Raw genomic sequence first — 56136 nt, 5'->3', positions numbered from 1 at the left:
CTGGCGACCGGCGCGGCGCGGAATCTCGCGACGACGACCAAGTCCGTCCCCCAGATGCAGGGAATCTCCTCGCGCTGGTTGCTCAAGCTGCTCCCGTGGGTGCAGTGCGCGGGCGGTGCGTACCGGGTCAACCGGCGGCTGGCCTACACCGTTGGGGACGGCCGGGTCGAGTTCATCCAGACCGGCGCGGACGTCCAGGTGATCCCCCTCGAGCTCGGCGAGCTGCCGGTGCTGCGCGGCTACGAGGACGAGGACGTCCTCGGCGAGCTCGCCGGCCGGTTCGAGCAGCGCGAGTACGAGCCGGGCGACGTGATCGTCACGGCCGGGCGGAACGCCGACACCGTCGTGCTCGTCGTGCACGGCAAGCTCGAGAAGGTCGGCGAGGGCGAGTACGGCGGCGAGGCCGTCCTCGGCACCCTCGCCGACGGCTCCTTCTTCGGCGCGGACGCCCTGGAGGGCGAGGACCGCGAGTGGGCCTTCTCGGTCCGGGCCGTCACCGCCGCGACCGTCCTGTCCCTTCCGGTGGCCCGGTTCCGCGAGCTGATGGACCGCGCGCAGGGCCTGCGCGAGCACGTCGCCTCCTTCCGGGACCGTCCGGAGAAGGCGAGGAGCGCCGACGGCGAGGCCGAGATCGCGCTCGCCGCCGGGCACGAGGGCGAGCCCGTCCTGCCCGGCACGTTCGTCGACTACGAGCCCGAGCCGCGTGAGTACGAGCTGAGCGTCGCGCAGACCGTCCTGCGCGTGCACACCCGCGTCGCCGACCTGTACAGCCAGCCGATGGACCAGGTCGAGCAGCAGTTGCGGCTGACCATCGAGGCGCTGCGCGAGCGGCAGGAGAACGAGCTGGTCAACAACCGCGACTTCGGCCTGCTGCACAACGCCGACCTGCGGCAGCGCGTCCACACCCGGTCCGGCCCGCCCACCCCGGACGACATGGACGAGCTCCTCACCCTGGTGTGGAAGGAGCCCGCGTTCTTCCTCGCCCACCCGCGCACGATCGCCGCGTTCGGCCGCGAGTGCAGCCGGCAGGGCGTCTACCCGGAGCCGGTCGAGGTGGCGGGGCACCACCTCCCGGCGTGGCGCGGCGTGCCGATCTACCCGTGCAACAAGATCCCGATCAGCCGGACCCGGACGAGCTCGGTCATGCTCATGCGGACCGGTGAGGGCGCCCAGGGCGTCGTCGGCCTGCACCGCACCGGCCTCCAGGACGAGGTCCAGCCCGGCCTGTCGGTCCGCTTCATGCAGATCGACGAGCAGGCCATCATGTCCTACCTGGTCAGCGCCTACTACTCCGCCGCCGTGCTGGTGCCGGACGCGCTCGCCGTGCTGGAGAGCGTGGAGATCGGGGTGGCCCAGTGACCACTCCCGCGAACGGGAACGGGAACCACCAGCTGAGCCTGTCGACCAGGGCGGCGCGGAACCTGGCGACGACCACCAAGTCCGCGCCCATGATGCAGGGCATCACGCCGCGCTACCTGCTGCGGCTGCTGCCCTGGGTGGAGGTCGCGGGCGGCACCTACCGGGTGAACCGCCGCCTCGCGCACACCGTCGGGGACGGGATCGTCGAGTTCGTCAACACCGGCGCGGCGATCAGCGTGATCCCCGCCGAACTGGCCGAACTGCCGCAGCTCACGGGCGTCGACCAGACGCTCCTGACCGATGCCGCCGGACGGTTCGTCCAGCGCGAGTACGAGCCGGGCGACGTGATCGTCCAGCCCGGCGGGCCGGTCGACCGGGTGCTGCTCGTCGCGCACGGCAAGGTCGAGAAGATCGGACGGGGCCCGTACGGCGGGGACGTCGTGCTCGACCTGCTCGCCGACGGCCGCTACTTCGGCGACACGGCGCTGCTGCCCGCGCCCGGCGAGTGGGAGCACGCGTACCGCGCGATCACGCCCACGACCCTGCTGGTCCTGCCGAACGAGCAGATCGGCGAGCTGCTCGGCCGCTATCCGGAGCTGCGCGAGCGGCTGGCGACGTTCGCCGACACGCCGCGTCCGGCGACCAACGCCAAGGGCGAGGCCGAGATCGAGCTGGCGTCCGGGCACGTGGGCGAGCCCCTCCTGCCGGGCACGTTCGCCGACTACGAGCCCGCCCCGAGGCAGTACGAGCTGAGCGTCGCGCAGACGCTGCTGCGCGTCCACACCCGGGTGGCCGACCTGTACAGCGACCCGATGGACCAGGTCGAGCAGCAGATGCGGCTGACCGTCGAGGCGCTGCGCGAGCGGGAGGAGGACGAGCTGATCAACAACCGCGACTTCGGCCTGCTGCACAACGCCGACCTGAAGCAGCGGATCCAGACCCGCTCGGGCCCGCCGACGCCCGAGGCGATGGACGACCTGCTGAGCCGCCGCCGCGGGACGAGGTTCTACCTGGCCCATCCCCGCACGATCGCCGCGTTCGGCCGCGAGTGCACCCGCCAGGGCGTCTACTCGGGGTCGGTCGAGCGGTTCGGGCGGCAGGTGATGGCCTGGCGCGGCGTGCCGATCTTCCCCTGCGACAAGATCCGGGTCAGCGACAAGGGCACCAGCTCGGTGCTGGCGATGCGGATCGGCGAGGACGACCAGGGCGTCATCGGCCTGCACCAGACCGGCCTCGCCGACGAGCTGCAGCCCGGCCTGTCGGCCCGGTTCACCGGGATCGACGACCGCGCCGTCCTGTCCTATCTCGTGTCCGCCTACTTCTCCGCCGCCGTCCTGGTCCCGGACGCGCTCGGTGTTCTGGAGAACGTCGAAGTCAACCGGTGACCGCTCGTCCCCCCGTCCCCCTCACCCCCCACCAGGAGGCCACCGTGCCCCGCCGACGCACCGTAGCGACCGTGCCCCCAGCCGCGGCGACACCGAGTCCCGCCGATCTGCCCGCCGCCCGGCGGGCGCGCGGGCCGGCGGCCCGCGCCTCCGGCGGGTCCCCGGCGGGGGAGACGCTCACCTGGGCCCGGGACCTGATCGATCCCGGTCTCCGGGACGCCGTCGGGACCATGCCAGACTCGATGGCCCACATCGCGGCGTACCACTTCGGCTGGGAGGACGCGCAGGGCAGTCCGGCCCGCGCGGACGGGGGGAAGGCGCTGCGGCCCGCGCTCACGCTGCTGTGCGCGGAGGCGGTGGGCGGCGTGGCGCGGGCCGCGCTGCCCGCCGCGATCGCGGTGGAGCTGGTCCACAACTTCTCGCTGCTGCACGACGACGTGATGGACGGCGACCTCACCCGGAGGCACCGTCCGACCGCGTGGAACGTGTTCGGCGCGGGTCCGGCCATCCTGGCCGGGGACGCGCTGCTCGCCCGCGCGCTCGAGCTGCTCGCCGCTCCGGGCGAGGGTGTCGTGGTGTTGTCGAGGGCGGTGCTGGACCTGGTCGAGGGGCAGTCCAGCGACATGTCGTTCGAGCGCCGCTCGGACGTGGACCTGTCCGAATGCGTCCAGATGGCCGACCGGAAGACGGGCGCGCTGATCGGGGCGTCCTGCGGGCTGGGCGCGTTCTACGGCGGCGCGACCGCGGAGCGGGCCGCCCGGCTCACCGCGTTCGGGCACCGGCTCGGGCTGGCCTTCCAGCTCGTGGACGACCTTCTCGGCATCTGGGGGGACCCGGGCACCACCGGCAAGGCCGCGCACTCCGACCTGCGCAGCCGCAAGAAGTCCCTGCCGGTGGTCGCGGCCCTGACGTCCGGCACGGCGGCGGGCCGCGAGCTCGCCGCCCTCTACCACCAGGACCATCCGCTCGGGGACGCCGAACGCGCCCGCGCCGCCGAGCTCGTCGAGGCCGCGGGCGGGCGCGAATGGGCGCGCAACCGCGCGTCCGAACTGCTGGAGGAGGCCATGGCCGAACTCGACGCGGCCGAGCCGGAGAGCGCCGCCGCGGGCCACCTCCGCGACCTCGCCCGCCTGGTCACCACGCGCGATCGCTGAGCCCCTCGCGCCGCCGGCCACCTGACGAGCCCGGCGTCACGGCAAGCCATGCCGTGGCGCCGGGCCTTTCAGCGCCTGGGCCGGGTCAGCTTCTGGGCCAGGTGGAGAGCAGCTGGTGCAGGGCCTCCAGGGCCTTGTCCCAGGACGCCTGGACGTCGCGCGGATGCCCGAACGCGCCGTGCGCCTCCAGGGAGATGAACCCGTGGAAGGTGCTGCGCAGCAGCCGGACGGCGTCGGTCAGGTCGGGGTCGGGCAGGTCGTAGGCGCGCATCATCGCGGCCGTGACCTCCACCCCACGCGAGCCCTTCGCCTTGCCGTCCGCTTGGCCCTCCGCCTGGTCGTTCGCCGCCTTCAGCGCGAGTTTCGCGGCCTCCGGGTCGACGGGGATCTGCATGGCGGCGTAGCGGCCGGGGTGTTCGCGGGCGTAGTCGCGGTAGGCGTTGGCGAAGGCGACCAGGGCGTCGCGTCCGGCGCGTCCGGCGACGGCCTCGGCGATGCGCTCGGCCTGCTCGTCGCCCGCCTTGAGGGCGACGCGCCGGCGCAGGTCGGCCAGGTTCCGGATGTGCGAGTACAGGCTCGCGTCCCGGACGCCGAACGAGCGCGCGAGCGCCGAGACCGTCACGTTCTCGATCCCGTGCTCGTCGGCCATCTCCGCCGCCGCCTGGACGATCTTGTCCACCGTCAGCCCAGCTCGGGCCATGCGTCCCCCACTCCTGGTTCGATCGGACTCGTCAGACGCTGCGGGCGTAGCGGGCGGGCGGGACGCCGACCGTGGCGGTGAAGTCGCGGACCAGGTGGGCCTGGTCGAAGTAGCCCAGGTCGGTGGCCAGCAGGGCCCAGTCGACGGGGTCGCCCGCGTCCGCGCGGGTCGCGGCCTCCTGGAGCCGGGCGCGGCGCATGACCCACTTGGGGGTCACGCCGACGTACTCGGCGAACAGCCGCTGCAGCGTGCGCGTGGAGACGTGCAGGACCTCGGCGGCCTGGTCGACGCGGAACAGGTCCGGGCGCGCGGTGATCCGCTCGACCATCCCGGCGACCTCGGCCGCCGTCGGGTCGGGCTCGGGCAGCCGGCCGAGCAGGAACTCCTCGGCCAGGGAGGCGAGGTCGGCGGTCTCGTGATGCTTCAGGATGTTCCGTCCGACGTCGACGATCCCGGGGCCGAAGACCTCGGCGGCCGGGACGACGCGGTCGGTGAACGCGCTCACGGGGCCGTCCGCGAAGGGCCGGAAGCAGCCGGGATGGAACTTCACCCCGAGCACCTGGCCCTCGCCCTCGAGCCGCCGCACGAACAGGTCGCGGACCACGCCGTAGAGCTTCGGCTCCGGATCCTCGAACACCAGGTGGACGCTCGGGTACGACAGGACCTTGCTGTCGTGCGGCTCGTCCACCCGCCACCGCACGTGCCAGTACAGCTCGACGAACCGGGCGGCCTCGGGGGACGGGGCGTGCCGTCCGGTCTCGACCACCTCCACATGCCGCCCCGGGTACAGGACACCGCGCGCGACGCCCTCGCCCTGCGTCGTGTTCGCTTCGGGCGCCGCGTTCGCATCGGGTGTCGTGCACCTGCCGCGCGCCTCGGATTCGCCGGGCACGCTCGCTTCGGATGTCGCGTTCTCGTCGTGCGCCGTGCTTTCGCCGGGTGCCGCGTTCTCCACGGGGACCAGACTAGCTGGCGCGAATCTCCAAGAACCGGGAGGTCGCGGGCCCGTAGCGTGGTCGTCATGAAGGACCTGCACTCGCACATGAAGGAATGCGCCGCCGAGGCCGCGCGCGTCGCCCGAGGCGTCCCGGCCGGCCACTGGGACGACACGACGACGTGCGCCGACTTCGACCTGCGGACGCTGGTGAACCACTGGGTCCTCTACACCTCGCACGGCCTGGAGCACCGGGCTCGGCGGGAGGCCCTGTCGGACGAGCTGACCGCGCGTGACTTCACCGCCGACCCGGACTGGGCCGTCGCCTACGCCGCCCAGCTCGACCGGGCCGTCGCCGCCTGGGCCGACCCGGAGGTCTGGGAGGGCGACATCGACCTCGGGGAGATGACCGTCCCGGCGAAGGACATCGCGGGCATGGTGATCAAGGAGATGGCCGTGCACGGCTGGGACGTCGCGGCGTCCACGGGTCAGACGCTCGAGATCTCGGACGAGGCCGCCCGGTTCGTCCTCTCGGTGGTGGAGGAGAACGCCGAGCTCTACCGGCAGTACGACGGGTTCGCCGACGAGGTCGAGATCGAGGCGTCCGCGCCGGTGTTCGCGCGGGCCCTGGCGATGTCCGGCCGCGACCCGCACTGGACGCGGTGACCTGACCTGACCTCCCAGCGGCCCGGCGTTCTGCCGGGCCGCTGGTGTTTTCGCTCATATGTTCGATTAGAGTGCTCGATGTGACGACCGAGCACGTGCCCTTCCTGTGCCCGCGCGGGCACCGCCTCGGGCCCGGCCGGGTGATCGTCGGCTGGTCCCCGTGCGGCTGCCCGCCGTGCCTGGAGCGCGGGCGGGGGCTGCGCGGCCACCGCACCTACCTCTGCCTGACCTGCAAGGACGAGCACGTGACCACCATGTGCTACCTGCCGCCCCACCTCCCCGCGCCGGACGCCGCGCACCGCTGGCCCTAGCAACCGCCCGGTGCGCGGACGTCTGATTCGTGTCATCGAGCGCGGGTCATTCGGTGCGCAGGGCCGTGGACGTGCGGGTCCGGGCGGCCCAGCCCGCGGGGAGCAGGGTGCCCGCCACGGCGATCAGGACGCCGCCGAACAGCAGGACGGTCAGCAGCGGCAGGTGGTAGACGTTCATGTCCTCGGCGGGGACGCCGCTCCCGGCGGCGCTGCCCATCAGCGGCACGACGATCGAGTGCAGCGCCATCCCGATCGGGATCCCGGCCGCCCCGAACAGCAGCCCGACCAGCCCGGTCGTCGTGATGATCATGCCGATGACCTGCCGTGGAGCCATCCCGAGCGCCTTGAGGACGCCGAGGTCGTGGACCCGTTCGCGGGTGTCGAGCACCACCGTGTTGAGCACGCCGAGCCCGGCCACGGTGACCAGCAGGACGGTCAGCATCCCGGCGAGCGTGTCCATGGCGATGACCGTGGCGCCGCCTCCCTGCTGGAGGTGCTGCTCGGCGGATCCGCCGATCGCGCGCAGGCTCTGGTTCAGGGTCCTGGCGTACCCGGCCGCGTCGGTGCCTGGCTTCAGGTCGATGGAGAATTCGGTCATGCCGCCGACGGAGCCCAGGTCGAGCGCGGCGACGGACGACGCGTCGGTCAGCACGTCGATGCCGTCGTTGCGCAGCATGAGGATCTCGCCGACGATCCGGACCCGGGCCGTCCTGCCGTTGTTGGTCAGCGTGAGGGTGTCGCCGACCCGGGTCCCCGTGGCCTTCAGCAGCCCGGACGGCGCGACCGCCTCACCCGTGCCGTGGAACCAGCGTCCGGAGACCATCTGATAGGTGGCCCACGACGCGTCCCCGGTGTAGGTGACCAGCTGGGCGCCGCCGGTCACCCCGGCGACGTCGACCCGCGCCTGCGACGTGGAGAAGTACCGACGGGTGCCCTGCTGCGCCGCGATCGTCCTTGAGATCGCGGCCGGGTCGGCGGGCTTCGGCATGTGCGGGGGGCCGGCGTCCGGGGCCTGCGGCCCGGAACCCTGGCCAGGACCTGGGGGAGGAGCTTGGCTGAGGTCGTCGGGGCCGGGGAGCGTGCGGGCGATGACGGCGCCGGACTCTTCCCGGTCCAGGCCGTTCTGGATGCCGTTCAGGGAGAGGGCGAGGCCGGTCCCGAACGCCACCGCCGCCGTGCCGAGCATGAGCGCCAGGCCCATCGCCAACGACCGCGCCGGACGCGCGAACGGCGCCGCGAGTCCGAGGCTCAGCGGACGCGCCAGCGGGAGCCGGCCGAGCAGGCGGCGGACCGTCCGTCCCCGGCCGGGACGCGGCGCGCGCCCGATCGCGATCGCCTCGGCCGCCCGGAGCCGTCCGGCGCGGAGCGCTGGGATCAGGGCCGTGACCGCGACGGCCGCGAGCGCGAGGGCGGGCACCACGACGTCGATCCACGGTGCGACCGTCCGGGACCCGGTCTGGTAGGCGTTGCCCTCCTGGCGCATCGCCGGGATGGCCAGCAGGTTGCCGAACACGACGCCGAGGCCCGTCCCGATCGCGGCCGGGATCAGCGCCTTCCCCACGTAACCGGTCACGACCTGCGATGGCGTGAATCCGAGCGACTTCAGGACGCCGATCCGGTGCGTGGCGGCGGCGACGGCCGCGTTCACCACGACGCCGATCGTCAGCACCGACATCACGAGCGCGAGCACTCCGTACGCCACGACGAACGGCACGAACGTCCCGGTCTCCCGCTGCGCGGCGTGCCGGATCGTCAGGTAGGAGCCCGCGCCGGTGAGTGAGCCGCGCGGCGCTGCGGCGGTCACGGCGGCCCGGTCGGCGGTCATCTCCGCGTTGGTCCCCGCGTGCTGGAACCGATAGAGCATCTGGTACTCGGGGGCGTGCGAGGTCAGCGCGGTGAGCTGCACGGGGGCGACCCACGCGTCGGCGCTGCGGCCGATCGACCGGGCCCGTCCGACGATGGTGAGCGTCGGACGGCCCGGCGACTGCCGGAACGTGACCTTGTGGCCGACCCCGAACGGCGGGCCGTCGGCGTCGATGACGATCTCGCCCTTCGCCGTCGCCCACCGGCCGTCGACGAGGTCGACGTCGTCGACCGGGCCGTTCGGCGCGGGACGTCCGGCGACCGTCAGCGGAGGCCCCTCCGAGTCGACGTTGTCGCCGAAGAACGGGCGCAGGGTCAGCACCGGGAACGGCCCGGCGGCGGCCGTCACCCCGGGCGCGTGCGCGGTCGCGGCGAGCTGGTCCGGCGTGGCGCGGCTCCCGTCGAACCGCGCGGTCAGGTGCGCGCCGTGCTGCCGGGCGAAGGCGTGGTCGAACGGCGCCCGGGACGCCACGACCAGCCCCGCCGCCATCACCGACGCGGTCACCGCCAGCATCGTCGTCAGCGTCAGGACGAGCGTCTGCACCCGTTTGCGCGCCACGCCCGAGCGGACGATCCGGCCGAGCGCGCTCATCGGGTCGCCATCCGGGTGATCCGGCCGTCGGCCAGCTCGATCGTCCGCGTCGCGCACGCCTCGGCGAGCGCGGTGTCGTGCGTGACCAGCAGCATCGTCTGGCCGTCGGCGTTCAGCGCGGTCAGCAGGTCGCGGACGTCGGCGGCGGACGCGGTGTCCAGCGCGCCGGTCGGCTCGTCGGCGAGGAGCAGCGGCGGACGGTTCATCAGCGCGCGGGCGACCGCGACGCGCTGCCGCTCGCCGCCCGACAGCCGGCCGGGGAACGCCTTGGCGTGCTGGAAGACGCCCAGCTTCCCGAGCAGCTCCTCGGCGCGGTCCTGGGCGGCCCGGCGCGACATGCGCGAGAGCTGCGCGGGCAGCAGCACGTTGTCGAGGACGGTCAGGTCGTCCAGGAGGTTGAAGAACTGGAACACCATCCCGACCCGGGCCCGGCGGTACTTGGCGAGCGCGGTCTCGGACAGGTCGTCCACGCGCGTCCCGGCGACCGTGACCGTGCCCTCGGTCGGCCGGTCCAGGCCCGCGACCAGGTTGAGCAGCGTCGACTTCCCGCTGCCGGAGGCTCCGAGCACGGCCAGCGCCTCGCCCTCCGCCACGCTCAGGTTCAGGTCGGCGAGGGCGGGCCTGCCGTCGTCGTAGGACTTGGTCACCGCGCGGATGTCGATCACGGCGTCTCCTCATCGTCTGGGGTTGCCCAGACGGTAGGAAGCGCGGCCCGGGCGGCGCGTCGGCCGCGCTGATGGGATCGGGTCGGCCGCGCGGGCGATTTCCGATCCGGGTCATCCTCGCGATGTACGCCGCGCGGCGGTCCGCTCGGTGCCCGGGGAGGATGTGCCCGTTTCGGATCGCTTGTCATAGTGAGCCGGTGAGCAGAACCGTCCTCGCGGACCGCCGGGCCGCCCTCTGGAACGCGCTCTGGCGCGTGACGCCCGACCCGCCGTCGCGCACGTCCCGCTGGGCCGTCGTGGCGGACGTGGTGCTGGCCGTCCTGCTGGCCGTGGGCACGCTGAGCGTCGTCGTGGACGCGTCCTACGATGCCTCGCACCCGTTGGACTACGACCAACCGGACCTGCCGGATCAGCCGGATCAGCCGGACGCGCCCGACTCGCCGGACGTGCTGGCCGCACCGGCCGCGCCACCCGCGCCACCCGCACCGGACTTCGGGCCGCGCGTGCACCTGCCGCACAGGCACCTGCTGGACCCCGGGCACAGCATGCTCCACGGGGCCTCACTCTGGTGGCATTACGCGCTGGCCCTCCTGATCGCCCTGCCCATCGCGGCCCGGCGCCGGTACCCGCTCGGTGTGCTGTGGGTCGTGTCCATCGCCGCGTTCGCGTTCCACAGGGGCGTCTACCTGAACGCGACCTACACGTTGGCGGCCCTGGTCGTCGCCGCCTACAGCGCCGTCGTCTACAGCCCGCACCAGCGGCTCGCGATCGTCACCGCCGCCCTGGACGGCCTGCTGCTCGTGCTCTTCCACCACTCGTTCATGCCGCAGATGAACCCGGCCCTGTACGCGTTCCTGCTCCTGATCCCGGTCGGCCTGGCCGCGAACGCCATCCACACCTGGCAGCAGCGCGTCCGGGAGCTGGAGACGAGGCAGGAGGAGGCGACCCGGCACGCCGTCGCACGGGAACGATCGCGCATCGCGCAGGAACTGCACGACGTCGTGACCCACAATGTGAGCGTGATGGTGGTTCAGGCGGGCGCGGCCCGCATGGTCTTGAGGGACGAACCGGACCGGGCCGAGTCGGCGATGCGCGCCGTCGAGTCCGGCGGACGCGCCGCGATGACCGAGCTCCGGCACGTCATGAACCTGCTGACCATGGACGGCGAGCCCGAGGAGGCCGACCTCGCGCCGCGTCCCGGCCTCGTCCAGGTCCCGGCGCTGGCCGAACGCGTCCGCGCCACCGGGGTCAAGGTCGACCTGGCCGTCAGCGGCACCCCGTCCGACCTGCCCGAAGGCATGGACCTGGCCGCGTACCGGGTCGTCCAGGAGGCGCTCACCAACACCGTCAAGCACGCCGCCGGAGCCCGCGTCGGCATCGTCATCTCCCATGGCCCGGACGAACTGACCATCGAGGTCACCAACACCGCCGGCGGCGCCACGTCCCACTCGGGGAACGGACGCGGCCTGCTCGGCCTGCGCGAACGCCTGGCCGTCTTCGGCGGCACGCTGGAGCACGGGTCCACGCTGACCGGCGGCTACCGCGTCCGCGCCACCTTCCCGGCGGCCCGGTGACCGCGCCCCGCGTGGTGATCGCCGACGACCAGGCGCTCGTCCGCACCGGCTTCGGCATGATCCTCACCGCCGCCGGCATCGACGTGGTCGCCGAGGTCGAGGACGGGGCGCGCGCCGTCGAGGCCGTCCGCGCGCTGCACCCGGACGTCGTCCTGATGGACATCCAGATGCCCGCGCTGGACGGCCTGACCGCCACCCGCCGCATCCTGTCCGACGACGCGCCGCCGCGCGTGATCATGCTGACGACCTTCGACCTCGACCGCTACGTCTACGCCGCGCTCGCCGCGGGGGCCAGCGGCTTCCTCCTCAAGGACGTCTCGCCCGAGCACCTCGCCGCCGCCGTCCGGCTCGTCCGGACGGGGGACGCCCTTCTCGCGCCGTCCATCACCCGCCGCCTGGTCGAACGCTTCGCCACCCGCTCCGACGCCACCACCCTGCACCGCGACCTGACCCCGCTGACCACCCGCGAGCTCGAGGTGCTCCGCCTCCTGGCCCGCGGCCGCACCAACGCCGAACTCGCCACCCACCTGCACCTCAGCGAGGCCACCGTGAAGACCCACGTCGCGCGCATCCTGTCCAAACTCGACCTCCGCGACCGGGCCCAGGCGATCATCGTCGCCTACGAGACCGGCCTCATCACCCCGGGCCAGGACTGATGACCGAGTTCTCCCGCATCAAGGTCCGCGTCGGCGCCCTGGTCTTCTGCGCGGACGAGGTCGCCCTCATCCGCCGCGGCCGAGCGGGCTCCGACCTGCACTCCGTCCTCGGCGGCAACGTCGAGACCGCCGAGGACCTCCTGGCCGCGCTCCGCCGCGAACTCGCCGAGGAACTGGCCCTCGACCTGGACGACGCGTCCCCGCCGCAGCTCCTCTGGACCGTCGACCAGATGGTCACCCGGCCGGGTCCGACGCCGTCCCCGCGCAAGCTCCACCTCGTCTACCGGCTGCACGTCACCGAGGACGTCCGCCGCACCCTCGCCACCGAGGAGGTCGACGAGACCCCCACGGGCCACGACGTCGGACGGATCGTCTGGCTGCCCTACCGCGAGACCGCCGCCCTCTCGCTCTACCCGCCGATCGCCGCCCGGCTGGCCGCGCTCCCGTCCCCGAACGCCCCCATATCGGACGCGTCGGCCCCGGCCTTCAATGACGTCAACTACTCGTGGCTGTGAAGACCGCGTCGATCGTGCGGCGGCACATGGCGGCGAAGGACGGGTTGGTCTCGCGGTAGTACGGAAGCCCGAGCAGCGCCATGGAGAGGGCCCAGCCGCGTCCGCGCAGCCAGGACGCGTCGTCCACGTCCAGCGCCTCGCGGAAGGCGGCGCGCGCGTCCGCCGAGAGGACGGCCCAGGCGGGCATCAGGTCGCAGGACGGATCGCCCAGCCCGGCCGTCCCGAAGTCGAGGACGGCGTTGAGCCGCCCGCCGTCGCCGACCAGCAGGTTGTCGGGGAGGAGGTCGGAGTGCGCCCACGTCGGCGGGCCGTCCCAGGCGGGGGCGTTGAGCGACTCGTCCCAGAGGGCCGTCGCGCGCCCGGTGTCGAGGTCGGCGTCGAGCTGTGTGATGGCCTCGCGGGTCGCGGCGTCCACGTTCGCCAAGGACCCGCCCCGATAGGACGTCGGTCCGTCGGGGTAGGGGACGCGGCGGACGGCCTTGATGAACTCGGCCAGGTCGAGCGCCAGCGTCGTATCCGCGGCGGGAGCGGGATGCATCCCGTCCAGCCATTGGTGCACCGACCAGGGCCAGGGGAATCCGGCGCCGGGCGTCCCGCACGCGAGCAGCTCCGGAATGGGCACGGGAAGGCGCGGCGCGAGCCGAGGCAACCACTCCTGCTCCTTGAGCAGGCCCTTCACGCCGCTCTCGACGCGCGGTAGCCGGACGTACATGGTGTCGCCCAGCTGGAAAAGGGCGTTCACCGTCCCGGACGATCTGACGCGCCGGACCGGCAGCCCCGCCCAGGCGGGAAACTGCTCGCGCAGCAGGCTGTGGACGAGTTCTTCGGTGATGGTCGCCTCGTCGGCGTGCATAGGAGTCATCCCCGGCATCAGTACCCGCCCGATGCGGCCCCGGCAACCGGATTTACGATCACTGGATGCGGATTGACCTGGTGACACTGGTGGTCGACGAGTACGACCCGGCGATCGAGTTCTTCGTGGGAGTGCTCGGGTTCGAGTTGGCGGAGGACTCTCCCGCGCTCACGAACGACGGCCGGCCGAAGCGGTGGGTGGTGGTCCGCCCGGCGGGCGGAGGCACGGGGTTGCTGCTCGCGCGGGCGGACGGGGAGCGGCAGGAGGCGGCCGTCGGAGACCAGGCCGCGGGACGGGTCGGCTTCTTCCTGAACGTGGACGACTTCGACGCGACGCACGAGCGGATGGTCGCGGCCGGAGTCCGGTTCGTCACCGAGCCCCGGGACGAGCCGTACGGACGGGTCGCGGTGTTCCTGGACATCGCCGGGAACCGCTGGGACCTGCTCGAGATGGCGGACGGGTCGTAGGCCCCGTCCGCCCTCGACGTCAGTTGGCGCGGAGGAGGAGCTTGCCGATGGTGCCGCGTCCCGCGAGGTCGCGGTGGGCCTGGGCGGCGTCCTCGAGCGGGTACTCGGCGTGGACGCGGACGTTCAGGCGGCCCTGGGACGCCCAGTCCTGGACGTCGCCGTAGCGGGAGCGGAGCTCGGCCGGGTCGGCGACGAAGTCCTTGAGGGTCGGACGGGTGAACTTGATCGAGCCCGCCGCGCTCAGGCGCATCGGGTCGACCGGCGGGACGGCCCCGCTGGCCCCGCCGAACAGGACGAACGTGCCGCGGCGGCGCAGGGCCGCGAGGGAGCGGTCGAAGGTGCTCCTCCCGACCCCGTCGTAGACGGCGTGGACGCCGAGGCCGCCGGTCAGGTCGCGGACGCGGGCGTCGAAGCCGTCGTAGCCGACCAGGACGTGGTCCGCGCCCGCCTCGCGGGAGATCTTCGCCTTCTCGTCGGTCGACACCGTGGTGATGACGGTCGCGCCGAGAATCTTCGCGATCTGCGTCAGCGCGAGCCCGGTGCCGCCCGCGCCCGCGTGGACCAGGACGGTCTCCCCGGCGGCGATGGGGTGCGACTCGGTCGCCAGGTAGTGCGCGGTCAGGCCCTGGAGGGGGAGCGCCGCGGCCTGCGCGTCGTCCACGCCGTCCGCGACGGGCAGCAGGCGCGCGGCCTGGGCGACGGCGTGCCGCGCGTACGAGCCGGACACGCTCTCCCACGCGACGCGGTCGCCGGCCTTGACCGCGGTGACGCCGTCGCCGACCGCGACGACGCGTCCGGAGCCCTCGCTGCCCGGCACGAAGGGCAGGTCCATCTTGTAGCGGCCCTCGCGCTGGTAGATGTCGAGGAAGTTGACCCCGGCGTAGGCGATCTCGACGAGCGCCTCACCCGCTCCGACCTCGGACGGCACGTCCACCTGCTCAGGCCGCATCACCTCGGGTCCGCCCTGCTCGCGGATCACGATCGCCGTCGACTGCATATGTGGCTCCCTTTGCGTCGGTGTACCCCTCACCGGCCAACCCGCGGAGGCTGTCGATCATTCCGATCGGGAAAGTCGGCGTGCCACGATCTCACGGGTGTCCGCCGGGAGCGCGTCCCCGGCGTCCGGGAGCCGGGGGAGCAGCTCGGGCTCGAGGGTGAGGGCGCGGAAGGCCAGCGCGATGCTCACCTCGTGGGACGGGCGGTCCTCGACGGTGATCTCGTCGCCCTGGGCGATGTCGCCGGGCTCGAGGACGCGGAAGTACGCGCCGGGCAGGGCGCGGGCGGTGAAGGTCTTGATCCAGCCGGGCACGTCCATCCAGCCCGCGAACGTCCGGCACGGGATGCGCGGCGCGGACACCTCCAGCAGGAGGTCGCGGCCGACGCGCCAGCGCTCGCCGATGAGCGCGGCGTTGACGTCCACGCCGGACGTGGTGAGGTTCTCGCCGAACGAGCCGCCGGGGATGTCGCGGCCGAGGTCGGCGGCCCAGGCGTCCAGGTCCTCGCGCGCGTACGCGTAGACGGCCTGATCATCGCCGCCGTGGTGGCGCAGGTCGTGGACGCGGTCGCCCGCGAGCCCGACGGCGCCGGTGCCGCGCGGTCCGGGGGCCTCGACACGGACGGGCCCGTCGACCGGACGCTTGTCGATGCCGGTCCCGTCGTAGTTCTGCCAGGGGTTGTCGCGCGAATGGGCGATGTTCAGGGAGAGCAGATACGCCATGGTCTGAGAGTAAGGGGCATCACGGGGTGGGTATATCTGACGCGTGTGGTGGATTGCCGGACTCAGCCCGCGACGGCGCTGGTACGTCGGCGGGATGACGGCGCTCATCACGATGATCATGCTGGTCGTGGCCGGACGGCTCGCCCTCGCCCGCGCCGGGCGGCACGCGGGCCCCGCCGCCGACCAGTCCGCGCCCGGCCCGGTCGTCCTCGTCCCCGGCTACGGCGGCGGGACGGACGGGCTGGCCGCCCTCGCGATGCGGTTCGAACGCGTCGGCCGCCGCACCGTGATCGTCGCCCCTCCCGGCGACGGCACCGGTGACCTGCGAAAACAGGCGAACGCCCTGGACAGGCGGGTGAACGCGCTGCTGCGCGGCGGCGCGCCCTCGGTGGACGTCGTCGGCTACTCGGCGGGCGGCGTCGTCACGCGGCTGTGGGCGCGCGACCACGACGGCGCGCACAAGGCCCGGCGGATCGTCACGCTCGGCTCCCCGCACCAGGGCGCGGACGTCTCGGCGGCGGGCGCGGCCCTGTCGCCCGGGGCCTGCCCGACGGCGTGCCGGCAGCTCGTCCCGAGCAGCTCCCTACTGCGCGGCCTCGGCCACCGCGTCGGCGACAGCCCCGAGTGGATGTCGGTATGGACGACCCGCGACCAGGTCGTCACGCCGCCCGAGTCCGCCCGGCTGGACGGCGCGATCAACGTCGTCCTCCAGGAGATCTGCCCGGACGCCGCCACCTCCCACGAGGACCTGCCGTCCGACCCGCTCGTGGGCGGCATCGTCCTGCGAGCCCTCGGCGGCGACCCGATGGCGATCCCGGCGCCGTCCGACTGCGCCTCGCTCCGGCGGGTCAGCTGGTGACGTCGCGGGTGGCGAAGTTGGCCCAGGCGGCGGCGAGGAACACCGCGACGTAGACGGCCTGGAGCGCGAGGCCGCGCTGGATGTCGTGCCAGAGGACCGGGGCGCGGAAGAAGTCGATCCAGGCGAGCCAGTAGCGCGTCGGCAGGTACGGGTGGACGGCCGCCGCCGCGTCCAGCGAGACGAGGATCTGGCTGGTCACGAGCGCGGCGAGCGCGCCCAGCGCCGCGCCGAGCGCGGAGTCGGTCACCGTGGACAGGAACAGCGCGATCGCGCCGACGCCGAGCATCGACACACCGACGTAGAGCATCGCGCAGGCCAGGCGCAGCAGCACCTGCGGCGTGGTCAGGCCCGTCCCGGACATCGAGGTCACCAGGCTCGCGCCGGTCACCGCCGAGGCCGGCTTCGCGCCGAACACGGCGACGCCGATCGCGTACGAGCTGAGCGTCACCGCGACCACCGCGATCATCACGAACCCGACGAGCGCGGCGAGCTTGGCGACCAGCAGGCGCGTCCGGCCGACCGGACGGAGCAGCAGGTAGCGCAGCATCCCCGAGCCCGCCTCGCCCGCGACCGAGTCCCCGCCGACCACCGCGACCGACACCGGCAGGAACAGCGGCAGCACCATCGCGAGCGCCGCCGCCGGGTACAGCGTCCCGTTCGTCAGGACGGCCGACAGGAACGCCGGCCCCTGCCCGGCGGGCGGCGCGACCTTCGTGACCCCGAGGAACGCCGCGACGAGCCCCGGAAGCCCGCACAGCAGCAGGAGTGACACCCACGTCCGGGGGCGCCGCAGCATCTTCACCAGCTCGGTCCGGATCACACCCGCTCCTCACCGGGCCGCTCGACGTCCGCGCTGGGGCGGTCGAAGCGGTCGGCGCTCGTGCCGGTCAGGGACAGGACGACCTCCTCCAGCGTGCGCCGCTGCGGCCGGATCTCGGTGATCCGCAGGCCGTCCGCGACCAGGCGCGCGTTCAGCTCGGCGGCGTCGGCGGCCTTGACCAGCAGCCGGTCGCCGTCGCGGTGCTCGACCCGGCCGTCCAGCAGGGCGACGACGCGCGCCGCGTCCGGGGTGCGGACCTCGACGCGCCCGGTCAGAGCGCGCACATCGGACATGTCCCGTTGTAGGACGAGTCGTCCCCGGTCCATGACGCCGACGCGCGTGCACAGCTCCTCGACCTCGCCGAGCAGGTGGCTGCACAGCAGGATCGTCGTGCCGTCGGCGTTCAGCGCGTGCAGCAGGTCGCGGACCTCGCGGATGCCGCGCGGGTCCAGGCCGTTGGTCGGTTCGTCCAGGATCAGCAGCTCAGGCTCGTGCAGCAGCGCGGCGGCCAGGCCGAGCCGCTGACGCATGCCGAGCGAGTACGCCTTGACCGGACGGTCGTCCACGCCGCCGAGCCCGACCCGTTCGAGGGCCTCGCCGACGCGGCGGCGGCGCGTCCGGCGGGACCCGCGCCCCGGCCCGGACGCGTCGAGCAGCGCCAGGTTCGCGCGTCCGGACAGGTGCCCGTACGCGCCCGGCCCCTCCACCATCGCGCCGACCCGCGGCAGCACCTCGCCGGTGCGGCGCGGGATCGGCCGGCCCATCACCTCGATATCCCCGGAGGTCGCGAACACCAGCCCGAGCAGCATCCTGACCAGCGTCGTCTTGCCCGACCCGTTCGGCCCGAGCAGCCCGTACCGGTCGCCTTCGCCGACCGCGAGGTCCACGTCCCGGACGGCCACGACACGTCCGTACCGCTTGGTCAGCCCGTGCGTGGCGATCACGGCGTGAGCTCCGCGGCCGCGGTCTTCAGGATCTCCGGCCGGACGGCTCCGACCAGCAGGAACGTCGTTCCCGCGTCCGCGTGGAACAGCATCGCGTTCAGCAGTGGCGTCGTCAGCATCAGGAACTCGCCGCCGCGTCCCGCCGGCGGCCGCAGCGGTGTGGTGTTCGCACCCGCCTCCTGTGCCGCGTCGACCAGCCGCTGCCCGTACCGGGGCGGTAGCGGCGCGACCGCGAGCGAGGCGAACCCGCCCGAGTAGCCGCGGATGCTCGCGACCGACGCCGTCCCGGGCATCGCCTCGCGTCCGGCGAGCCGGTCCGGCAGCCGCAGGTTCGTGAACGTGACCAGCCGGGACAGCAGATCGGGCGCGTCGACCGTGACGCGCTTGAGCCCGCGCGCCGGACGCGGCGCCACGTCCGAAGCCGCCGGACGCTTCGCCGCGAACTCCAGGAACCGCGTGGTCAGCGCGGGACGCGGCGCCCCGCGTGACACCACGTCCACCTGCAGCGGAACACCCGAGGACGGATCGCTCCACACGTCCACCGCACCGATCGTCGTGTCCTTGTCGGCCGTGGTGATGCGGAAACCGTCGGCGGACCGTCCGGCGACGCGACGCGGTTGCAGCGCGGTCACCTTGTCCTGCGCGCGCACGAGCTTGAGTAAACGACGAGCCAGCGAGGGCGGCGTCAGATCGGTCGCATTGGGCAGCCGCACCACGGGACGTCCGGCGATGCGGGTGAGCTGGTTCAGCTCGTAATCCCAGATGTCGAGGCCGTCGCCGTGGGTGAGGTAGTCGCGCTCACCCGTCGTGGACAGTTCGGCCACCCGCCAGCGACGCGTCCCGTCGTACCAGGAGCGCATGCGGGACGTCCCGTGCAGCGCGCCTGCCGCGTCGTCCAACCCGGGAAGGTTCGGAAGGCCGAGTGACCCGGTGACCTCTATGAGCCCCTCGTGCGCGCGCGTCCCGGAGGCGAGCGCCCGCCGCATCTGTTCCGCCGGATTCCGTCCGGACGACGACGCCGGATAGGCGGCGAGCGCGACCGGCGTGCCGCAGAGCGCGGCCACGAACGCCACCACCACGGCCCAGCGACGCCGGGCGTCGCGACGCACCACGCTCACCTCAGCGAGCGTACGCGGCACATCCCGCTTTGCGTCAGTACGTCCCCAGCGCCACTCGCGCCGCCGGGGTCAGAAGTTGATGATCCCGCTGTTGGACTCGATCTGGATGACCTTCTGCGCCTGCCCGTAGAAGTTGTTCGAGGACGTCTGCCTCGGCTGGGCGTGCACGGCGGCGCGCAGTTCCTCCAGCTCGCGCCAGAACTCCTGGTTCGCCTCCATCGCCTGCCTGATCAGCGCCTCCAGCGCCTCGGCCTCCCGCCGCACCTCGGGGTCGGCGTCGACGGCCCGCCGGATGACGCCCTCCAAGACGCGCGCCTTCTCCGGCCCGTCCGGCGCCTGCTCGGCCTTCGCGAGCTCCTCGTCGTCCTTGAACCGGCCCCGGATCAGCGCGTAGAGCTGCTTGGTCCCGTTCCGGACGGGCTCACCCGCCAGCTCGACGGCCTTCCCCGTCGCGGCGGTCAGAACGGCGATCGTGATCGGATCCATCAGGAGGCTCCCCGGCCGGGCTCGAACGGTCGTCGGACGATGCAGCACTCCCATCATGCCCGCCCCGGCCCGCCGCGGGGTTCACTGGCGGTTCAGCGCCCGGCTCACCCCCGCGATCGTCGTGGACGCCAGCGTCCACCCGGCCAGGATCAGCGCGTAGGAGAGCCACTGGTAGCCGCCGTGCGGCGCGAACCGGTCCTCCTGGCCGAAGCTGATGATCGGCAGCAGCAGATCCAGGGAGTACGCGAACGCGTTGAACGGCGGGTGCTCGTCCGCCTTCAGCGGCGGCGGGTGGTGCGTCGCGAACACCGCCGCCCCGACCGCCCACAGCGCCGCCAGCCAGGCCGCCGCGCGCAGCGGACGGTACCCGTACCCGATCGTCCAGTCCTGGAGGTATCCCCAGACGCGGCCGTACCAGGGGCGCGTCCGGCGGTAGTGCCGGTGCTTCGCGATCTGGACGTTCCGGGCGCCCTTCTCGTCCCCGACCCGGCGGTAGTACGCCGCGAGCTGCTCGTAGGAGTGCGGCACGTACCCGGCCTTGTCCCGCAGGAACACCTCGATGCGGGCGCGCGCGGGCAGCCGGGGCGTCAGCGAGGTGTAGTTCAGCCCGTCCAGGTACACCGACTCCGGCCACATGTGCGGCGGCATGTTCAGCAGCCTGACGGACGTGCGGCGCAGGTTCACCAGGCCCTCGATCGAGGTGCCGCCGCCCCCGAACCAGATCTCGCCGACCGTGCAGCCGCTCGCCCGCAGCGCCACATCGCCCGGGTTCGACAGCTTCGCGTGCCAGAGGCTGAGCTGCCCGCCGATCCTCGTGCCGCGCAGGTTGACCCGCCCGTGCGCGCGCAGCTGGTTGCACCGGACGTCGTTCTCGACCGTCGCCGTCTTGCCGTCCAGGCAGGTGTCGCCCGGATTGCTCAGCACGGCGTCCTCGAGGTTGAGCATGCCCGCGATACGGGCGCCGCGCAGTGTGATCCGGCCGTGCGCCTGGAGGCCGGGAGCCCACACGTCGTCCCTGAACGTCGTGTGGTTGAGGTGCAGGATGTCCTTCTCCAGGCGGACGTCCGGCTCGCCGAGACGGGCGCGTTCCATGAAGAGCACCCCGTCGACCTGCGCGCCGCCGAGTTCGATCGGACCGGAGACCACGCAGTCGGTGAGGCGCAGGACGCCCGCGACCCGGATCGTCGCCGCCTCCAGTCCCGGCAGGTACGACCTGCTCAGGTTCACCTTCCGGAGGTGGCCGCCGTGCAGCGTCGGGACGCGCTCGAAGTGGCAGCCCCAGAGCCGGATGGGATGCTCGACGGTCGCGTACCTGAGGTTCAGCGTCCCGACGATCCGGACGCCGCTCACACGCAGGGCCGAAATCTCACCGTCCCGTCGCGGGCCGTCCAGCAGGAGGGCGCGCAGGACCGACGCCCGGACGGTCCGCTCCGGTCCCCAGGACGCCCCGGACGACGCGTCCTCGTCGGGGGAGACGCGGAAGTCGACCTCCTCGCCCCGCGCGAACGCCCGCCAGACCCGCCGCTCCGCCCGCGACAACTCGCTCCGCCGCACGCCCGCCCCTTTCGCGGGGAACCGTCCCCAGTGACATGGACGGCATATCGGACGCCGGCGTTCCGCGCCAGCGGATCTCCGGACGAGTCCAGGGCTCCCGGGCACACGAAAAGAACCCCACGCCGCGCGGGCGGGGATTCAGGGGAGGCGGGGCGGCGCTATGCCCCGGGGCCGTCCGGCATGGGACGGACCCCGGGGTGCCGCTTCAGGACGCGGACTTCTCCTCGTCCGACGCGGGCGTCGCGGAGCCCACCGGGGCTGCGGTCGGCTCGGACTCGTGGTCCTGGTTGCCCTGGGACGGCCAGGTGTCGAGCCGGGTGCGGCGGGGATTGGCCAGAGCGGCGCTCATCGTTGTCTTCGTCCTCCCGTGGTCCCGTCCGTCGCCGGTGTGGTTCGCCGGCGGTGGGACGGAAGTGAGTACAGCGAACAGATTTTCGCGGATGACCCCGTCCACATCGCAATTTGGTCTAGACCTGCGGTCCACCGGGAGTCCGGACAAACTTGATCATTTAGGTATGGACCGGCGCTGGGGCGCTCCCTAGGCTCGCTCACGACGACCCACAGTGACGACGTGAGCGAGGACGAGCATGACCACCGCCCCGCAGGTTCCCGACATCCTGTCGCCGGAGTTCGCGGCCGACCCCTACGCCGCCTACGCCGCCTACCGGGAGGAGGCGCCGCTGCTGTGGCACGAGCCCATGCAGAGCTACATCGTCTCCCGCCACGAGGACGTCACCCGGGTCTTCAAGGACCAGGTCTTCACCACGGCGAACTACGACTGGCAGCTGGAACCCGTCCACGGCCGGACGATCCTGCAGCTCAGCGGCCGTGAGCACGCCGTCCGCCGCGCCCTGGTCGCGCCCGCGTTCCGCGGCAGCGAACTGGAGTCCCGCTTCCTGCCGGTGATCGAGCGCAACTCCGCCGAGCTCATCGACGCCTTCCGCCGGGACGGACACGTCGACCTCGTCGCGCAGTACTCCACCCACTTCCCGATCCGCGTGATCGTCGACATGCTCGGCCTGGACCGCGCCGACCACGCCCGGTTCCAGCAGTGGTACACCTCGATCATCGCGTTCCTGGGCAACCTCACCCAGGACCCGGACGTCGCCGCGGCGGGCGAGCGCACCCGCGTCGAGCTGGCCGAGTACATGATCCCGATCATCCGGGAGCGCCGCGCGAACCCCGGCGATGACCTGCTGTCCACGCTCTGCTCCGCCGAGATCGACGGCACCGCCATGAGCGACGAGGACATCAAGTCCTTCGTCTCGCTGCTGCTCGCCGCGGGCGGCGAGACCACCGACAAGGCGATCTCCGCCGTCTTCGCGAACCTGCTCACCCACCCCGACCAGCTGGACGCCGTCCGCAAGGACCGCACGCTGATCCCGCGCGCCTTCGCCGAGACCCTCCGCCACACCCCGCCCGTCCACATGATCATGCGCCAGCCGTCCGAGGACGTCGAGATCGCCGGCGGCACGATCGAGGCGGGCAGGACCGTCACCGCCCTCATCGGCGCCGCCAACCGCGACCCCGGCCGCTACGCGAACCCCGACGCGTTCGACCTCTTCCGCGACGACCTCTCCGCCGACACCGCCTTCTCCGCCGCCGCCGACCACCTGGCCTTCGCCCTCGGCCGCCACTTCTGCGTCGGCGCCCTCCTCGCCAAGACCGAGGTCGAGGTCGGCGTCAACCAGCTCCTGGACACCATGCCCGACGTCCGCGTGGCGGACGGCCACACCCCCACCGAGCAGGGCCTCTTCACCCGAGGCCCCGCCGAACTCCCCTTGGTCTTCACCCCGACCGCCTAGAACCCGAGCCCGGCGCTACGGGCGCAGAGCGCCCTCCGCGCCGGGCGTAGTAACCCCACCCGCGCGGAGGGACCGCCCTCCCGCGCATGATTGTGCGCCCGCGCGGGCGTGCTGCGCTCGTGTGGGCATGAAGCGCGTAGGGGAGGGCGCCCGCGCGGGGGCGTGGTGTCTGTGCTGGGGGGTTAGGGGAGGTCTAGGGGGAGGTCGGCGGTGGGGGTGAACTTGACGGGGAGGGAGTAGAGGCCGCGCATCCAGACGGACGGGCGCCATTCGAGGGCGTCCGGGGCCACCGAGAGCTCCATGTCGGGGAGGCGGTCCAGGAGGACCTCGACGGCGGTCTTGGCGATGACCTCGGCGAGTTCGGGGGCGGGGAACGGGCAGCCGTGCTCGCCGTGGCCGAAGGACATGTGGGCGCGGTTGGCGACGGGGCCGCCGAAGTCGCGGGGGGTGACGCCCGGGTCGCGGTTGGCGGCGGCGAGGCCGAGGACGAGGAGGTCGCCGCGGCGGACGCGCTGGTCGCCGACCTGACAGTCGTGGACGGCCCAGCGGCCGATGAAGTTCTGCGTCGGGGTGTCCTCCCAGAGGACCTGGTTGAGGGCGTGGGAGGCGCTGCCGCGGCCGCCCTGCATCGTGTTGGAGAACTTGTCGTCCACCAGCATCAGGCGCAGGGCGTTGCCGATCCAGTTGCCGGTCGGCTGCTGGGCGGCGGCCATGACGATGAGCAGGTCGATGACGACCTCGTCGTCGGTGAGGCCGGCGGAGTGGGCGAGGAGCCGGGACGGGACGTCCGAGCCCGGCTCGCGGTGCTTGTCGGCGACCAGCTGGACCATGCGCGCGTGGATGCGCTGGTGCGCGGCGACGGGGTCGGAGTCGACGTCGAGGGAGTCCGCGACGTCCTTGACCAGCGTGGGGATGTCGGCCTCGGGGAGGCCGAACAGGCGCGCGACGACGTGCAGCGGGATCTGGTGCGAGTACTGCTCGATCAGGTCGGCGTGGCCGTGCCCGGCGAACGTGTCGACGAGGCGGTCGGCGACCTGGCCGACCATCATGCCGAGCTCGGTGCGGTCGAAGTCGTCCAGGGCGTCCCCGACCGCGCCCGCGCGGCGCTGGTGCTCGGCGCCCTCGGCGAACATGATGGACGGCGTCCAGCCCACGTACGGCATCAGCGGCCAGTCGTCCGGGATCCGGTCCCAGGCGTTCCAGCGGCGGCAGTCGCGCGCGAACAGCTGCGGGTTCGCGGTGACGTGGTGCACCTCGCGGTAGCCGAGGACGAACCAGGCCGGGACGTCGCCGTCCAGCAGGATCGGCACGACCGGCCCGTACCGCTCGCGCAGCGACCGGTACAGCTCGGCCGGGTCGTCGGCGATCGTCGGGCCGTACAGCCGGACGGGCCGCGGGTGCCCCGGGTGGAGCGGCGCGGCGGACTCGGGGGCGGGGTCGGTCATCGCGCGTCCTCTCCGGCGGGACGGTCGTGCAGCCTGGTCAGGTGACGGACGAGCTCGATCAGCACGGTCTTGCTGGACTCGCGGAGCCGCGCGTCGCACTCGACCAGCGGGACGTGCTCGTCCAGGGCGAGCGCGGCGCGGACCTTCGGCAGCGACGGCCCGCGGTCGGCGAACCGGTTCACCGCCACCACGAACGGCATGCGGTGGTGCTCCAGCCGGTCGATGGCGTACCAGGAGTCCTCGATGCGGCGGGTGTCCACCAGGACGACCGCGCCGAGGCTGCCGGAGAACAGCTGGTCCCACAGGAACCAGAACCGCTGCTGCCCCGGCGCGCCGAACAGGTACAGCACCTGCCGGTCGTTGAGGGTGATGCGGCCGAAGTCGAACGCCACGGTCGTGGTCGTCTTCTCCGGGACGGCGTCGGCCTCGTCGATGCCCTCGCCCGCCCGCGTCATCAGCTCCTCGGTCGACAGCGGGCGGATCTCGCTCACCGACCCGACCATCGTGGTCTTGCCGACGCCGAACCCGCCCACGACGACGATCTTCAGGCCGTCGGCGGCGGTGCCGCGCAGCGGGATCTCCGCGGCGGCGGACGTCTCGGCGACGGGCGGGTCAGAGGTTGTGGAGTCCAACGAGCACCTGCTTCAGGGTTTCCAGGTCGGGGAGTTGCTCGGGTTCGGGGGCCGAGACCGGGTGGCGGACGGTGATCCGGCCGTCCGCCAGCATGTCGCGCAACAGGATCCGCACGACGCTCACCGGCAGCGCCAGGTGCGCCGACAGCTCGACCACCGCGACCGGGGCGTCGCGGCAGAGCCGCAGGATCCGCACCTGCTCCGACGACATGCCGGGGAGCGGGCCGATCTCGGCGACGACGAGCGCCACCAGGTCGAGGGACGCGTCGCGGCGTCCCCCGGTGATGGTGAAGTACCGGTCCGGGTCCTCGCGCTCGTGCCGCCGCGCGCTCATCGCCGCGCCGCGTGCCGGGGCGGGGCGGTGAGGAACGAGCCCATCTGCTCGACCAGCTCGTTCATCGAGTGGCCGACCAGGCCGACGTCGGCGTCCTCGGTGGCGACGACCGCCAGGTGCGCGCCCTCCCCGGCCGGGACGATCAGCAGGAGCCCGCCGGCGAACTCCAGCATGGACTGGCCCACGCCGAGGCCGGTGCCGAACTCGGCGGACGCGCTCAGCGAGAGGCTCTGCACGCCCGCCGCGACGGCGGACAGCTGGTCGGCCCGGTCGACGTCCAGGTCGCCGGTGAAGCAGATCTTCAGCCCGTCCTTGGACAGCACCAGCACGTGCCGCACCCCGGGGGTGCGGTCGCGCAGTCCGTCGAGCAGCCAGCTCAGGTCGCGTTCTTCGGAACTCATCGGGATCGCGGGGGGAACGCCACGGGACGTCCGCCCCTGCCTCCAATCTGTTGTGCCGGGCGGACCCGGGGATGTCCGCCGTGCGGGCGCTGGGGTGCGCGGGCGGTCACGACCGCCCCCGGTCCGGCTCGGGAGCCGGGGCGTCCGGCGGGGTGGACGCCGCGCCGTCGCCGGACGCGGACGAGGGGTCGAGGGCGGCGTCGCCCTCCGGGAGGCCCTCCTCGCCGTCCGGCGCGGCGGACGACGGGGAGCCGTCCGGCATGGGGGCGGAGCGCGGCGTGCCGTCCGCTTCGGCGGGGCCGTCGTTCCGTTGGGTGGCGATGCTCTCCAGGGCGTCCGGCGCGGTCCTGCTCTGCGGCGCCTGGGGGGCAGGGTGCCCTCCGGTGTCGCGGGCGACCGTCCGGGGTCCGCCGGTCGCCGACCGGAACGCCGCGAACCGCTCGCCGGGCGCGGGACGCCCCTCGTCCCGGCGCACCTCCGCCAGGACCGGGTCGGGGCACTTCCGCAGCGTCTCGCCACGCTGCCGCTGCGGCAGCTCGAACGAGTCGTCCCCGTCGTCGGAACCGTCGTCCGGCGACGCGACGTTCAGGGGCGTGACCGGCGTGACCGGCGTGACCGGCGTGACCGGCGTGACCGGGGACGGGGCGGAGAGGAGTTCCTCCGGCGTGTCCGGCGCGGCGATCAGTTCGGCGAGGGGGTCGGCGCCCGTGTCCGCGAGGACCGGGCGGGACGAGCCGTCCCACGGTTCGCGCAGTTCGGGCGGGAGGAGGTCCTGGCGGGGCTGGGTGACCAGCTGGCGGGGGATCAGGACGATGGCGGCGGTGCCGCCGCGCGAGGACGGCCGGAAGCTGATCCGCAGGCCGTGTTTGGCGGCGAGGCGGCCGACGACGGCGAGGCCGAGGCGGGTGCCGGGCAGCGCGGTCAGGTCGGACGGCTCGTTCACCAGGCGCTCGGCGCGGGCGCGTTCGCGCTGCCGCATGCCGAGGCCGCTGTCCTCGATGGTGACGACGATCCCCGCGTCCTCCTCCTCGACGTACACGTGTACGTCGGTGTTGTGCGCGGAGAAGGTCGCGGCGTTGTCCATGAGCTCGGCGAGGCAGTGCATGACGCCCTCGGCCGCGTACCCGGCGATCGCCGAGGTCGTGGTGAAGTGCAGCTTGACGCGGCGGTAGTCGTGGATGCGGCCCATCGCGCCGCGCAGGATCGACTCCATGACGATCGGCTTGGTCCAGCGGCGTCCGGAGCGTCCGCCCGCGAGCAGCGCGATGGAGTCAGCGATGCGTCCGGCCTGGGAGACCTCGTGGTCGATGTCGAGCAGGTCGTGGAAGACCGGGTCGTCGCCGTAGCGGTGCTCGAGGTCGCGCAGGTCGCCGAGCAGCCGGGTGCAGGCGGCCTGGATGCGGGCGGCGGCGTTCGCGCAGGACATCATCGCGGCGGCGCTGCCGCGCTCCCCGGTGGCCAGGTCGTCGACGACGCGGGCGAGCAGGCGGCGCAGCTGCGGGGACTCGGGCTCGCCGACCTCGGGCAGGACGGTCTCGGGCCCGACCCGGTCCCGGCGGATGCGCGCCACGATCACCGGCATGGCCTCGCCGACGATCCGGTCGACCTCCGCGTCCAGGCCGTCGACGACGGCCAGCGCGGACGCGGCGTCGCGCTGCCGGGCGGCGGCGTCGTGCGCGGTGAGCTGCAGGACGCGGCGCAGCCCCGGGTCCGCGGGCGGCATGATCTCGCCGAGCGCGGTGTCGGCGGGCGCGCCCGAGGCGACGCGGTGCAGCAGCGCGGGCAGCGTGGAGTCGGCGATCTCGGCGATCTGCCGTTCCAGGGGCGCCGCGCCGCCGGTCTCCGCCCGCGCGGCCTCGCGGACGCGGGACGCGAGCGCGGCGTAGTAGGCGGCGAGGGCGATCGTCACGCAGAGTGCGAGCGCGGCGGCTCCGCCCGCCCAGGCGACGACGGGACGGAGGACGTCCCCGGCCTTGAAGACGCCGTACAGCCAGGCCGCGCCGAACACGACGACGGCGACGAGCCACACCGCGAGAGCGCGTTCCAGCGGAGCGTGATCACCCCTGCGACCTGCGGGGACGGGAGCTGACATGGATCGGGTCCTCGGGGGGCGGGGTCAGGCGGGCGGCGTGCGCTCGAACCGGTTCACGTCGACGCGCGTCGACGGGGTCACGGGACGCGCGCGACCGGCCCTCCGCGACGTCGCGTCGAGCGTTCGGACACATTCCGTAGGATGCAGCACCCCGTCCGCGCGACACCACGTAATCGCGAAAATGACCGCGCACGCCATGGGCTCCGACGTTAGATGATCACGGTCGGCGACGCGAACTCACCCCCCACGCTGCGCATCCCCGCGCTCGCATGGGGTCAGCGCAGGTCGGCGGGTGGGCCGGTCGTCGCGGCACGAGGTGTTCACCGGCTCGTCCACCCGTGTTCACCTGTGGGGACGGGCGTGGCGGGCCGTCGCGAACCGGGCATTTCCGTCCAAGTCCGACGAGCGTCCGCCGGGCCGGACGAGGGCTAGAGTGTGCGCGTTCGTCCGCTCGTCGATGGAGTGTCCCGATGCGACCGTGGGTGCCGCTGGCCGGTGCGGCCGTCGCCGCCGGCGTGGTCGCGGCGGCCGTGGTGGGCGGTCAGGAGCTGATGTCCGGCGGTGGGGCGCACGCGTCCGGGACGGTCCTGGAGGCGGCGATCGGACGCTGCGGGACGGGCTGGGACCACGCGCACGCGGGGGCGCAGACGCTGCTCGTCCGCAACAGCGGTAACGCGATCGCCGAGGTCAGGCTCGTGGACCGGGCGGGAGCCGTGCACGCCGAACTCGAAGGGCTCGGCCCCGGTGTGACGCGGTCGATGCGGGTGACCCTGGGCGCGGGCGAGTACGCGCTGCGCTGCTCGGACGACAGCGCGGGCGACCCGCGCACCGGGACGTTCGTCCGGATCACCGGCGGCGGCGCGGGCGGACCGGCCGTCCCGGCGGTGAGCACGAGCGACCTCTCGGACGCGGTGTCGTCGTACTGGACGAAGGTGACCGCGGGCGTCGGCAAGGTCGCCGGGCTGACCGGGACGCTGCGCTCGGCGGTCGCGTCCGGCGACGTCGGCGAGGCGCGCCGGGCCTGGCTGCCCGCGCACCTCGCGTACGAGCGACTCGGCGCAGCGTACGGGACGTTCGGCGACTTCGACGGCGAGATCAACGGACGTCCGGACGGGCTGCCGGGCGGCGTCCACGACTCCGGCTGGACGGGTTTCCACCGGCTCGAGTACGGGTTGTGGCACGGCGAGAGCCCGTCCTCGCTCGGACGCGTCGCCGACCGGCTCGACAAGGACGTCCGCGCCCTCCAGGCCGATCTGCCGCAGCAGCGCATCGATCCGGCCGACCTTCCCCTGCGCGCGCACGAGATCCTCGAAGGGACGCTCCGGTTCGAACTGACCGGCGAGGCCGACCAGGGCAGCGGCACCTCGCTGCGGACGGCGGCGGCGAACGTCGAGGGCACGCGGCTCGTGCTCGATTCGCTGCGTCCCGTCCTGCGCTCCCGGTACGCGGCGCTGCCCCAGGTGGACGCGTGGCTCGCCCGCCTGGACGCGCAGCTCAAGGGGCATACGTCGCTGTCGGAGCTGTCCGCCGCCGAGCGCCGCCGCCTGAACGGCACGACCGGCCAGGCACTCGAACTGCTGGCCCCTGTCGCCGAGATCGCCGCGCCCCGCCGCACTTCATGACCGTTCCACGACTTCATGACCGTTCCTTTCGCACGGTGTCCCGGAGGGTGACGTGACCGATCGCCGATCGTTTCTGCGCGGGGCGTTCGCCGCCGGTGTGGGCGGTGCCGCCGCCGCGTCCGTGTCCGGGGCCGCCGCGCCGGAGGCGGAGAAGCGCAGCGCGCTGCGCGGGTTCCACGGCGTGCACCAGGCGGGCGTGGAGGAGTCGCCGCTGCCCCGGACGGCCGTCGTCGCGTTCGACGTGATCGCGGAGAACCGGCGCGAGCTGACCGACCTGATGCGGACGATCACCGACCGGGCGCGCGCGCTCACCTCGGGCGGCGTCCCGGACGGCGCGGGCATCACCGCGCCGCCGACCGACTCCGGCGTGCTCGGACCGGCCGTCCCCGGGGGAAACCTGCTGGTCACGGCGGGTGTCGGGGCGTCGCTGTTCGACGGGCGGTTCGGGCTGGCGGCACGCCGTCCGGCGCGGCTGACCACGATGCCGACCTTCCCGAACGACGCGCTCGACCCGGCGTGGTGCCACGGCGACCTCAGCCTCCAGCTGTCCGCGCGCGACGAGGACACGGTCGTGCACGCGCTGCGCGACATCGCCCGGCACACCCGCGGCGCGGCGCAGATCCGCTGGAGGATCGACGGGTTCGTCAGCCCGCCGCGTCCGTCCGGCACCCCGCGCAACCTGCTCGGATTCCGTGACGGCACCGCCAATCCCGCGCCCGCCGACCTCGGCCGCCTCGTCTGGACGGCGGACGGCGGCACGTTCCTGGTCGTCCGGCTGATCCGGATGCTGGTCGAGTTCTGGGACCGGGTCGGCATCTCCGAGCAGGAGCGGATCATCGGCCGCGCCCGCGACACCGGCGCGCCGCTGGACGGGAACGGCGAGTTCGACCCGCCGAGGTTCACCGCCGACCCGATCGGCAAGATCATCCCGCTGACCAGCCACATCCGGCTCGCGAACCCGCGCACCGCGCAGTCCGCGGGCGGCCGGATCCTGCGCCGCGGCTTCAACTACGACCGCGGCGTGGACGCGGCGGGCGACCTCGACATGGGCCTGGTGTTCACCTGCTACCAGCGCGACATCCCGTCCCAGTTCGAGGCCGTCCAGCACCGCCTCAAGGACGAGCCGCTCGTCGACTACGTCCGTCCGTTCGGCGGTGGGTACTTCCTCGTCCTGCCGGGCGTCCGTGACGGCGGCGACTTCCTCGGGCGTGCGCTGCTCACCTGACCCGCCGGCACGTTGCGGAAGGTAAGAACTTCGCTTGCCGAATTAACCTTTCGCTAACCTTCCTCGAAGAGTCATCTGCCCGTTTTGTGCTGGTCACCCGCGTGTCACCTGCGGCCCTTGAGTTCGTCGCCCCGCGCTGGTTGGGTACCGCCCGGAGATCAATTCGGCGAACGGCTTCGACCCCCTGTGAGAAGGTCGGCGGCCGCGACCCGTTCAGGAGGAAGAATGACCCCCGGCAATTGGACCAGGAGGCGCTCCGCCATCGCGGTCGCCGCCGGCGCGCTCGCGCTCACGACCGCCGCCGCCTGCGGCACGACCGCGGGGCACGGCACGTCCCTGACGGCGGCCGAGACGTTCACCGACGCGTCCCGGACGAGCACCGCGACGCCCATCAAGCACGTGGTCGTGCTGTTCCAGGAGAACAACTCCTTCGACCACTACTTCGGCACGTACCCGAAGGCGGCGAACACCGACGGCACGAAGTTCACCGCCGCGCGGAGGACGCCGCGCGTGAACGGCCTGACCAAGAGCCTGCTCACGCACAACCCGAACCAGTACGACCCGAAGCGGCTGACGCCGAAGCAGGCGCTCACCTGCGACCAGGACCACACCTACGGCAGTGAGCAGAAGGCGCTCAACGGCGGGAGGATGGACAAGTTCGTCCAGTCCACCGAGAAGGACAAGTGCACCGGGCAGCCGGTCATCTTCGGTGAGCCCGGCCTGGTCATGGACTACTACGACGGCAACACCGTCACCGCGCTGTGGAACTACGCGCAGCACTACTCCATGAGCGACAACTCGTGGGACACGGTGTTCGGCCCGTCCTCGCCCGGCGCGATCAACCTGGTCTCGGGGCAGACGCACGGCATCCGCGCCGTGGACAACAAGACCCACCAGCCGGTCACCGACTCCTACGTCGTCCAGTCGCCCGACAAGGACGGCGTCGGGACGATGACCAACGACCCGCAGCCCGCGTTCGACGACTGCTCGGCGAAGAACCACACCGCGACCAACAACCTGGGCGCGTTCGACGGGCGCAACGTCGGCGACCTGATGAACAAGCGGAAGGTCACCTGGGGCTGGTTCCAGGGCGGGTTCAAGCCGACCGGCAAGAACGGCTCCTACGCGGCCTGCGACGCCAGCCACCCGAACGTCGGCGGCATCGCGTCCACCGACTACATCCCGCACCACGAGCCGTTCCAGTACTACAAGTCGACGGCGAACGAGAAGCACCTGCCGCCGACCTCGGTCGCCAAGATCGGCCACCAGGACCAGGCGAACCACCAGTACGACCTGACCGACTTCGACGCCGCGCTCCAGGCGGGCAACCTTCCGTCGGTCAGCTTCGTCAAGGCGGGCGCCTACCAGGACGGCCACGCGGGCTACTCCGACCCGCTGGACGAGCAGCGCTTCCTGGTCAACTACATCAACGCGATCCAGAAGTCGAAGTTCTGGAAGGACACCGCGGTCGTCGTCGCCTACGACGACTCTGACGGCTGGTACGACCACCAGAAGCCGCGTCTCCTGAACGGCTCCGACGACGCCTCGGTCGACTCCGCGCTGTGCGGAAAGGCCCCCGCGGCGGCCGGCGGCTACAAGGACCGCTGCGGCCCGTCCCAGCGTCTCCCGCTGCTGGTCATCTCGCCCTTCAGCAAGGTGAACCACGTCGACCACACCTACAGCGAGCAGACGTCGGTGCTGCGGTTCATCGAGGACAACTGGGGCCTCGGCCGCATCGGCGACCACTCCTTCGACACGCGCTCGGCCGGCCTGAAGGGGCTGTTCGACTTCAGGCACGCGCGTGCCGGAAAGCTGCTCCTCGACCCCACGACGGGCGCCCGCGCCTGACCCCACCGCTCCCAGCGGTCCCCTGAACGCCCGCCCCCGCCGTCCGCCTCCCCGGACGACGGGGGCGGTCGCTCGTTCTGACGGGCGTGGGGTGGCGCCGGACGGCGGGGGCGAATACCGCTTCCGGAACGTTGTCTCTTCTGGTAATTCCAGGGCTATGCGCTGGTTCCCCCTCTGCGTTCTGGTCGCCGGTTCGGTCGTTCTCGGCGCTTCCGCATCGGCTGCGGCCTCGCCCGCGGCGCCCCCGTCCTCGGAACGTGTTCGGTCGTATGCGGTCAGCCTGGATCTCAGCGCGGACGGGGTGCTGAACGTCCACGAGGACATCGGGTACGACTTCGGGAACTCGCCAGGACGGCATGGCATCGAGCGGGAGATCCCGACGAAGCGGGTGAAGATCGGCGACGTGCGGGTGCACAGCGCCGACGCGCCCGCCGTCAGCCGGATCACGCGGAAGAAGAACCTGCTGGACGTCCGGATCGGGGATCCGGCGACGGCGGTGTCCGGGGTGCGGCACTACATGATCGACTACGACGTCCGGAACGTGGTCGCCTCGGACACGCTCGACTGGAACGCGATCGGCACCGAGTGGTCCGTCCCGATCGACGTCGCGACCGTCGTGCTGAAGGGGCCGGCCGCATACCGGTCGCTCGGCTGCCAGGCCGGTCCGGCGGGCGCGATGAAGCCGTGCAAGGGCATGTGGAACACGGGCGGCGGGAGCGCGGCGTTCGGGCAGAGCATGGGCGCGCGGGAGGGGCTGACCGTCCGCGCGAAGTTCCCGTCCGGGACGATCCGGAACCAGCGATCCGACGGGTTCGCGTGGAAGGTCGGTGTTCCCGGGCTGGTGGCGCTAGGGCTGGCGCTGCTGTTCGGGCTCGGTGGGTGCGGCCTGCTGCTGGTCGAAGGGTGGCGGCGTCAGGGGCTGCGCCCCTTCGTGACGCGCGAGGAGGCGCCTCCGGTCGAGATCGGGAGCATCCCGAACGTGGCCGAACCGGGCGACCCGCTTTCGGTTCTGGCGCTCGACCTGGCCGTCCGGGGGCATGTGCGCATCGCGGACGACGGTCGGCACGTCATGGTGACCCGCGTCGGCTCCGCGACGGACGCTCTTGAGTTCGACTACGAACGGGCCTTCATGGAGGTGCTCTCCGACGTCGGGGGCTCGGTCGAGGTCGGGCCGGACGAGCCCGAACCGGTCAAGCCGCCGCGGGCCAAGAAAACCAAGCGGGCCGTCAAGGCGGCCCTGTCGGGAGGCGCGGCAAAGGCCAAGGTCCGGGCGGAGAAGCGGGCGCGGTTCAAGCCGGTCGAGCAGCAGATTCTTCAAGCGAGCCGTGAGCGCGGACGCCGGTACCAGCGCTCCTGGATGGCCCGGTTCAGGCGGATCGTCCTGCCCGCGTGCTGGCTCGTGGGGATCGTCGGAGCCGTCCTGATCGTGGTCGAAGCCTGGGCGGACGGCCGGTACGGCGATCTCGCGGCGACCGGGACCGCGCTCGTCGTCATCGCCGTAGTGTTCGCGTGGCTCCGGCCTGTGAGCCCCCTCACGCGCGTGGGGCAGGAGCTGAGCATCCGCCACCAGGGTTTCATCAACCTGCTGTGGTACCAGCGCGAGGACGACGACACCGCCGGCGACGAGAGGCACTTCGCCCTCCACGCCGCCTGGGACGCGGGCTTGTGGATGGTGGCCTTCCACCGCGCCCGCTCGGCCAACGACACGCTGCCGTCCTGGTACTCCTACACCGGCGACCCGGCCCAGGCCGAGGACCGGTTCAGCGCGCTGCGCCACATGTTCGCCGGGAAATACGTGGCGCCTCGCCGGACTCGTCCGGCGCCACACAGGTCGAGACCGTCGTCCGGCGGCTACCGCAGGAGCGGGGGCGGCTGGGGCGGCCACGACAACGGCGGCGGCTGGTCCGGCGGCGGCGGCCACGGCGGAGGCGGCCACGGCGACGGCGGCGGAGGCGGCCACTCCTGGTGACCCGGTCAGAGGGGGAGTGACCCGCCGTCCATCCAGCGCGAAAGAAACGGACCCCTGACCGCATCCGGTCAGGGGTCCGTGGCTCCCCGGAGGGAGTGGTCCCGGCGCGGAGCTGGGAGACTCCGCGCCGGGACCTTGGGGAGGGGATGGGGTCAGGAGTGGGCGGCCAGGGCCGGGATCAGGGTGGCGGCGTTCGGGGTGCCGAGGCCCGTGATCGGGTCCCAGCCCTTGGTGGCCGGGTAGCCCGGGATGTTCGGGTAGTCGGGGTTGGAGTTGTTGCCCGACGTCACGTCGTAGAAGTACGCGCCGTAGTCGGGGCCGTTGGCCAGGTCGTAGAGGGACTGGTTGATCTGGCCGAGGGGGTGGCCGGCGATCTGCGCGCCGATGGCGACCAGGCCCGCCCACTGCGGGGTGGACGCGGAGGTGCCGCCGACGACGTACCAGCCGGAGCTGCACGGGTCGCCGCTCGGGCACTTGATGCCGGTCGCGCCGGGCGCGGTGTCACGGACGAGGACGCCGGTCGCCGAGCTGGCCTGGGACGCGATGTCCGGGACGCCGCGCATCGAGCCGATCGGGGTGGACCCTGCGGGAAGGGTGTTCTGGTAGGCGGGCTTGGCGAACACGTGGCTGAAGCCGCCGCCGGCGAACGTCCAGCCCACCTCGCGCTGGCCCGGGAACGTCGAGCAGGCCGCGGGGGCGCCGCTGTTGTCGACGTGCGTGCCGGTCGCGCCGTCCAGGCACAGGAAGGTGCCGCCGACGCCGGTGACCAGCGGGTCGGACGAGGGCCAGCCGACGGACGCGTGCGGGATCGCGGCGGGGTTCTTCACCGGCGCCTTGAAGCCGTTCTCGCTCCCGTCGTCGCCGGAGCTGGCGAGGACGGTGACGCCCTTGGACGCGGCGGACTTGAACGCGTGCCGCAGGTTCTCCAGCGACGCGGTCGAGTGGAACGCCTCCTCGCCGGCGCCGAAGCTCTGCGAGATGACGTCGGCCATGCCGTTGTCGACGACCTGCTGCTCCAGGTTCATCATCTGCGGGAAGCCCTGCGTGCCGAACGTCTCGGCGGTCGGGGTGGACACCAGCACGATGTTCGCGCCGGGGGCCATGGCGTGCGCCATGTCCAGGTCGAGCGCGACCTCCAGCGCCCAGCCGTTGCTGTCCTCCTGGCCGGTGCCGTTGCTGGGCGGCGGCTGGTCCACGGGGCGGCTGCCCTGCTTGAGGCGCGTGATGGACGGCATGCCCGGCGTGCACGCGACGTCCGGCATGCCGCACATCAGCGGCAGGCCGAACTGCTGGCTGTAGACCTTGAGGTCGGCCTCGGCCTGGTCGTAGCCGAACGAGTCGACGATCGCGATGGTGCGGCCGCGGCCGTCCTGGCCCTTGGCGTGCAGCGGGCCGACGTTGTAGGCGTTCTGGAGGGCCTTGGGGGTGAAGCAGCGGCGGCCGACGGACGCGCAGTTGTCCTGGGTCGGCGGCGTCACGGACGCGCCCAGGTAGGTGAAGTCGGTCGCGTGCGGACGCGGCGCTGGCAGGGCGTCGTCGCCGGACGAGGCGGCCACCGGGGCGGCGGCCACGGCGGCTCCGGCGAGTGCGATCGCCGCGAGCCAGACGGGCGCGCGGCGCCCATGGGCGGCGGTGTTGAGCAGGGACAAGGGAACTCCCGGCACGAAGGGAACTCCGCGCGGCGGTCGTCGCGCGGACGGTGTCCCCGGGCCCGCCTTGGTCCCCGCACCGCCCAGTGCGAAGGACCGCGTGCACCGCAGATGCATCTAAGACCCGCAAGATCATGTCGTCAAGAGGGGACGCTTCGGCCGATTCCGGTCAGGCGTGCGAGTCCCTGTCCGGACGGATCCCGACGTCAGAAGAACATTTCTGTTCAGTGAACCGGACGGGCCGCCGGGACACCGGTTGTCGCGGGGGACTCCGCGGTCTACGGTCCGGGTGATCCGCCAGCGGGCCACACCCCGGGAGCCGCCATGCGCCGCCGCAGGATGCCGTCCCTCGCCACCGCCGCCGTCCTCGCCCTGGCCGTCCCGTCCGGCGCCGCCGCCCACGCCGACACCGGGCGAGGCGCGAGCCCCGAGCCGCCGGACATCCTCTCGATCGTGCCGGGGTTCGTCCCGCTCAAGCCGTCGTCCAGGCCGGTCGGACTGGTGGACGCGCAACGCGACCTGCACGTCACCTACACCTCGAACGGCACGACGAAGACCCTGAACGACTACCTGATCGGCTCAGGGACACAGGGCTTCCTCGTTCTGGACGGCGACAAGGTCGTCACCGAGTGGTACGCGCCCGGCTTCGGCAAGTACAGCCGCTTCCAGTCCTGGTCGATGGCCAAGTCCTTCACCGGCGACGCGGTCGGCATCGCGCTCGCCGAAGGCCGGATCCACTCCCTGGACGACACCGTCGCCACGTACATTCCCGAGCTGGCGAACGCCGACTACGGCAAGGTCACCCTCTACAACCTGCTGCGCATGTCGTCCGGCATCGCCTGGGACGAGAACACCGACGACATCGCCATGCACCCGGCGTTCAGCCTCGGCCTCAGCACGCCCGTCCAGTGGGCCGCCGGACGGCACACCGCCTGGCCGCAGGGGAGCAGGTTCAACTACACGAGCCTGAACAGCGCGGTCCTCGCGCAGGTCGTCGCGAACGCGTACCGCATGCCGTTCACGCGCTTCCTCCAGAAACGCATCTGGGAGCCGACCGGCATGGCCGACACCGACCACGTCGGCACCGACTCGCACGGGCACGCGCTCGGCTACTGCTGCATCTACGCGACCGACCGCGACTTCGCCCGGTTCGGGAAGATGATGCTGGACGGCGGACGCGTCGCCGGACGCCGCGTCGTCCCCGAGGCCTGGATCGACCGGGTGCGGACGCCGTCCGGGGTCAGCCCGTCCTACGGCCTGCAGTGGTGGATCGACGGGACCGACGGCTACTACGCCAGCGGCCTCGGCGGCCAGCTCATCTACGTGGATCCGGTCCGCAAGGTCGTGATCGTCCGGTCCACGTTCTACTCGTTCGACAACGCCGACACCCTCCCGGCCCTCCACGCCGTCGCCAGGGCCGTCGCCGCCCAACGCGCCGAGCCCGCCCAGCCCGCCCAGCCCGCCCGCTAGCCCCGCTAGTCCCGCAGGTCGCGCTGGTTCCGCAGGCCATGCCGGTCGCGCTGGTCCCGTTGGTCCTGCAGGTCGTGCGGACGGGGGTGTCGGCGGTGTTCGATCGCGTAGATGCCGATATCGCACAGCCGCGGTTCGGGGCCGGACCGGCCCTCGCGTATCCACATGCTGTGGAAGGTCGTCATCAGCACGTGCCGGGCCCCGTAGAAGAGCAGCCCGGACAGCGGCAGCTCGGCGAGCAGCGCGGTCGCGAGGCTCAGCGGGAACTCGCCCGTGCCCCACGACAGCATCACGTCGAACCAGGCGTCGCAGGCCAGCAGGGTGCCGCTGACGAGCTGGCCGAGGACGACGACCTGCCGCCGCCGCCACGAGGCGAACGCCGTCCCGGCGAGCGCGAGGGTCAGGGCGACGTCGAAGCCGATCCAGGCGATCCGCCACTGCCCGGCCGTGTAGTGCGACGGGAGGCTGAAGGCCAGCATCACCGTCCAGGGCACCAGCCAGGCGCAGCAGGCGACGAGCACGGTGAGGGCGATCCGCCGCCGCAGCCTGACGCTCGGCACGGCGAGGGGGTCGTCCTCATCGCTGAGGAGGATCAGTTCGCGGAGGAGTTCGGCGCGCTCGCCGGGGGACAGGCGGCGAAGATCGTCTGAGCTGAGCACGCTCACATGCTGCCCGCTGGACCGCAAGGGGGAAATCCCTGCCGCTTGCTCAAGCGAGCAACTTTGGCGGCCTGTCACAGTCGCCCGCACGCCCCGCTGGCGACCAGTGACAGAAGAGAAGAAACGCCCGGTTTAGGCCTATTCGCACCCGGGCTTCTCGTGTGATTCTCGCGGCGGCGCGTCTCCCATCCGCGCCGCCCTTGTCCCCCCGCTTCAGGAGGAGAGCCCATGCGGCGACCCCCGCTGCGCTACGCCATGACCGGGATGATCCTGGCCGCGGCGTCCGTGCTCAGCACCCCGTTCGGAACGGCCTCGGCGAGCCCGGCGATCCCGGCCGCTCCCGCCGGGACGCACCACTCGTGCGCCACCGTCCGCGCCGGCCAGGCGCACTGCCACGCGATCGTCCGGAACGACGTGGCCGTCTCCGAGAAGACCCTGAAGGCCGAGCTGGCGGCGCCCAGCGGCCTCAGCCCCGCCAACCTGCAGAGCGCGTACAAGCTCCCGTCCTCCACGGCCGGCACGGGCCAGACCGTCGCGATCGTCGACGCCTACGACGACCCGACGGCCGAGGCCGACCTGAACGTCTACCGGTCGCAGTACGGGCTCGGCCCCTGCACCACGGCCAACGGATGCTTCAAGAAGGTCAACCAGACCGGCGGCAACACCCCGCCGCCCGTCGACGGCGGCTGGGCCCAGGAGATCTCGCTCGACCTGGACATGGTCTCCGCGGCCTGCCCGAACTGCAAGATCGTCCTGGTCGAGGCCACGTCCCCGACCTTCGCCAACCTCGGCACCGCCGAGAACACCGCGGCCAGGCTCGCCAACGTCGTGAGCAACAGCTACGGCGGCTCGGACGCGCCGGACTCGTCCTACGGCTCGTACTACAACCACCCGGGCATCGCGATCACCGTCAGCACCGGTGACTCGGGCTACGGCGTCGAGTTCCCGGCCTCGTCCCACTACGTGACGGCGGTCGGCGGCACCTCGCTGCGCACCTCCACCAACGCGCGCGGCTGGACGGAGACCGCGTGGAGCGGCGCGGGCAGCGGCTGCTCGTCCTACAACACCGCGCTGACCGGCCAGGCCGGCGCGAACACCGGCTGCTCCAGGCGAGCCGTCGCGGACGTCTCCGCCGTCGCCGACCCGTCGACCGGCGTGGCCGTCTACGACAGCACCGCCTACCAGGGCCAGTCCGGCTGGATGGTCTTCGGCGGCACCAGCGTGTCCGCGCCGCTCATCGCGGCCGTGTACGGCCTCGCGGGCAACGCGTCCTCGGTGAACAACAACTACCCCTACTCCCACACGTCGTCCCTGTTCGACGTGACCAGCGGCAGCAACGGCTCCTGCTCCCCGTCGCAGCTGTGCAAGGCCCGCACCGGCTGGGACGGCCCGACCGGCCTCGGCACCCCCAACGGCACCGGCGCCTTCTGATCCGCGAGCCACGCGTGATCGGCTGATCCGAGCATGACCCGCGTGCGGCGGGCGGTCGCCCGACAGGGGTCCGCCCGCCGCATGTCGTCGTTCATCCGGCCCGCTGGAGGGCCTTCTCCCGGTACACGGCGACGCGCGCGCCCGACTCGCGGCGGGCCATCCGGCGCAGGACGACCGGCGCGAGCAGCGACCCGGCCACGGCCCACGCGCCGAGCACGCCGAACGTCTCCAGATGCCGCCACGAGTGGTCCAGTTCGACCGCGGCCATGCCGTCCGGGAGCAGCGCGGAACGCATCCCGAGGCCGAGCCAGTAGACCGGGAAGACCTGCGCGACCTGCTGCAACCAGCCCGGCAGCGCGGTGATCGGGTAGAACACCCCGGAGATCGAGATCACCGCCATCACCGGCAGGGTGATGAGCCCGGCGGCGCGCGGGCCCGACACCAGCGCGCCCAGCGCCGCCCCGGCCGACTGCGTCGCGACCAGCCCGAGCGCCAGCACCCAGGCCAGCGTGAACCAGGACGACACCGAGCCGAGGCGCAGGCCGTCCACCATGAACGCGCCCGGCACCAGCAGGATCGCCAGGTACGCGACCACGCACCCGGACGTCATGACGAGCTTCCCGACGAAGTACGCGCGGATGCCGTGCGGCGTCGCGCGCGCACGCAGCAGCGTGCCGTCCTCGCGCTCCACGGTCAGGTACTGGATCACCAGGACCATCCCGAGCGCGACGAACATGCCGAGGACGCCCGGCAGCACCAGCTCGCCCAGCCTGATCCCGGTGTGCCGGAACTCCCGGTTCCGGTAGAAGAAGATCGCGGCCAGCGTCAGCACCGGCCAGAGCAGCTGGTTGACCAGCTCGGATCCGCTGAACGCCTGGCGCAGCTCGATCAGCCCGCGGGCGATGCCCACCCGGATCGTCCTCATCCCGCTCTCCCCTCGGCCCGGTGCACGATCGACAGATAGGTGTCCTCCAGCGAGGACGGACGGACCGCCAGCCCCTGGACCTCGTCCCCGTGCTCCGCGAACAGCGCGCGGACGAACCGGGTCGAGTCCCGCATCGATCGGACGTGCCGCCGCCCGTCCAGCGTCCACGCCACCTCGTCCTCGCCCGCGATCCGCTCGGCGAGCTCGGCCGCCGTGCCGTCCGCGACGACGCGTCCGCCGTCGAGGACCACGATGCGGTCGGCCAGCTTCTCCGCCTCGGCCAGGTCGTGCGTGGTCAGCATGATGGTCGTGCCGTCCGTCCGGGACAGCCCGAGCACCAGCTCGTGGAACTCGCGCCGCGCCTCGGGGTCGAACCCGGTGGTCGGCTCGTCCAGGAACAGCAGTTCGGGACGTCCGACCACGCCGATCGCCACGTCGAGCCGCCGCCGCTGCCCGCCGGACAGCGTCCGCACCTTCCGGTCCGCGTGCTCGGTGAGCCCGACCATCGCGATCAGCTCCGCCGCGTCCCAGGGCCTCGGGTAGTACGACCCGAGGTGCGCCAGCAGCTCGCCGACCCGCCATTTCCCGTGGTCACGCCACGACTGCAGGACGATCCCGACGCGCGCCCGCCACTCCTCGCCGCCGTGCGCCGGATCCGCGCCGAGCACGTCGACCCGTCCGCCCGACCGCGTCCTGAAGCCCTCGAGGATCTCGATCGTCGTCGACTTGCCCGCGCCGTTCGGCCCGAGCATCGCCAGCACCTCGCCCCGGTGCGCCTGGAAGGTCACCCCGCGGAGCACGTCGTTCGTCCCGTACCGCATCCGCAGGTCGTCGACATCGAGGACGGCCTCGCTCACGTCCCGTCCACCACCGCTCGCGCCCGGGCCTTCAGCCCTTCGACGTCCACCTCGGCGAGCGCGAGCGCGCGCGGAACCGTCCCGACCTTGAGCTCCAGGATCCCGAGCAGGATGTGCGCGGGCCCCAGGTCCTTCTTCCGGGAGTTCGCCATCCCCGTCTCGATCACCCGCCTGCCCGACTCCCCGATGCCGGACGGCGCCCGCCTCGACTCCCGGGGCCGCAGCACCTCTTCGTCCGCGACCGAGACCCCGACCGTCCCGAGGCTGTGCTCGAACTCCCGCTGCAGCGCGTCCTGGACGCCCCGCCGGTCCAACCCCGCCGAGGAGAGCAGGCCGGGCGCGTCCCCCTCCGCCTCGGCGGTGAGCGCGAGCAGCAGATGCTCGGCCTCCGTCAGCGGCGACCCCATGCGCCGCGCCTCCTCGGACGCCCGCACCAGCACCGAGTCCACGTATGTCCGTGTCATCACTTTCTCCTCCGCAACTGAACCCCCGCGTCGATCAGCCGCCGCACGTGCTTCTTGTGGACGGCCTGCCGCGTGACCCCGAGTGCCTGCGCCACGTCCGACCAGCTCCACCCGCTGCGCATGGCCTTCTCGACCGCCGCGTCCTCCATCCGGTCGGCCAGCTTCCGCATGGCCACCACGGCCGCCAGCTCCGCCCCGACGTCCCGCTCGGCGGACCCTTCGTCCTCGCCCTCGCTCATACAAGCAACCTAGGTTGCTTAAATCCAACTGTCAACCAAGGTTGCTTAACCGGCGCGGTCGCGGGAACGACGGAGGCCCCGCGCGGCAGGTGCGTGCCGGGCGGGGCCTCCGAGAGGGGAAACCGGGGTCAGCCGGCGGACATTCCGGCGTCGACGGCGATCGACTGGCCGGTGATGTGCCTCGACTCGTCCGAGCAGAGGAAGGCGAAGGTCTCCGCGACGTCCCCGGGGTTCATCAGGACGCCGGACGGGTGCAGCGCGGCGGCCTCGGCCTCGGTGAACATGCCGCCCTCGATCGCGGCGGAGAGGAGGGCGGTGCGGACGACGCCCGGGCAGACCGCGTTGATGCGGATGCCCTGGCGGACGTACTCGATCGCCGCGGTGCGGGTCATCGAGATGACGCCGCCCTTGGTGGCCGAGTAGTCGGAGATGCCGAGCGGCAGGCCGACCAGGCCCGCGACGGACGCCATGTTGGCGATGACGCCGCCGCCCTGCTCGAGCATCTGCCGGATCTCGTACTTCATCGACAGCCAGACGCCCTTGAGGTTGACCGCGACGAGCTTGTCCCAGGCGTCCTCGGTGACCTCGTGCAACGCGGAGCCCTGCTCCTCGACGCCCGCGTTGTTGACGGCGGCGTCGAGCCGGCCGTACGCGGCGACCGTCGCGGCCACGGCGGCCTCGACGTCCGCGCCCACCGTGACGTCCGTCCGGACGAACAGCGCCTCGCCGCCGTCCTTCTCGATCCGGGCGACGGTCTCGCGCCCGGCGTCCTCGAGGATGTCGGCGACCACCACGCGCGCGCCGTACCCGGCGAACGCGCGCGCCGTCGCCGCGCCGATGCCCTGCGAGGCGCCGGTGATGAGGACGGCCTTGCCAGCGAGCTTTCCGCTCACGCTTGTCTCCTTCTCAGCGGGGGTTTCCGGGGTCTCTCCGGGCCGGGGGCAGGGCCGGCCGGAACAGGTCAGCGGCGCGCGGCGGTGATCCGGGTGAGGACGTGCTCGACCATGCTGATCAGCACCTCCTTGGCCGAGTCGCGGCTGCGCACGTCGCACATCACCAGCGGGACGTCCGTGTCGAGGTCCAGCGCGATCCGGACGTCCGCCGGGTCCTTGCGCTCGGCGCCGTCGAAGCAGTTCACCGCGACCATGAACGGGGTGCCGCGGTCCTCGAAGTAGTCGATGGCGGCGAAGCTGTCGGCCAGCCGGCGGACGTCGGCGAGCACGACCGCGCCGACCGCGCCGAGCGCCAGCTCGTCCCACATGAACCAGAACCGCTGCTGGCCGGGCGTCCCGAACAGGTAGAGGATCAGCCCCCCGCCCATCGTGATCCGGCCGAAGTCCATGGCCACGGTGGTGCTGGTCTTCTCCGCGACGCCGGTCGTGTCGTCCACGCCCGCGCCCCGGTCGCTGAGCAGCTCCTCGGTGCGCAGCGGACGGATCTCGCTGATCGAGCCGACCATCGTGGTCTTCCCGACGCCGAACCCGCCGGCGATGAGGATCTTCGCCGCGGTCGGCTGCCGCCCGCCGGGCCGGCGGGCGGCGGGCTCGTGGACGGCGGTGTCAGAGTGCGCGTAGTCCATGCAGCAGCTTCCTTAGTACGAGCTCGTCCGGGACGTCGCCGGTGGGCGTCGGCCGGAGCACCCGGAGCAGGTTCTCCTCGCGCAGGTCGTCCACCAGGACGCGGACCACGCCCACGGGCAGGTCGATCTCGGACGACAGGTCGGCGAAGGTGATCGGCTCCGCGCAGACGGCCAGCACCCGGCGGTGCTCGGGATCCAGGCGGGCCCGCCGGGGCGCCGGCAGGCCGGTCGCCTCCAGCAGGGAGATCAGGTTGAGGCTGTCGTCGCGCAGCCGGGTCCGGCCGCGCGTGACGGTGTAGGGCCGGAAGATCGGCCCGGCGTCCTCGTCCAGCCAGCGGTCATCGCTCACGCAGGGTCACCTCACGCCGAAACCCGACAGCCGGGGGATCACCGGGGGCCGCTCCGCCAGCCGCTCGGCGGTCTCGGCCAGCGCGTACGCGACCGCCCCCGCGTCCGCCTCGGCCGGGCTCAGCGCGGCCAGGTAGGCGTGCTCCCCGGCCGGGACCATGAACACCAGCATCGAGTCCATCTCGATGACGCTCTGCATCAGCGCCCCGCCGGCGAACCGGCGGCACGCCCCGCGCGCGAGCCCCTGCACGCCCGCGACCAGCGCGGACAGATGCTCCGCGTCCTCCTGGCCCATGCCGGAGGACGCCGCCACGATCAGCCCGTCGGCGGACAGCACGACCGCGCCGCCGCCCCTCGGTCCCGCCTGCGCGACCAGGCCGTCCAGCAGTCGGCGCACCTGCTCGGCGGTCATCGCCGGTTCCGTCATCGCTCCACCTCGTCGTCGTTCCAGCCCGCGGGAGGTTCCGGCCGCTGGGCCGGTTCGGCCCGTCCGCGTCGCCAGCCGCTCTGCATGGACGCCATGACCGACCGCGCCCGCTCCGGCGACCGGGCATCACGGCCCGGATCGTCCTGCGGGGCGGCGGCGGGCTCGGGCGGCTCGGCGTCCCGCAACTGCGGGGCCAGGCTCGCCCGGCGCACACGCCGGGGCATCCCGGCGTGCGTCCCGGCGTCCCCGCTCGGACCCGCCGGATAGGCCCCGGAACCACCCGCGCCCGTCTGGGGGGCGGCATGTGCGCCGGACGGCTGAGACTCGTGCACTCCCAACGGCCGCGCCTCCTGTGCGCTCGACTGCGGCGCGGCGTGCGCACCGGCATACGGTCCGCCCACCCCCGCAGTGCCGTGCTCCTCGGATCCGTCACCCCAGCCGCCGATGCAGCCGGTCGTCGCAGGCGTGAGCCGTCCGGTCGGGGCGACCTCGACCCACCCCGCGGTGTCCGCGGACGTCTGCTCGGGCGCAGCGGGCGCAGGAGCGGGGGCGGGCGCGGGGGCGGCCGGCGCCTCGGACGGCTCGTCCGGACGGCCGATGCGGTCGGCGGAGACGACGATCGAGTGCGGCAGCAGGACGATCGTCTTCAGCCCGCCGTAGGAGTTCGGCTCCAGGACGACCTTGATGCCGTTCCGGTGCGCCAGCGTCCCGACGACCAGCAGGCCCAGCTGCTCGCCCCCGGACAGGTCGAACTCCGGCTCGCGGCTCAGCCGCTCGTTGAGCGCGGCGAGCTTGTCCGGGCTGACGCCGAGGCCGCGGTCCTGGATCTCCACGACGAACCCGCGCCCGACCATGCCCGCGTCCACCTCGACGGGGGTGTTGGGCGGCGAGAAGGTGACGGCGTTCTCGATCAGCTCGGCCAGCAGGTGGATGACGTCCGCGACGGCCGCGCCGTCGATGCCCTCCTCGGCGTCGCTGACGACCTCGACGCGCGCGTAGTCCTCGATCTCGCCGATCGCGCCGCGCAGCGCGTCCAGGATGCCGACCGGGTTCCGCCAGCTCCGGCCCGGCGTCGCGCCGGCCAGGATGATGAGGCCCTCCGCGTGCCGGCGCATGCGGGTGGTGAGGTGGTCGATCGCGAACAGGTCCGCGAGGTCGTCCGGGTCGCCGGCCTTGCGCTCCAGGGTGTCCAGCATGGACAGCTGGCGGTGCAGCAGCGACTGGTTGCGGCGGGCGAGGTTCTGGAACACGCCGTTGACGGCCTTGCGCAGGTTCGCCTGGCCGACGGCGGCCTCGATCGCGGTGCGCTGCACGGTCGAGAACGCCTCCGCGACGCTCTCCACCTCGGCCGACCGGCCGACGGTGAGGGACGGCGCCTCGACCGCGACGTCCACGTCGTCACCGCGCTTCAGCCGGGTCACGACGTCCGGCAGGCGCTGGTCGGCGAGGTCGTGCGCGGCGGTCTGCAGGCCGCGCAGCTCCCGGACGATCCGGCGGCCGAACCGCAGCATCAGCAGCGCGGTCAGCAGGATCGCGGCGAGTCCGATGCCGCCGATGAGCGCGAGCCGCAGCAGCGTGTCGTCGGAGGTCTTCTTGGCGTCCGCGGCGAGCGTGACGCGGGACTTGCTGAGCGCGCCGTCCATCGCCTGGAGGTAGCCGCCGACCCCGGTCTGCCAGGTCGCCGGGTTCATCTTCAGCCGGGACTTGGTCGGGACGGAGAGCACCTTGTCCTCGACCGCGACGAAGTTCTTCACCGCGGGCGAGCCGAGCGCCTCCTTGTAGGGCGCGCCGTTGGCCTCGTTGAACTCCGAGAGGCTGGACTCCTCCAGGTAGCGGCGCTCGTAGACCAGCTTCGCGATCGCGGCCCGCTCGTCCGTGCTCATCCGGCCGCCGCTGACGAGCACGCCGCCCACCAGCGCGGCCTCGCGTCCGGCCAGCTCCATCGCCCGGGACATGCCGGTCAGGTGGTACGCCTGCTGGTAGCCGTTCTCGGCGACCAGCAGGTAGATGAACCGGAAGTGCGAGTCGAGGACGTCGTTGTAGGCGTTGAACGCGGCGAGCTTGTTGAACGCGCCGGAGTCCACCTGCCCGCGGACGGTGTTGATCCGGTTGAGCTTGTCGATCAGCGTCGCGAGCCGCTGCCTCATCAGCGGCGTCAGCGTGTTCTGGAACGAGCCGGACTTCGCCGCTTTGTTCATCTGGACGATCGTGCCGTCCATCCGCTGCCGGACGGCGTCCATCGCGGTGCGCGGCTGCCTGCCGTGGGCGGCGATCCACACGACCGACTCCTGGCGCTCCTGGGCCAGGGTGATCAGCATGGGCTGCACGGCGTTGCCGTAGATCTTGTTGGCGGTGTCGATGTGCCGCTGGTCGATCGCCTGGTTCGCGACGCTCTGCGCGGCGAAGGCCCAGAGCACGACCAGGGACACCAGGGGGATGACCAGCATGCTGTAGAGCGAGAACTTGATCGAGCGTCGTCGAGAGCTCTTCACGGTGTCGTCTCTCAAGCGTCGGGAGCGTCGGGCGGGGGGCGAGCGGGGGCGGGGGGACAGGGCGGGGGACGGGGCGGGGGACGGGGGCGGGGGACGAAAACTCGGGCCACCATAGCCGCTGATTTGATCATTTGTCTGATTTTGTGGATCTTGTTGTACCGGTGGTGCGAGCATGTGGCGACGTTCGGTGACGGCGCCCGCGCCGCCCGAACCGAGAGCCCGACCCCCGACGAGAGGAACTCCCGTGACGCCGCAGCGGGGCGAACCGAACGACCGGCTCGACTGGCTGATCGAGGGGCTGGTCCGCCGTGTGCCGCACGTGACCCGGGCGGTCCTGCAGTCCGCGGACGGCATCCTGATGGGCGCGTCCGCCGGACTGGACCGCGAGGACGCCGAGTACCTGTCCGCTCTGGCGGCGGGCCTGCAGAGCCTGGCCCGCGGCGCCCAGACCCACTTCGGCGCCGGTGAGGTCCACCAGACGATCATCGAGATGCGGGACGCCCTCCTCTTCGTCACCGCGGCCGGCGAGGGCGCCTCCCTGACCGTCCTCAGCGACGCGGAGGTGGACCCCGCTCAGATCAGCTTCGAGATGGCCGTCCTGGTCCGCCAGGTCGGCGAGCACCTCTCGTCCTCGCCCCGCATGTCCTGACCGGACGCCGGGTCACCGTTTTGAGAGCGAGGTCACCCGCGGGGGAGCGCCGTTCCGCTGGGCGGAAGGCGGTCCGTCCATCGGATCCGGTGCGAGCGGAACGTCATATCCGAGGCTCCGGACCACCCGTTTCGTTCGTTCGACCACGCGCCGCTGCGATGAATCGGTGGTCAACGTCCGGAGCCTGATGGGCGGCCCCGGCCGGACGAACGTGGGCACGAACGACGGCTGGGCCCTCCACCGTCCCCGGGCGTCCCGGCTGAAGGTGAACCGCGCGACCAGCCCCTCGTGGGTCGACTCGGTGTTCGCGGACGGATTGGCGACCTGATTGCCCATCCCATAGGCGACCCATTTGCCATTGAAGCGCTCGAATGGCTGGACCACGTGAACATGGTCGCCAAGGATCAGGTCGACGTCCCGGGAGTTCAACAGCCTCCGTGCGAGTCGCCGCTGCTCGGCGGTGGGCGCGTGCTGGTATTCCTCGCCCCAATGAAGGCTGACCACCACGACCTCGGCCCCCGCGCGCTTCGCCCGTGCCGCGGCGGCGAGAATCCGGGAAGGCTTGAGGGTGTCATTCACCAGCCAGGGCTTTCCGGCCGGCGTCGGAATCCCGTTCGTGCCGTACGTGTAGGACAGGTGCGCGACCTTGACCCCTTTGACGTCCCGCATGTCGATCTTTTCGGCCTCGCGGGCGCTCCGGGCCGTCCCGGCGTGCCCGATGCCCGCCCGGTCCAGCGCGTCCAGCGTCCGCCGCACCCCGCGCGCCCCCTGGTCGATGGCGTGGTTGGACGCGGTGGAGCAGGTGTCGTACCCGAGCCTCCGGATCGCCTTCACGATCTGCGGCGGCGAGTTGAACACCGGATACCCGCTGAACGGCCCCGACCGTGAGCCCAGCGGCGTCTCGATGTGGCACACCGCCAGATCCGCCTGACTGATCACGGGTCTGAGCCGGGCGAGCATCGGCATGAAGTCGTACCCGCGATGCCTCGCATCGGAGGCCGCCTGCTGGATGAGCACCGAATGCAGAAGGAAGTCCCCGGTGCCGACGACCGTGAACCGATCGGCCCCGCGGACACCGGGAGCCTTGGCCGCGTTTTTCGGCGGACCGGCGGACCGGGCGTCGACGTTTCCGCACCCCGCCGCGAGCACGCCGATCACCAGCACGCCCGCCGCGACCCGATCCGAAGCTCCCATACCCGAAGATCTGCGACCCGACACAGTCCCCGAAACAGTGATCTACCGGAAGGAGGCCCGCCATGATCAGCTTTTTCCCTCACCTGCCCGACCGCGTACGTGTCCCCGGGACTCCGCACACGAACGGCCCGGCCCGGCAAGCCGCCCATAGTCCACAACAAGCACAAGGTGGACTGCCGCGCGAGAAGAAGGCCGGAAACAACGAAAGTCGACGTTCGAAAGAACGTCGACTTCGTCTGGAAAGCGGGTGCGCCGTCAGGGACTTGAACCCCGAACCCGCGGATTAAGAGTCCGCTGCTCTGCCAATTGAGCTAACGGCGCTTTGTCATCAGTCTTCGCTGGCAACAGGGATAACTCTAGCAGCACCCCGTCCGTGCTCAGGACGCTCCGTCCGGCTACCCGAACTTCACCTGTGAGCCGCTGACCCGCAACATCACCCCGGATCCGGTCACCGACAGGCTGTCGAACCGCATCCCCAGCGGAAGCCCGTTCACCGGGACCGTGAAGTCGAGATCATCACCCAGTCCGCCCAGGTCGAACCCCTCGGCGGAGAGCGCCTTCACGCGGATGTTGTTCCCCTCCTTCGTCACCGAGGCGATCGCCGTCGCGTCCAGCCCGAACGCCCCGACCTTGGCCTTGATCTTGTCCGGGCCGTCCGCCTGGAGGTCCAGCCCGCTCCCGCCCGCCTTCGCGAGATCGCCGAACCCCACATACGCGGCCCCCGTGATTTCGCCGAGCGTCCCGCTCTGGTAGTTCGACTTCAGCCGCACGTCCGTCGCCCGCACGTCCAGCCGCGTCACGCTCACCGGCCCGGCCGGGATGTTCTTCGCCTTGAGCCGCACGTCCCCGAAGTGCCGCCCCGCGACCTGCGTCAGGAACGGGAACCCCTCGATGGTCACGTCCGGCTTGGTGGGGAAGCCCTGCTTCTTGATCTGCCCGGCCAGCGTGTCCTCGGTGACCCACAGCGCGACCCGGTCCCCGACCACCGCCAGAAGCACCAGCGCCACCAGGACGACCAGGAGCACGATCGGCCACCGCCGCCGCCGGGGCCGAGGCAGCCGATCCACCCGGGTGACCGCCGCGCTCACGCCCCCCACCTCCCCACCGAGGAAGCCCCACGAGCCCCCACCTGGCGCGTCTCACCCGTCGCGCCCACGCCGACCCCACGCACACCCACTCGTCCGACCACCCTCATCGACATCCCCACCCCGTCCTCAAACGGCCCGAACCAGACTCGAACGACGGGAGCCGCAACATCCACCCGCGGGGACGACTTCGACCACACCCGGCCACCCCGGCCCCACGACGCGACGAGCGGAGGGCGGTTCAGGACGCCCCCTGAGCGTGGCGCGATCGACACCGGAGGCGGCAGCGCTCTTGAGTGACGGGGGACGTGATCAGGGGCGGAGCACGATGTCGAGGCGGAGCGGGGTGCTGGGGCGGGAGTGATCGGCCGGACCGGGCGCGCCCGTGTCCTCGGGGAGCGGCCTGTTCCGGTCGGCATGAACTCATGCAAAGCCGCCGAATGCGTCCTGTCAATGGCGGGTACGACGTCCTACACTCCGGGCATGACGGCGGGCGGTCCCTCAGCGGGGTCCATGGCACCGCCGCTCCTGGTCGTCCGGACACGGGAGCGGATCCACAGGCTGCGTCCGGGCGGAACCTACGGGGTCGGGCGCGACCCGCAGTCGGCCATCGTCCTGACCGACGCCCGGGTCTCCTGGCACCACGCGATCCTGCGGTCGGGCCCGGACGGGTGGACGATCGAGGACGCGGGCAGCCGGAACGGCGTCTTCCTCGACGGCCGGCGCGTCCAGCGGATGACGCTCGACGGTGACCACCTCTTCCACCTCGGGAACGCCGTCGACGGCGCCCCGCTCGCCTGCTCGGCCGCCCAGCCCCCCGACCCGAGACCCGGCGTCGACCGCAACCCGAGCCACGTCTTCCAACTCCCGCAACCCCGCCCCGCGGACCCGGGACGCGCCCGCAACGCACAACCCGCCCCGAGCCAGAGCCGTCCACCGACGCCCCAGGACCAAGGCCGACCCCAGCCGCCGGGCGCCGGCCAACCCCCGCCCCCAGGCCGCGCGAGGAGCGCCGGTCCCGCAGAAGACAAACGACTCGCCCCGGACCCGACCCCCAGACAAGGCTCCAATCGCGCCGAGGCCCAAAGCCTCGCCGGTCCGGAGGCCCGGCAACCCGCGCGAGGTGGTGGGTTCGGGCGAGGGCGGGACGTCCGCGCGGACGTTCAGGCGGTGCGGATCGGACGGTCGCCGGACAACGACGTCGTGGTGCCGGACCTGGTGGTGTCGCGGTACCACGCCGAGTTGCGGGTGACCGGGGTCGGGCGTGCCGAGATCAGGGACCTGGGAAGCCACAACGGGACGTACGTCAACGGGGTCCGGATCGACCGGGCGGTGCTGACCGAGGAGGATCTGCTCGGGATCGGGCACGCCACGTTCCGGCTGGTGGGGAACGAGCTGCGGGAGTTCGTGGACACGGGCGACGTGTCCTTGCTCGTGCAGGACCTCACCGTGCGGACGCCCGAGGGCAAGGTGCTGCTGGACGGGGTCGGGTTCCCGATTCCCGAGCGGTCGCTGGTCGCGGTGATCGGGCCGTCCGGGGCGGGCAAGTCCACGCTGCTCGGCGCGGTGACCGGGACGCGGCCCGCCACCGAGGGGACCGTCCGCTACGACAGCCGTGACCTGTACGCCGACTACGACGAGCTCCGGCACCGGATCGGGCTCGTGCCGCAGGAGGACATCCTGCACACCCAGCTCGCGACGCGGCAGGCGCTGCTGTACGCGGCGGAGCTGCGGTTCCCCGGGGACACCCGGCGGGACGAGCGGGAGCGGCGGGTGGACGAGGTGCTGGCCGAGCTGAGCCTCACCCCGCATGCCGGCACGCGCATCGACAAGCTGTCGGGCGGCCAGCGCAAACGCGTGTCGGTGGCGCTCGAGCTGCTGACGAAGCCGTCGCTCCTCTTCCTGGACGAGCCGACGTCGGGTCTCGACCCCGGCCTGGACAAGACGGTCATGGAACTGCTGGGGGACCTGGCGCACGACGGCCGGACGGTCATCGTCGTCACCCACAGCACGGAGAACCTCAACACGTGCGACCGGCTGCTGGTGCTCGTCCCCGGCGGACGCATGGCCTACTACGGCCCGCCCGAGGAGGGGCTCCGGCACTTCGGCGCCAACGCGTGGGCCGAGGTGTTCCAGGCGTTCGACCGCGAGCCCGACCGCGACTGGGCCGGAGAGTTCCGCACGTCCCCGCGCTGGTCCCGGTACGTGGGGCACGGGATGGGCGGCGCGGTCGAGCCGACCGACGCCACTCCGCCCGCTCCTCCGCCGCCGCGCCAGAGCAAGTTCGCCCAGCTCTCCACGCTGTGCCGCCGCTACCTGTCGGTCATCACCTCCGACCGCTCCTATCTGGTGCTGCTCGGCCTGATGCCGCTGATCATGGGCGGGCTGATCGCCGCGATCCCCGCCCCCAAGGGCCTCACCGGGCCGCCCGGCAGCAACGCGGACGCGGCGTCCAAGCTGATGGTGCTGATCTTCGCGTCGTGCTTCGTCGGCACCGGCAACGCCGTCCGCGAGCTGGTGAAGGAACGCACGATCTACCGCAGGGAACGCGCCGCCGGCCTCTCCGCGGGCGTCTACCTCACCTCCAAACTCCTGGTCCTCGGACTGATCACGACCCTCCAGGCCGTCGTGCTGGTCGGCATCGGCCTCGCCGGGGTGAAGCTGCCCCCGTCCGGCGTCTTCACCTCCCCGTTCCTGGAGCTGGTCCTCGCCACCGGCCTGCTGGGCCTGGTCGCGATGACCCTCGGCCTGCTGGTGTCGGCGTCGGTGAACAGCTCCGAGAAGACCCTTCCGCTGCTGATCGTCCTGTCCATGGCCCAGCTCGTGCTCTGCGGCGCCCTGGTGCGCCTCGCGGGCAAACCCGGCCTCGAACAGGTCGCCTGGCTGGCCCCGTCCCGCTGGGGCCTGGCCGCCGCGGCGGCCACCGTCGACCTCGGCCACATCATCCCGTCGACGCTGAAGCCCGACAGCGTCTGGCTGCCCCACCTGAACACCTGGGCCCTGGACATGGGCGTCCTCGCCGGACTCGGCCTCGTCTTCACCGTCCTCGCCTGGTGGCAGCTCGAACGCCTCCGCCCCAAGCGCCGCCGCGGCCGCCTCTGACCACCACCCCGCACTACCGCGGGCCCGAGGCAACCCGATGCGGTCCGCATGTACGAGCGGGAGGGATACCGGCACATCCCTCTCCTGCCGGCATACCAAAAGCTCACCTTTTCTATCTGTATGGCCAAAGACCTGCCATGATCCGAGGGCATGGCGCTGAAACCTGCCTTTGTCGAGTTCGCGACCTGCACCCCGCCGTGTACGCACAACGCCGTCCTCCAGGTTGGAGACGTTCCGTCCTTGACCAGTCCCGGGCTGCTCGGCGCTGGGCAGAGTGTCCGGGTGGAGTTCCAGGTGGACGAGGCTCCGGACGGGTCCTCGGACGACGTCCCGGACGAGGCGACGCTGAAGATCCGCGCGGTCGTGGAGAAGGACGGGTCGCGCCCCGGGTTCGCCCCACTGGACGTTCTGGTCAACGGCGAGCCGCTGGTCTCACGCTTCCGTCTCCCAGGAGGCAGGGAGGTCCCGCAGATGCTCCCGGTCGCCATACCGGGGGACACCCTGCGCGGAGGCACGAACGTCCTCGAACTACGGGTGGGAGAGGACGCGCGGGCGGGGCTGAGCCTGATCGCCCTCCTGATCGAGGACGTCCGGCACCCCGGCGCCGCCGAGCGCCTGTACTGGGGCGACCCCACCGTTCACGCCTTCGAGTTCGCCACCCGGATACGGCCGAAGGACGGCGAGTGGTCTCCAGGGCCGCCGCTGCGGTTCTACTTCGACACAGGGATGAAGCCCCGGCCTTCCACGCTGGAGTGGCACCACTGGGACGGTGGGAGGACGGGCATCCTGTTCACTCCCAACATGGACAAGTTCTTTGGGGGAGGGCAGAGGGCGGACTCCGGCGAGCCGTTCGAGGTCAGGGGCGAGCAGCGGGACCAGCGCGCCGAGCCGCACGGTGAACCCCAGCGGTTCGTGACCCGCTACTCCCAGCGCATGGCGTGGCGTGACCTCCAGGAGAGCGGAGGCGAGTTCCGCTTCCTCCTGGACGACGGATCCGGTCCCATCAAGCGAGTGAAGTGGCATGACCGGGCCGGTGGAGAGGGGGCCATCCAGTTCACGCGGGACGGGCGGTCCTTCAGCGGCTTCCAGAGACGTCCCGACGAAGGCTGGGAGAGCTTCGAAGGCATCCCCGAGGACGACCCGCGGCTCACCGAGCCGCCCCCCGAGCCCGTCGATGTCAGGCAGGCCCTCCAGGACTTCGCCGAGTCCGCCGCCGACCGCCTGAACACCTGGCTCCGCAAGCTCTGAGACCACGAAGGCCGAACGACACTCGGACGATCACCGCCGATCGGCGCGAGAATCCGGCGGGATCGTGGGTAGGTTTCCGGGCATGCCGGAGGAATCCCAGGTCAGCCTGGTCGTGAACGGCCGGACGCGCCGGATCGCCGTGGACACCCGCACGTCCGTGCTCGACCTGCTGCGCGAGCGGCTGGGCGTGACCGGGCCGAAGAAGGGCTGCGACCAGGGCCAGTGCGGAGCCTGCACCGTCCTGCTCGACGGGCGCCGGGTGAACGCCTGCCTGGTCCTCGCCGTCGCCGCGGACGGATCGCGGGTCACCACCGTCGAGGGCCTGGCGGACGAGGACGGGCCGTCCGCGCTCCAGACCGCCTTCGTCGAGGCCGACGCGCTCCAGTGCGGCTACTGCACGCCAGGCCAGCTCTGCTCGGCGGCCGGGATGCTCGACGAGGCCAAGGACGGCTGGCCCAGCGCCGTCACCGGCGATCTCGCCGAGCCCCCGGAGCTCACCGACGAGGAGATCCGCGAGCGCATGAGCGGGAACCTGTGCCGCTGCGGCGCCTACGTCAACATCGTCGAGGCCATCAGGAGGGCGGCCGAATGAGGCCCTTCGCGTACGAGCGAGCCGCGACACCGGACGAGGCCGTCGCGCAGCACACCGAAGGCGCTGCCTACCTCGGCGGCGGGACGAACCTGGTGGACCTCATGCGCCTCGGCGTCGCCGTCCCGTCCCGCATCGTGGACGTCACGCACCTGCCCCACGCCCAGATCGAAACCGACGGGGACGGGCTGCTCATCGGCGCGACCGTCCGGAACTCGGATCTCGCGGCGCACGCGGTCGTCCGCGAGCGGTTCCCCATGCTGGCGCGGGCGGTGCTGTCAGGCGCGTCCGGCCAGATCAGGAACATGGCGACGGTCGGCGGGAACCTGCTGCAACGCACCCGCTGCCCCTACTTCCAGGACGTCACGCGCCCCTGCAACCGCCGCGAGCCCGGGACGGGATGCCCCGCGCGTGAAGGCGAGCACGAGAACCTCGCTGTCCTCGGCCACACGCAGGACTGCGTCGCGACGCACCCGTCCGACATGGCCGTCGCGCTCGCCGCCCTGGACGCGAGGGTCCGCATCCACGGCCGAGGCGAAACCGACCTCGACGGCCTCTACGGCGACGATCCGGCCCGCGACTCGACCCTCCGCCCGGGCGATCTGATCACGCACGTCCACGTCCCGCCGCTCGCCATGCCCGGCACCTACAGGAAGGTGCGTGAGCGCGCGTCGTTCGCGTTCGCCCTGGTCTCGATAGCCGCCGCCCTGGACGTCACCGACGGCGTCGTCCGCGACTGCCGCATCGCCCTGGGCGGCGTGGCCGCGAAACCGTGGCGCGCCCGCCGAGCCGAAGCGGCCCTGCGCGGCGGACCCGCCACCGAGGACGCCTTCACCCGCGCCGCCGAAGCCGAGCTGGCCGCCGCCGAACCGCTGCGCGACAACGGATACAAGATCCCGCTCGCCCGCAACCTGATCGTCCGCACCCTCGGAGAGCTGGCGTGACCCGCCCCGAACCCTTTCCGACCTGCCAGGGGGAACGCCGTGACCCGTATCGAGGCCTATGACAAGGTGACCGGCGCCGCCCGGTACGCCTACGAGTTTCCGGCCGAGAACGTCGCGTACGCCGCGGCCGTCCTCTCGACCATCGCCTGCGGCGAGATCGACGAGGTGGACGCCGACGTGGTGCTCGCGATGCCGGGCGTCCTGACCGTCCTGTCCTGCG

The 56136-nt window shown here is 72.4% G+C and carries 54 protein-coding genes and 1 tRNA gene (2 of these 55 cut by a window edge); 23 read left to right on the top strand and 32 right to left on the bottom strand.

Features of this window, described 5'->3' with window-relative positions:
• The 3 genes from AB0L06_RS20555 to AB0L06_RS20545 all read left to right on the top strand — a co-directional run.
• Positions 1 to 1359, top strand: the 3' portion of a protein-coding gene (locus tag AB0L06_RS20555) for a family 2B encapsulin nanocompartment shell protein (protein ID WP_500232635.1). It extends 36 nt beyond the left edge of the window; 1359 of the gene's 1395 nt are visible here — the last part of the coding sequence; its start codon lies off the left edge, out of view; it ends in the stop codon at positions 1357 to 1359.
• Positions 1356 to 2744 carry a family 2B encapsulin nanocompartment shell protein gene (locus AB0L06_RS20550; RefSeq protein WP_500232634.1) on the top strand — a complete coding sequence of 463 codons (1389 nt, stop codon included), beginning with the start codon at positions 1356 to 1358 and terminating at the stop codon, positions 2742 to 2744. Before AB0L06_RS20555 ends, AB0L06_RS20550 begins: the two co-directional genes overlap by 4 nt.
• Before the next feature lie 71 nt (positions 2745 to 2815).
• Positions 2816 to 3898 carry a family 2 encapsulin nanocompartment cargo protein polyprenyl transferase gene (locus tag AB0L06_RS20545; protein ID WP_500232633.1) on the top strand — a complete coding sequence of 361 codons (1083 nt, stop codon included), beginning with the start codon at positions 2816 to 2818 and terminating at the stop codon, positions 3896 to 3898.
• 85 nt (positions 3899 to 3983) lie between these two features.
• On the opposite strand, the gene AB0L06_RS20540 is transcribed toward AB0L06_RS20545, so the two are convergent.
• The gene (locus tag AB0L06_RS20540; RefSeq protein ID WP_500232632.1) at positions 3984 to 4598 is read right to left on the bottom strand and encodes a TetR/AcrR family transcriptional regulator; all 615 of its coding nucleotides are present in this window, start codon (positions 4596 to 4598) and stop codon (positions 3984 to 3986) included.
• A 31-nt stretch (positions 4599 to 4629) separates the two neighbouring features.
• Positions 4630 to 5553 (bottom strand): DUF6597 domain-containing transcriptional factor, encoded by a 924-nt coding sequence (locus AB0L06_RS20535; protein WP_500232631.1) that lies wholly within the window; start codon positions 5551 to 5553, stop codon positions 4630 to 4632.
• 66 nt (positions 5554 to 5619) lie between these two features.
• Between AB0L06_RS20535 and AB0L06_RS20530 the strand changes: the two genes are divergently transcribed.
• Positions 5620 to 6198: a TIGR03086 family metal-binding protein gene (locus AB0L06_RS20530; RefSeq protein ID WP_500232630.1), complete on the top strand. Its 579-nt coding sequence runs from the start codon at positions 5620 to 5622 to the stop codon at positions 6196 to 6198.
• 80 nt (positions 6199 to 6278) lie between these two features.
• Positions 6279 to 6509, top strand: coding sequence for a hypothetical protein (locus tag AB0L06_RS20525; RefSeq protein ID WP_157430105.1), 231 nt, complete (start codon positions 6279 to 6281; stop codon positions 6507 to 6509).
• Between the two features lie 46 nt (positions 6510 to 6555).
• On the opposite strand, the gene AB0L06_RS20520 is transcribed toward AB0L06_RS20525, so the two are convergent.
• Positions 6556 to 8964 carry an ABC transporter permease gene (locus AB0L06_RS20520; protein WP_500232629.1) on the bottom strand — a complete coding sequence of 803 codons (2409 nt, stop codon included), beginning with the start codon at positions 8962 to 8964 and terminating at the stop codon, positions 6556 to 6558.
• Positions 8961 to 9629: an ABC transporter ATP-binding protein gene (locus AB0L06_RS20515; protein WP_500232628.1), complete on the bottom strand. Its 669-nt coding sequence runs from the start codon at positions 9627 to 9629 to the stop codon at positions 8961 to 8963. The genes AB0L06_RS20520 and AB0L06_RS20515 overlap by 4 nt, the downstream gene beginning before the upstream one ends.
• Before the next feature lie 197 nt (positions 9630 to 9826).
• On the opposite strand from AB0L06_RS20515, the gene AB0L06_RS20510 reads away from it, so the two are divergent.
• Genes AB0L06_RS20510 through AB0L06_RS20500 form a run of 3 tightly spaced genes read left to right on the top strand, consistent with a single transcriptional unit; the run spans position 9827 to position 12374 of the window.
• On the top strand, positions 9827 to 11203 hold the full coding sequence (locus tag AB0L06_RS20510) for a sensor histidine kinase (protein WP_500232627.1): 1377 nt from the start codon (positions 9827 to 9829) through the stop codon (positions 11201 to 11203).
• Positions 11200 to 11859 (top strand): response regulator transcription factor, encoded by a 660-nt coding sequence (locus AB0L06_RS20505; protein ID WP_500232626.1) that lies wholly within the window; start codon positions 11200 to 11202, stop codon positions 11857 to 11859. The genes AB0L06_RS20510 and AB0L06_RS20505 overlap by 4 nt, the downstream gene beginning before the upstream one ends.
• Complete coding sequence (locus AB0L06_RS20500) at positions 11859 to 12374, top strand: NUDIX hydrolase (protein ID WP_500232625.1); 516 nt, start codon at positions 11859 to 11861, stop codon at positions 12372 to 12374. Before AB0L06_RS20505 ends, AB0L06_RS20500 begins: the two co-directional genes overlap by 1 nt.
• Here the strand turns inward: AB0L06_RS20500 and AB0L06_RS20495 are convergent.
• Positions 12355 to 13227: an aminoglycoside phosphotransferase family protein gene (locus tag AB0L06_RS20495; RefSeq protein ID WP_500232624.1), complete on the bottom strand. Its 873-nt coding sequence runs from the start codon at positions 13225 to 13227 to the stop codon at positions 12355 to 12357. The genes AB0L06_RS20500 and AB0L06_RS20495 overlap by 20 nt on opposite strands.
• Positions 13228 to 13292: 65 nt before the next feature.
• Here AB0L06_RS20495 and AB0L06_RS20490 point away from each other — a divergent pair, with 65 nt between their 5' ends.
• Positions 13293 to 13694, top strand: a complete 402-nt coding sequence (locus tag AB0L06_RS20490; RefSeq protein WP_500232623.1) for a VOC family protein — start codon at positions 13293 to 13295, stop codon at positions 13692 to 13694.
• A 19-nt stretch (positions 13695 to 13713) separates the two neighbouring features.
• Here AB0L06_RS20490 and AB0L06_RS20485 read toward each other — a convergent pair whose 3' ends face one another.
• On the bottom strand, positions 13714 to 14691 hold the full coding sequence (locus AB0L06_RS20485; protein WP_500232622.1) for a quinone oxidoreductase family protein: 978 nt from the start codon (positions 14689 to 14691) through the stop codon (positions 13714 to 13716).
• 57 nt (positions 14692 to 14748) lie between these two features.
• Entirely contained in the window at positions 14749 to 15411 is a 663-nt protein-coding gene (locus AB0L06_RS20480; protein WP_500232621.1) for an MOSC domain-containing protein, read from the bottom strand.
• A gap of 94 nt (positions 15412 to 15505) precedes the next feature.
• Here AB0L06_RS20480 and AB0L06_RS20475 point away from each other — a divergent pair, with 94 nt between their 5' ends.
• Positions 15506 to 16270, top strand: a complete 765-nt coding sequence (locus AB0L06_RS20475) for an esterase/lipase family protein (RefSeq protein ID WP_500232620.1) — start codon at positions 15506 to 15508, stop codon at positions 16268 to 16270.
• On the opposite strand, the gene AB0L06_RS20470 is transcribed toward AB0L06_RS20475, so the two are convergent.
• The 6 genes from AB0L06_RS20470 to AB0L06_RS20445 form a co-directional block, all read right to left on the bottom strand.
• On the bottom strand, positions 16260 to 17090 hold the full coding sequence (locus AB0L06_RS20470) for an ABC transporter permease (RefSeq protein WP_500232619.1): 831 nt from the start codon (positions 17088 to 17090) through the stop codon (positions 16260 to 16262). The genes AB0L06_RS20475 and AB0L06_RS20470 overlap by 11 nt on opposite strands.
• A complete protein-coding gene (locus AB0L06_RS20465; protein WP_500232618.1) occupies positions 17087 to 18034 on the bottom strand; it encodes an ABC transporter ATP-binding protein in 948 nt (315 codons plus the stop codon). Before AB0L06_RS20465 ends, AB0L06_RS20470 begins: the two co-directional genes overlap by 4 nt.
• On the bottom strand, positions 18031 to 19152 hold the full coding sequence (locus AB0L06_RS20460) for a LolA-like protein (RefSeq protein WP_500232617.1): 1122 nt from the start codon (positions 19150 to 19152) through the stop codon (positions 18031 to 18033). The genes AB0L06_RS20465 and AB0L06_RS20460 overlap by 4 nt, the downstream gene beginning before the upstream one ends.
• Positions 19153 to 19221: 69 nt before the next feature.
• Complete coding sequence (locus tag AB0L06_RS20455) at positions 19222 to 19638, bottom strand: Het-E N-terminal domain-containing protein (RefSeq protein ID WP_500232616.1); 417 nt, start codon at positions 19636 to 19638, stop codon at positions 19222 to 19224.
• A gap of 81 nt (positions 19639 to 19719) precedes the next feature.
• Positions 19720 to 21192, bottom strand: a complete 1473-nt coding sequence (locus tag AB0L06_RS20450; RefSeq protein ID WP_500232615.1) for a hypothetical protein — start codon at positions 21190 to 21192, stop codon at positions 19720 to 19722.
• 205 nt (positions 21193 to 21397) lie between these two features.
• Entirely contained in the window at positions 21398 to 21541 is a 144-nt protein-coding gene (locus AB0L06_RS20445) for a hypothetical protein (protein WP_500232614.1), read from the bottom strand.
• 238 nt (positions 21542 to 21779) lie between these two features.
• Here AB0L06_RS20445 and AB0L06_RS20440 point away from each other — a divergent pair, with 238 nt between their 5' ends.
• Positions 21780 to 22997, top strand: a complete 1218-nt coding sequence (locus tag AB0L06_RS20440) for a cytochrome P450 (RefSeq protein ID WP_500232613.1) — start codon at positions 21780 to 21782, stop codon at positions 22995 to 22997.
• Positions 22998 to 23179: 182 nt separating this feature from the next.
• Here the strand turns inward: AB0L06_RS20440 and AB0L06_RS20435 are convergent, their stop codons facing one another.
• From AB0L06_RS20435 to AB0L06_RS20415, 5 genes are all read right to left on the bottom strand, one after another.
• On the bottom strand, positions 23180 to 24442 hold the full coding sequence (locus AB0L06_RS20435) for a cytochrome P450 (RefSeq protein WP_500232612.1): 1263 nt from the start codon (positions 24440 to 24442) through the stop codon (positions 23180 to 23182).
• On the bottom strand, positions 24439 to 25074 hold the full coding sequence (locus AB0L06_RS20430) for a GTP-binding protein (RefSeq protein ID WP_500232611.1): 636 nt from the start codon (positions 25072 to 25074) through the stop codon (positions 24439 to 24441). The genes AB0L06_RS20435 and AB0L06_RS20430 overlap by 4 nt, the downstream gene beginning before the upstream one ends.
• Positions 25055 to 25408, bottom strand: coding sequence for a DUF742 domain-containing protein (locus AB0L06_RS20425; RefSeq protein ID WP_500232610.1), 354 nt, complete (start codon positions 25406 to 25408; stop codon positions 25055 to 25057). The genes AB0L06_RS20430 and AB0L06_RS20425 overlap by 20 nt, the downstream gene beginning before the upstream one ends.
• A complete protein-coding gene (locus tag AB0L06_RS20420; RefSeq protein ID WP_500232609.1) occupies positions 25405 to 25809 on the bottom strand; it encodes a roadblock/LC7 domain-containing protein in 405 nt (134 codons plus the stop codon). Before AB0L06_RS20420 ends, AB0L06_RS20425 begins: the two co-directional genes overlap by 4 nt.
• Positions 25810 to 25915: 106 nt before the next feature.
• The gene (locus AB0L06_RS20415) at positions 25916 to 27901 is read right to left on the bottom strand and encodes a sensor histidine kinase (protein WP_500232608.1); all 1986 of its coding nucleotides are present in this window, start codon (positions 27899 to 27901) and stop codon (positions 25916 to 25918) included.
• Positions 27902 to 28371: 470 nt separating this feature from the next.
• On the opposite strand from AB0L06_RS20415, the gene AB0L06_RS20410 reads away from it, so the two are divergent.
• The 4 genes from AB0L06_RS20410 to AB0L06_RS20395 all read left to right on the top strand — a co-directional run bounded on the left by AB0L06_RS20410 (position 28372) and on the right by AB0L06_RS20395 (position 34565).
• The gene (locus AB0L06_RS20410; RefSeq protein ID WP_500232607.1) at positions 28372 to 29523 is read left to right on the top strand and encodes an EfeM/EfeO family lipoprotein; all 1152 of its coding nucleotides are present in this window, start codon (positions 28372 to 28374) and stop codon (positions 29521 to 29523) included.
• A 52-nt stretch (positions 29524 to 29575) separates the two neighbouring features.
• On the top strand, positions 29576 to 30748 hold the full coding sequence (locus AB0L06_RS20405) for a Dyp-type peroxidase (RefSeq protein WP_500232606.1): 1173 nt from the start codon (positions 29576 to 29578) through the stop codon (positions 30746 to 30748).
• A 225-nt stretch (positions 30749 to 30973) separates the two neighbouring features.
• Positions 30974 to 32596: a phospholipase C gene (locus AB0L06_RS20400; protein ID WP_500232605.1), complete on the top strand. Its 1623-nt coding sequence runs from the start codon at positions 30974 to 30976 to the stop codon at positions 32594 to 32596.
• Between the two features lie 157 nt (positions 32597 to 32753).
• A complete protein-coding gene (locus AB0L06_RS20395) occupies positions 32754 to 34565 on the top strand; it encodes a DUF2207 domain-containing protein (RefSeq protein WP_500232604.1) in 1812 nt (603 codons plus the stop codon).
• Positions 34566 to 34717: 152 nt separating this feature from the next.
• Here AB0L06_RS20395 and AB0L06_RS20390 read toward each other — a convergent pair whose 3' ends face one another.
• Complete coding sequence (locus AB0L06_RS20390; RefSeq protein ID WP_500232603.1) at positions 34718 to 36214, bottom strand: S53 family peptidase; 1497 nt, start codon at positions 36212 to 36214, stop codon at positions 34718 to 34720.
• A gap of 324 nt (positions 36215 to 36538) precedes the next feature.
• Here AB0L06_RS20390 and AB0L06_RS20385 point away from each other — a divergent pair, with 324 nt between their 5' ends.
• Positions 36539 to 37684 (top strand): serine hydrolase domain-containing protein, encoded by a 1146-nt coding sequence (locus AB0L06_RS20385; protein ID WP_500232602.1) that lies wholly within the window; start codon positions 36539 to 36541, stop codon positions 37682 to 37684.
• A 5-nt stretch (positions 37685 to 37689) separates the two neighbouring features.
• On the opposite strand, the gene AB0L06_RS20380 is transcribed toward AB0L06_RS20385, so the two are convergent.
• A complete protein-coding gene (locus AB0L06_RS20380) occupies positions 37690 to 38343 on the bottom strand; it encodes a hypothetical protein (protein WP_500232601.1) in 654 nt (217 codons plus the stop codon).
• Positions 38344 to 38571: 228 nt separating this feature from the next.
• Here AB0L06_RS20380 and AB0L06_RS20375 point away from each other — a divergent pair, with 228 nt between their 5' ends.
• Positions 38572 to 39774, top strand: coding sequence for a S53 family peptidase (locus AB0L06_RS20375; RefSeq protein WP_500232600.1), 1203 nt, complete (start codon positions 38572 to 38574; stop codon positions 39772 to 39774).
• 91 nt (positions 39775 to 39865) lie between these two features.
• Here the strand turns inward: AB0L06_RS20375 and AB0L06_RS20370 are convergent, their stop codons facing one another.
• The 9 genes from AB0L06_RS20370 to AB0L06_RS20330 all read right to left on the bottom strand — a co-directional run bounded on the left by AB0L06_RS20370 (position 39866) and on the right by AB0L06_RS20330 (position 47120).
• On the bottom strand, positions 39866 to 40699 hold the full coding sequence (locus tag AB0L06_RS20370) for an ABC transporter permease (protein WP_500232599.1): 834 nt from the start codon (positions 40697 to 40699) through the stop codon (positions 39866 to 39868).
• Entirely contained in the window at positions 40696 to 41556 is an 861-nt protein-coding gene (locus tag AB0L06_RS20365; protein WP_500232598.1) for an ABC transporter ATP-binding protein, read from the bottom strand. Before AB0L06_RS20365 ends, AB0L06_RS20370 begins: the two co-directional genes overlap by 4 nt.
• Positions 41553 to 42020: a Clp protease N-terminal domain-containing protein gene (locus AB0L06_RS20360; protein WP_500232597.1), complete on the bottom strand. Its 468-nt coding sequence runs from the start codon at positions 42018 to 42020 to the stop codon at positions 41553 to 41555. Before AB0L06_RS20360 ends, AB0L06_RS20365 begins: the two co-directional genes overlap by 4 nt.
• Positions 42020 to 42259, bottom strand: a complete 240-nt coding sequence (locus AB0L06_RS20355; RefSeq protein WP_500232596.1) for an RNA polymerase subunit sigma-70 — start codon at positions 42257 to 42259, stop codon at positions 42020 to 42022. The genes AB0L06_RS20360 and AB0L06_RS20355 overlap by 1 nt, the downstream gene beginning before the upstream one ends.
• A 128-nt stretch (positions 42260 to 42387) precedes the next feature.
• Positions 42388 to 43152 carry a glucose 1-dehydrogenase gene (locus AB0L06_RS20350; RefSeq protein ID WP_500232595.1) on the bottom strand — a complete coding sequence of 255 codons (765 nt, stop codon included), beginning with the start codon at positions 43150 to 43152 and terminating at the stop codon, positions 42388 to 42390.
• A gap of 68 nt (positions 43153 to 43220) precedes the next feature.
• A complete protein-coding gene (locus AB0L06_RS20345; RefSeq protein WP_500232594.1) occupies positions 43221 to 43838 on the bottom strand; it encodes a GTP-binding protein in 618 nt (205 codons plus the stop codon).
• Positions 43819 to 44187, bottom strand: coding sequence for a DUF742 domain-containing protein (locus AB0L06_RS20340; RefSeq protein WP_500232593.1), 369 nt, complete (start codon positions 44185 to 44187; stop codon positions 43819 to 43821). The genes AB0L06_RS20345 and AB0L06_RS20340 overlap by 20 nt, the downstream gene beginning before the upstream one ends.
• A 6-nt stretch (positions 44188 to 44193) precedes the next feature.
• A complete protein-coding gene (locus AB0L06_RS20335; protein WP_500232592.1) occupies positions 44194 to 44613 on the bottom strand; it encodes a roadblock/LC7 domain-containing protein in 420 nt (139 codons plus the stop codon).
• Positions 44610 to 47120 carry a sensor histidine kinase gene (locus AB0L06_RS20330; RefSeq protein WP_500232591.1) on the bottom strand — a complete coding sequence of 837 codons (2511 nt, stop codon included), beginning with the start codon at positions 47118 to 47120 and terminating at the stop codon, positions 44610 to 44612. Before AB0L06_RS20330 ends, AB0L06_RS20335 begins: the two co-directional genes overlap by 4 nt.
• A gap of 229 nt (positions 47121 to 47349) precedes the next feature.
• Between AB0L06_RS20330 and AB0L06_RS20325 the strand changes: the two genes are divergently transcribed.
• Positions 47350 to 47754, top strand: coding sequence for a roadblock/LC7 domain-containing protein (locus AB0L06_RS20325; protein ID WP_500232590.1), 405 nt, complete (start codon positions 47350 to 47352; stop codon positions 47752 to 47754).
• A 12-nt stretch (positions 47755 to 47766) separates the two neighbouring features.
• On the opposite strand, the gene AB0L06_RS20320 is transcribed toward AB0L06_RS20325, so the two are convergent.
• The 3 genes from AB0L06_RS20320 to AB0L06_RS20310 form a co-directional block, all read right to left on the bottom strand.
• Positions 47767 to 48948 carry a CapA family protein gene (locus tag AB0L06_RS20320; protein ID WP_500232589.1) on the bottom strand — a complete coding sequence of 394 codons (1182 nt, stop codon included), beginning with the start codon at positions 48946 to 48948 and terminating at the stop codon, positions 47767 to 47769.
• 248 nt (positions 48949 to 49196) lie between these two features.
• A tRNA-Lys gene (locus AB0L06_RS20315) sits at positions 49197 to 49269 on the bottom strand.
• A gap of 74 nt (positions 49270 to 49343) precedes the next feature.
• On the bottom strand, positions 49344 to 50036 hold the full coding sequence (locus AB0L06_RS20310) for an LmeA family phospholipid-binding protein (protein WP_500232588.1): 693 nt from the start codon (positions 50034 to 50036) through the stop codon (positions 49344 to 49346).
• A 480-nt stretch (positions 50037 to 50516) separates the two neighbouring features.
• Between AB0L06_RS20310 and AB0L06_RS20305 the strand changes: the two genes are divergently transcribed.
• The 5 genes from AB0L06_RS20305 to AB0L06_RS20285 all read left to right on the top strand — a co-directional run.
• Positions 50517 to 53135: an FHA domain-containing protein gene (locus tag AB0L06_RS20305; RefSeq protein WP_500232587.1), complete on the top strand. Its 2619-nt coding sequence runs from the start codon at positions 50517 to 50519 to the stop codon at positions 53133 to 53135.
• Positions 53136 to 53285: 150 nt separating this feature from the next.
• Positions 53286 to 54383, top strand: a complete 1098-nt coding sequence (locus tag AB0L06_RS20300; protein ID WP_500232586.1) for a hypothetical protein — start codon at positions 53286 to 53288, stop codon at positions 54381 to 54383.
• 82 nt (positions 54384 to 54465) lie between these two features.
• Entirely contained in the window at positions 54466 to 54975 is a 510-nt protein-coding gene (locus AB0L06_RS20295; protein WP_500232585.1) for a (2Fe-2S)-binding protein, read from the top strand.
• Complete coding sequence (locus AB0L06_RS20290; protein ID WP_500232584.1) at positions 54972 to 55916, top strand: FAD binding domain-containing protein; 945 nt, start codon at positions 54972 to 54974, stop codon at positions 55914 to 55916. The genes AB0L06_RS20295 and AB0L06_RS20290 overlap by 4 nt, the downstream gene beginning before the upstream one ends.
• 39 nt (positions 55917 to 55955) lie before the next feature.
• Positions 55956 to 56136, top strand: the start of a protein-coding gene (locus tag AB0L06_RS20285) for a xanthine dehydrogenase family protein molybdopterin-binding subunit (protein WP_500232583.1). It continues 1826 nt past the right edge of the window; only the first 181 of its 2007 coding nucleotides appear in the window; the start codon lies at positions 55956 to 55958; the stop codon falls past the right edge of the window.

Source organism: Spirillospora sp. NPDC052269, assembly GCF_040679435.1.
Lineage (GTDB): Bacteria > Actinomycetota > Actinomycetes > Streptosporangiales > Streptosporangiaceae > Spirillospora.
This window is presented reverse-complemented; position numbering and strand designations above follow the sequence as displayed.

Bases quoted from the DNA above. Each gene is read 5' to 3' on its own strand.
- AB0L06_RS20320 (WP_500232589.1), bottom strand. From the start codon at position 48,948: ATGGGAGCTTCGGATCGGGTCGCGGCGGGCGTGCTGGTGATCGGCGTG.
- AB0L06_RS20530 (WP_500232630.1), top strand. From the start codon at position 5,620: ATGAAGGACCTGCACTCGCACATGAAGGAATGCGCCGCCGAGGCCGCG.
- AB0L06_RS20480 (WP_500232621.1), bottom strand. From the start codon at position 15,411: ATGGCGTATCTGCTCTCCCTGAACATCGCCCATTCGCGCGACAACCCC.
- AB0L06_RS20335 (WP_500232592.1), bottom strand. From the start codon at position 44,613: ATGACGGAACCGGCGATGACCGCCGAGCAGGTGCGCCGACTGCTGGAC.
- AB0L06_RS20520 (WP_500232629.1), bottom strand. From the start codon at position 8,964: ATGAGCGCGCTCGGCCGGATCGTCCGCTCGGGCGTGGCGCGCAAACGG.
- AB0L06_RS20435 (WP_500232612.1), bottom strand. From the start codon at position 24,442: ATGACCGACCCCGCCCCCGAGTCCGCCGCGCCGCTCCACCCGGGGCAC.
- AB0L06_RS20395 (WP_500232604.1), top strand. From the start codon at position 32,754: ATGCGCTGGTTCCCCCTCTGCGTTCTGGTCGCCGGTTCGGTCGTTCTC.
- AB0L06_RS20495 (WP_500232624.1), bottom strand. From the start codon at position 13,227: ATGCACGCCGACGAGGCGACCATCACCGAAGAACTCGTCCACAGCCTG.
- AB0L06_RS20355 (WP_500232596.1), bottom strand. From the start codon at position 42,259: ATGAGCGAGGGCGAGGACGAAGGGTCCGCCGAGCGGGACGTCGGGGCG.
- AB0L06_RS20300 (WP_500232586.1), top strand. From the start codon at position 53,286: ATGGCGCTGAAACCTGCCTTTGTCGAGTTCGCGACCTGCACCCCGCCG.
- AB0L06_RS20420 (WP_500232609.1), bottom strand. From the start codon at position 25,809: ATGAGTTCCGAAGAACGCGACCTGAGCTGGCTGCTCGACGGACTGCGC.
- AB0L06_RS20415 (WP_500232608.1), bottom strand. From the start codon at position 27,901: ATGTCAGCTCCCGTCCCCGCAGGTCGCAGGGGTGATCACGCTCCGCTG.
- AB0L06_RS20410 (WP_500232607.1), top strand. From the start codon at position 28,372: ATGCGACCGTGGGTGCCGCTGGCCGGTGCGGCCGTCGCCGCCGGCGTG.
- AB0L06_RS20345 (WP_500232594.1), bottom strand. From the start codon at position 43,838: ATGGACTACGCGCACTCTGACACCGCCGTCCACGAGCCCGCCGCCCGC.
- AB0L06_RS20455 (WP_500232616.1), bottom strand. From the start codon at position 19,638: ATGGATCCGATCACGATCGCCGTTCTGACCGCCGCGACGGGGAAGGCC.
- AB0L06_RS20490 (WP_500232623.1), top strand. From the start codon at position 13,293: ATGCGGATTGACCTGGTGACACTGGTGGTCGACGAGTACGACCCGGCG.
- AB0L06_RS20485 (WP_500232622.1), bottom strand. From the start codon at position 14,691: ATGCAGTCGACGGCGATCGTGATCCGCGAGCAGGGCGGACCCGAGGTG.
- AB0L06_RS20360 (WP_500232597.1), bottom strand. From the start codon at position 42,020: ATGACACGGACATACGTGGACTCGGTGCTGGTGCGGGCGTCCGAGGAG.
- AB0L06_RS20305 (WP_500232587.1), top strand. From the start codon at position 50,517: ATGACGGCGGGCGGTCCCTCAGCGGGGTCCATGGCACCGCCGCTCCTG.
- AB0L06_RS20445 (WP_500232614.1), bottom strand. From the start codon at position 21,541: ATGAGCGCCGCTCTGGCCAATCCCCGCCGCACCCGGCTCGACACCTGG.
- AB0L06_RS20370 (WP_500232599.1), bottom strand. From the start codon at position 40,699: ATGAGGACGATCCGGGTGGGCATCGCCCGCGGGCTGATCGAGCTGCGC.
- AB0L06_RS20500 (WP_500232625.1), top strand. From the start codon at position 11,859: ATGACCGAGTTCTCCCGCATCAAGGTCCGCGTCGGCGCCCTGGTCTTC.
- AB0L06_RS20295 (WP_500232585.1), top strand. From the start codon at position 54,466: ATGCCGGAGGAATCCCAGGTCAGCCTGGTCGTGAACGGCCGGACGCGC.
- AB0L06_RS20475 (WP_500232620.1), top strand. From the start codon at position 15,506: ATGACGGCGCTCATCACGATGATCATGCTGGTCGTGGCCGGACGGCTC.
- AB0L06_RS20375 (WP_500232600.1), top strand. From the start codon at position 38,572: ATGCGGCGACCCCCGCTGCGCTACGCCATGACCGGGATGATCCTGGCC.
- AB0L06_RS20540 (WP_500232632.1), bottom strand. From the start codon at position 4,598: ATGGCCCGAGCTGGGCTGACGGTGGACAAGATCGTCCAGGCGGCGGCG.
- AB0L06_RS20425 (WP_500232610.1), bottom strand. From the start codon at position 25,408: ATGAGCGCGCGGCGGCACGAGCGCGAGGACCCGGACCGGTACTTCACC.
- AB0L06_RS20440 (WP_500232613.1), top strand. From the start codon at position 21,780: ATGACCACCGCCCCGCAGGTTCCCGACATCCTGTCGCCGGAGTTCGCG.
- AB0L06_RS20400 (WP_500232605.1), top strand. From the start codon at position 30,974: ATGACCCCCGGCAATTGGACCAGGAGGCGCTCCGCCATCGCGGTCGCC.
- AB0L06_RS20385 (WP_500232602.1), top strand. From the start codon at position 36,539: ATGCGCCGCCGCAGGATGCCGTCCCTCGCCACCGCCGCCGTCCTCGCC.
- AB0L06_RS20290 (WP_500232584.1), top strand. From the start codon at position 54,972: ATGAGGCCCTTCGCGTACGAGCGAGCCGCGACACCGGACGAGGCCGTC.